Origin of the sequence: Pseudomonas yamanorum (assembly GCF_013386765.1) — a bacterium.
Taxonomy (GTDB): domain Bacteria; phylum Pseudomonadota; class Gammaproteobacteria; order Pseudomonadales; family Pseudomonadaceae; genus Aquipseudomonas; species Aquipseudomonas yamanorum_A.
In genome coordinates this window covers 323-55,076 of sequence record NZ_JACARE010000027.1, presented here as the reverse complement: position 1 = coordinate 55,076, position 54,754 = coordinate 323, and the positions used below count along the sequence as shown (strand labels likewise).

Here is a 54,754-nt window from a genome sequence, read left to right as displayed (position 1 = left end):
GGTTTTGATCGGGCAGGGCAAGCTCAAGCCCGCGCTTCAGAAGCGTGCAACGGAAGAACAGCTGGACAATGTGATATTTCATGACCCGGTGAACAAAGCCCGGTTGTCCGGTTTGATGGCCAGCGCGGATCTGGGGCTGCAAATATTGGCAAACGTACCGGCCTTTTACTACGGAACGTCGCCTAACAAGTTTTTCGACTATATCGCTTCGGGGTTGCCTGTTTTAAATAACTATCCAGGCTGGCTCGCCGAGATGATTTCCACGGAAAACTGCGGTTTTGTCGTACCTCCTGATGATGCTGCTCTTTTCGCAGATGCGTTGATACAGGCGGCAGATGATCGTGACGAGCTGCGGGCCAAGGGCGCACGAGGCAGAGAATTGGCGGTCAGAGAGTTTGACCGACGTAAGTTGGCTGATCGGTTTGTGGATTGGCTGGAGGGTGTTGCCAGATGATCAAGCGTGGTTTTGATTTATTTGCGTCATTACTTGGACTAATTCTGCTTTCTCCGGTCATAGCAGTAATTGCCTGGAACATTCGCAAGAAATTGGGATCTCCTGTTCTGTTTCGTCAGGTTCGTCCAGGTCGTAATGGCAAGCCGTTCGAAATGATCAAGTTCCGTACGATGCGAGATGCTCATGATGCAAACGGTGAGCCTTTACCTGATTCCCAGCGCATGACAGCCTTTGGCAGTTTTCTGCGATCCAGCAGCTTGGATGAACTGCCCGAGCTGTGGAATGTGGTCAAGGGCGATATGAGCCTGGTGGGCCCACGACCGTTGCTGATGGAATACCTGCCTCTCTACAGCGCCGAACAATATCGTCGCCATGAGGTGCGCCCTGGCGTCAGCGGCTGGGCACAGATCAACGGGCGGAATGCAATTGAATGGGAAGAAAAGTTCAAGCTGGACACCTGGTATGTCGATAATCAGTCTTTTTGGCTGGATATGAAGGTGATCTTCCTGACGATCAAGAAAGTTCTGGTACGTGACGGTATCAGTGCCGAAGGCGAAGCGACAGCATCGAAGTTCACAGGCTCCAAGTCATGAGCCGCCTCGCGGTGCTGGGTGCTAGCGGCCATGGCAAAGTCGTCGCGGATACAGCCGAATGCTGTGGTTGGGACACCATTGAGTTCTTTGATGATGCTTGGCCCGGGTTGCTTCGAAATGGTGCCTGGAACGTCGTAGGCAACACCGAGAGACTGTTGGCGGCTGTGGATGAATATGATGGAGTGCTGGTGGCGATCGGCAATAATCGGGTACGCCAGGCAAAACTGGACCAGCTTAAGGCGGCAGGCGCTGCGCTGGTTACGCTGCGCCATCCGGATTCAACCGTCAGCCGGTATGCCACGCTTGGTGAAGGATCGGTGGTTTTTGCTGGCGCTGTGGTAAATGCCGATGCCAGAGTAGGCAGTGGCGCTATTCTCAATACGGGCAGCAGCGTCGACCACGATTGTCTATTGGGATCGTGTGTGCACATCAGCCCCGGCGCCCGGCTTGCAGGCGGCGTCTGCGTGCAGGATTTGAGCTGGATTGGCATAGGTGCCTGCGTGCGACAACTTGTGAACATCGGTTCACAGGTCATGGTTGGCGCGGGTGCCGTAGTTGTCAGAGATGTGCCAGACAAGGTTACGGTCGCCGGAGTGCCGGCCAGGTTGTTTGACGGTTCTTGAAATATCGTCGCCGCGTGAACAGCGTATTGAGCGAATTGCAACGGGGCTCGTGTTGACGAGTCTTTCATATTTTCGAATGAAAACTGACGGGTACTGGTTGTGTTGAATTCACCATTTTCTCCTTGGCCTTCTTTTAGTGAAGAGGAGGCTGATGCCGTACGTGATGTGATTCTGTCCAATAAGGTCAACTACTGGACCGGTACACAGGGGCGTGAGTTTGAAAAGGAGTTCGCTGCATGGGCGGGCACCGAATACGCCATCGGACTGGCCAACGGAACGGTTGCCCTGGACCTTGCCTTGAAGGCCTTGGGTATCGGTGCTGGCGATGAAGTAATTGTCACCTCACGCACGTTTCTTGCTTCCGTCTCGAGCATTGTGAATGCCGGGGCTGTTCCGGTTTTCGCCGACGTGGATCGCGATTCGCAAAACTTCAGCGCGCAGACTATCCGCGCTGTGCTGACGCCTCGCACCCGGGCCGTAATTTGTGTGCATTTGGCTGGCTGGCCTTGCGATATGGATCCGATCATGTCCCTGGCCGAGGAATTCGACCTTAAAGTGATCGAAGATTGTGCCCAGGCCCATGGCGCTCGTTACAAGGGGCGCTCGGTGGGGTCAATTGGCCACATCTCTGCCTGGTCCTTTTGTCAGGACAAGATCATGACCACAGGCGGCGAGGGCGGAATGGTCACAACCAACGATCGCAAGTTGTGGTCGGACATGTGGTCGTTCAAGGATCATGGCAAAAGCTGGGAAGCAGTCTACGAACGCAACCATCCCCCAGGTTTTCGCTGGTTGCACGAAAGCTTCGGTACGAACTGGAGAATGCTTGAGGTTCAGGCCGTGATCGGCCGGATTCAACTCAAGCGCATGACCGATTGGCAGGCCAGTCGGCTAGCGAATGCCGGGCAGATCTGGGAGTGCGCCAGCCAACTCAAAGGTTTACGTGTGCCAGTCATGCCTGAGGACAGTGTTCACGCGGCGTATAAGTGCTACGTGTTTGTTGAGCCTCAGGCGCTCAAGGCCGGATGGGATCGCGATCGTATTCTGGCGGAGATTTCGGCACGGGACGTTCCGGTATTTTCCGGTTCCTGCTCTGAGGTCTATCTTGAGAAGGCGTTTGACAATACTGGCTGGCGTCCGGCGAGCCGGTTGCCGGTAGCACGAGAACTCGGCGAAACAAGTGTGATGTTTCTCGTGCACCCAACGTTGACGCAGCTTGAAATTGACAAGACATGCTCGGTGCTCAAGACCGTTATGCAGTTGGCTACCGAAGAGTAATCAGTTAGACAGTCAGGAATGCCCGTCTTTGTTTGCAACGCAGAAGGACTTGAGCTGCGGGCCGGTCAAATGGAGTTTTCCATCATCATGGGATGAGGTCCCTTGGAATCATTCATGGTGGTGGCGGATGTACTTTAGGAGTAACAGAGGTGTTTCAAGGCGTTATGGATAAGTTGAGAACCTTATTACTGGGTTTAACGCGGCGGCAGAAACGTGCCTTCCAGGTAGTGACCGACGTTTTTCTTGTCTGGTTTGCCCTTTGGATGGCCTTTGTCGTCCGTCTGGGGATTGATGAGCTGATCAATCCTTTCACTGAATACCTATGGTTATTCCTGAGCGCCACGGTCATTGCGATTCCGCTGTTTGTACGGTTTGGTATGTACCGTGCAGTCATGCGCTATTTTGGAAACGATGCGCTGATCGCAATTATCAAGGCCGTCAGCCTGTCATCGTTGTTTCTCGCGCTGGTTGTTTACTGGAGCGGCAACCATCAAATGTTTGTTCCACGCTCGGTCATCTTCAATTACTGGTGGTTGAGCATGGTCATGATCGGGGGGCTACGCCTCGCGATGCGCCAGTATTTCCTGGGAGACTGGTTTACGGCTGCGCAACATGTTCCTTTTACCAACCGGGATGATGGACTACCGAAGGTGGCCATTTATGGTGCGGGGGCAGCCGGTAATCAGTTGGTTGCTGCGTTGCGCATGGGGAGGCTGTTGCGTCCTGTCGCCTTTATTGATGATGACAGCAGCATTGCCGATCGTGTGATTTCAGGCTTGCATGTCTATAAGCCAAAGCATATCCAGCAGATGGTTGATGTAACCGGTGCCCAGCAGATTCTTCTCGCCATTCCGTCTGCCAATCGCGGGCGTCGCCGGGAGATATTGACCTTTCTGGAGGGCTTCGCGCTCCATGTGCAAAGCGTGCCCGGTTTTATGGATTTGGCCAGCGGGCGAGTGAAAGTTGACGATATCCAGGAAGTTGATATTGCTGACTTGTTAGGCCGCGACTCTGTCCCCCCTCAGGATGAGCTGCTTGAACATTGCATTAAGGAGCAGTCGGTTCTTATAACCGGGGCGGGCGGTTCAATCGGATCTGAGCTTTGCCGGCAGATTCTCACGCTACAACCCACGACACTGCTGTTGTATGAGCATAGCGAGTTCAATCTCTACAGCATCCTGCAAGAGCTTGAGCAGCGAATCGTACGTGAGTCGCTTTCAGTTAAGTTATTGCCAATCCTGGGCTCTGTCCGCAATCAGGAAAAGCTCTTTGACGTCATGAAAACCTGGCGCGTGAACACGGTCTACCATGCGGCGGCCTACAAGCATGTACCGATGGTCGAACATAATATTGCTGAAGGCGTACTGAATAATGTGATGGGCACGTTGAGCGCCGCACAAGCCTCTTTACGCGCCAACGTGGCGAACTTCGTGCTGATTTCTACTGATAAGGCGGTGCGTCCGACCAATGTTATGGGAAGCACCAAGCGTCTCGCAGAAATGACGCTGCAGGCGCTCAGCAGTGAGATAGCTCCGGTGCTTTTCGGTGAAACGTCCAATGTTTCCCGTGTGAACAAGACCCGCTTTACCATGGTGCGGTTCGGCAACGTGCTGGGTTCATCCGGATCGGTGATCCCGTTGTTCCACAAGCAAATAAAATCTGGTGGCCCGCTGACGGTTACACACCCCAAGATTACCCGGTATTTCATGAGTATCCCTGAAGCCGCTCAATTGGTTATCCAGGCGGGTTCCATGGGGCAGGGCGGTGACGTATTTGTTCTGGATATGGGCGAGCCGGTGAAAATCGTCGAGCTGGCAGAGAAGATGGTGCATCTTTCCGGTTTGAGTATTCGTTCTGATAAAAATCTTCAAGGTGACATCTCCATTGAGTTCACGGGGTTGCGTCCTGGCGAAAAGCTCTATGAGGAATTGCTGATCGGCGACAACGTAGTCACGACTCCGCACCCCATGATTATGAGTGCCAATGAGGACTACTTGCCTTGGGACGTCTTGAAGGCCCGTTTAACGGAGCTGCTCAGCGCCGTCGAACAGGATGACTACACGCGTGTGCGCCAACTGCTGCGCGAAACGGTCAGCGGCTATTCCCCAGACGGTGAAATCGTCGACTGGATCTACCAGCAACGCCGCCTGGAACCCTGAACTCACACCCTGTAACTCACCCATTTTTGACTCTCCCCGAACATCGCCTAAGTTTGAAAAGCAGCTTCGGAAAAGCTGCTTTTCCCTTATCGATGTCATGGAGCCTCACCAATGCATAAAGCGTATTTCTCATCCCTCATCTTTGCCTTCCTCACCAGCATCTCGCTAGCCAGCACTGCCGCCCCCTCCACCAAAACCGAAGCCCCAACCCCCATCACCACCCAGATGACCAAGGTCGAACAATCCTCCAAGGTCAGCCTCAACTCGGCAGACGCCGAAACCCTACGTCGCGATCTCTTCGGCATCGGCGCCGCCAAGGCCAAGGCCATCATCGCCTACCGCGAAACCAACGGGCCGTTCACGGCGATAGATGAGTTACTGGAAGTAAAAGGAATCGGCAAGGCATTGCTGGAAAAGAACCGCGACCGGCTCGAGGTGAACTGAGGATCTGAAAACAAGCGAGGAGGCCGGTCATTGACCGGCTTTCTTCTGTTCAGCGAGTTCTGCTTTCAAGCTCCCCCTCACCACATCGAGAATCCGTGTCGCCAATTCGGCACTCTCGACACTTCTCGCCAACACCAACGCCCCCACCAGCGTCGACATCAGCACTAGGCTCTGCTCCCCGGCATTCGGGTTGCCAAGCGCCGTTTCAACCTGCTTGAGTCGAGCATTGAGGACTTCATCCGTGGTGCGACTGTTCTGCCCACGCAACCCCATCTCCGATGACATCGTCGTCAGCGGGCAGCCCTGATCGGGCGAGGTCTGGTGCCATTCCGACAGGTAGCTATCAATAAACGCGTCCAATGGCCGTTCCTGGCTGAACAGCTGTTCGCAATGTTCATCCAGCTGCGCGGCGGCCTCCTGCAAGGCCTTTTCCACCAACTCGTCCTTGGACTTGAAGTGCGCATAAAACCCGCCATGGGTCAGGTTAAGCGCTTTCATCAGCGGCTGGAGGCCGGTCGCGCCAATGCCGTCGCGGCGAAAGCGTACAGAGGCCTCCTTGATGATGCGCTGGTGGGTTTGAGCTTTGTGATCTTGTGAATAGCGCATGGGGTGGCCTCCGAAACATCAGGCCATATTAACCAAGCTTGCCTGGGCATAGGCGGGTGTTTACAAAATTGTGCGGCTCCTCGGTGGAGCCGCCTCAGGCTCAGCGATCCTGCGCATCCTTGGCGTCCGCTTGGGCATTGCGCTCGGCTACACGTCGGCGCTGTTCGTCGGTCAATTCAACCTTGTTGGCGCTGTCTCGCAGCATCAGCAAACCACCGACGATCGAGCCGATCGCGACCACTAAAATCAACCAGGCATACCACGGCATAGGGCTCTCCTTGAGGCAGCAAACCGTGGGGAAATTTCCCACGGTAATAGCTGCTTTGAGTAACGGGCTTTCTTAGTAGTTCATTGTAGGCCCGTTCTGCCCCGGTAACCTTATAGCCCGGTCAGCATCGCGTCCGCCGGCGCATCGGCGCGGTCTTGTGCGGTCAGTTGGAAGTACACAAAACCCACCACCATGAAGCCCAGGAAGATCAGCCCGATCAGCGCGTTGAACCACGCCATTGCCACCAGGCACACCACGGCCAGTACCAGCGCAATCCCCGGCACGATTGGATAGCCCGGTGCACGGAAGGTGCGTTCCAGCAACGGTTCGGTCTTGCGTAGCTTGAACAGGCTGAGCATGCTCATGATGTACATGACGATGGCGCCGAACACCGCCATGGTGATCATTGCCGCGGTCAAGGTCATACCGCCCAGGTTGATCAGCCCGTCGCTATAGATAGCAGCGATACCGACGATGCCACCGGCGATGATCGCCCGGTGCGGCGTCTGGAAGCGTGAAAGCTTGGCCAGGAAAGACGGCAGGTAACCCGCGCGCGCCAGGGCGAAGAATTGGCGCGAGTAACCCAGGATGATCCCGTGGAAGCTGGCCACCAGGCCGAACAGGCCGATCCACACCAGCATGTGCAGCCAGCCCGAGCTGTCGCCAACCACGGTTTTCATCGCCTGGGGCAGGGGATCGTTGATGTTCGACAGCGTGCGCCAGTCACCGACGCCGCCGGCGAAGAACATCACGCCCATCGCCAGAACCACCAGGGTCAGGATGCCGCTGATGTAGGCCTTTGGAATGGTGCGCTTGGGATCTTTCGCTTCTTCGGCCGCCATGGCGGCACCTTCGATGGCGAGGAAGAACCAGATGGCAAATGGAATCGCCGCAAACATCCCGGCAATCGCCGGCGCGCCGAAGGTGTCGGAGCCGGCCCAGCCATTGAGGGCAAAGTTGCTGAAGCTGAACGCAGGGGCGACCACGCCCATGAACACCAGCAACTCGGCGACCGCGAGCACGCACACCACCAGTTCAAAGGTCGCGGCCAGTTTCACGCCGAGGATGTTCAGGCCCATGAATACAATGTAGGCGCCGACTGCCGCGTGTTTCGGATCAAGGGCCGGAAACTGCACATTCAAGTACGCGCCGATGGCCAATGCGATGGCGGGCGGGGCGAAGACGAATTCAATCAGCGTCGCCAGGCCGGCGATCAGACCGCCTTTCTCGCCAAACGCCCGGCGGCTGTAGGCAAACGGGCCGCCTGCGTGGGGAATGGCGGTGGTCAGTTCGGTGAAACTGAATATAAAGCAGGTGTACATGGCGGCGACCATCAATGAGGTCACCAGGAAGCCCAGCGTTCCTGCCACGCCCCAGCCGTAGCTCCAGCCAAAATATTCTCCGGAAATTACCAGGCCGACGGCGATGCCCCATAAATGCAGGGTGCCCAAGGTAGGTTTGAGTTGTGTGTTCATCGTGTAGCTCTCCCTGAACGGTTTGGAATGTTTCAGGGCATTGCAGCGGGCATGCCATTAACCCATGCCGTGTCGTAAAGGCGCCGAACTGTCGCCGAGGGAACGGTTTGGCGTTTGAATCATTTCAAACGTCGCACCAGATGAGGGCATGGCTGTCTGGTCTGACGCCATCGCGGGCAAGCCAGGCTCCCACATTTGAAGTGCAGCGCCCCTGTAAACCCCGCATAAACCCACTCTTTACGCCGTCTTTACGCCCCACCCATACCGTCGCTCTCGTTCCTTTACGCCACTCCTGCGGACAATCCCCCTACACGCGGCAGTCGCCGCACGACGGAGAAACTTCCATGAGCGTTCTGGACGGGGTGTCACTGCTGTTGGCTGTGGCGCTGTTCATTTATCTGCTGGTTGCGCTGTTACGCGCGGATCGGAACTAGGAGCAGGCTATGCACAGTTATGACTATTGGCTGATCATCGCCTTCTTTGCCTTGGTGCTGATTCCGGCACCGGCCCTGGGGCGGTTCTACTACAAGGTAATGGAAGGGCAGCGAACCTGGCTCACGCCGGTGTTCGGCCCGGTCGAGCGCGTTTGCTATCGCCTTTCGGGTGTCGATGCCGACCAGGAGCAGAGCTGGCAGAAGTACGCGCTGGCCTTGCTGGCGTTCAACCTTGCCGGTTTCGTTCTGCTTTTCGGCATCCTGGTGTTCCAGGAATACCTGCCGCTGAACCCGCAGAAGTTGCCGGGCCAGGAATGGACCCTGGCGTTCAACACCGCCATCAGTTTCATGACCAACACCAACTGGCAGAACTACAGCGGTGAAGCGTCCCTGAGCTACCTCAGCCAGATGGCCGGCCTGACCGTGCAGAACTTCGTCAGCGCTGCCACCGGCCTCGCCGTACTGGTCGCGTTGTGCCGTGGGATCGGTCGCAAATCCACCAAGACCTTGGGCAACTTCTGGGTCGACATGACCCGCGCCACCCTCTACGGCCTGTTGCCGTTGTGCCTGGTGTTCGCGTTGTTCCTGGTGTGGCAGGGCGTGCCTCAAACCTTCGCTCACTACGTCAACGCCGTGACCATGCAAGGCGTTGACCAGGTGATTCCACTGGGGCCGGCCGCCAGCCAGATTGCGATCAAGCAATTGGGCACCAACGGCGGTGGCTTCTTCGGCGTCAACTCGGCGCATCCCTTCGAGGACCCGACTGCCTGGGCCAACCTGTTTGAGCTGGGCGCGATTATCCTGATTCCGGTGGCGCTGGTGTTCACCTTTGGCCACTACGTGAAAGACCTGCGTCAAAGCCGGGCGATCCTCGGTTGCATGCTGGCCTTGTTCATCATCGGCGGTGCAACTGCGATGTGGGCCGAGTACCAACCCAACCCGGCGCTGAACAACCCGGCGGTGGAACAGGCTGCGCCGCAGGAAGGCAAGGAAGCGCGCTTCGGCACCACCGGCACCGTGCTGTGGTCGGTGGCTACCACCGCCGCGTCCAACGGTTCGGTCAACGGTATGCAAGACAGCCTCAACCCCCTGAGCGGCATGGTGTCGCTGGTCAACATGATGGTCGGCGAAGTGATCTTCGGCGGCGTCGGTGCCGGCATGTACGGCATGTTGCTCAACGTGTTGATCGCGGTGTTCCTCGCCGGCCTGATGATTGGTCGCACGCCGGAATACCTCGGCAAGAAACTCCAGGCCCGGGAAGTGCAATTGCTGGTGGTGACCTTGCTGGTGATGCCGGTGGGCACCCTGGTACTCGGCGCCATCGCCGCCAGCCTGCCTGGCCCGGCCGGCGCCATCAGTAACCCTGGGCCCCACGGCTTCAGCCAGTTGCTGTACGCCTACACCTCGGCCAGTGCCAACAACGGTTCGGCGTTCGGCGGCTTCAGTGCCAACACCGCGTTCCACAACCTGATGTTGAGCCTGTCGATGTTGCTCGGCCGCTTCGGCTACATCCTTCCGGTTCTGGCGTTGGCCGGCAGCCTGGCGATGAAGAAGACCGCACCGATTGGCCAGAACAGCTTCCCGACCCACGGCCCGCTGTTCGTGACCCTGTTGACCGTGACCATTTTGCTGGTGGGCGGCCTGACCTTCCTGCCGACGTTGGCACTGGGCCCGATTGCTGAACACCTGAGCATGGGCTTCTAAGGGGATATGAAAATGAATATGCCTGCAAAAAACGCGGCTTCGGTGAAAACCCAGGAGCCGGCCAAAACCGCAATGTCGGCCCTGTGGCGCCCGGCGCTGGTCCAGGCCTTCGTCAAGCTGGACCCGCGCCAACTGCAACGTTCGCCGGTGATGCTGGTGGTCGAACTGACCGCGATCCTCACCACCCTCCTGTGCTTCGTGCCGGAGGACGCCGTACCGACCTACGTCGCGGTGCAAATCGCGGTGTGGCTGTGGTTCACCGTACTGTTCGCCAACTTCGCCGAAGCCCTGGCTGAAGGTCGCGGCAAGGCCCGTGCCGACAGCCTCAAGGCCGGCAGCGAGGGCCTCAGTGCCCGTCGCAAGGAAGCCGATGGCAGCTTCAAGGTCGTACCGGCCGCCAGCCTGCGTAAAGGTGATGTGGTACGTGTGGCCGCCGGGGAAATGATCCCTGGCGACGGCGAAGTCATCGAAGGTATCGCGGCGGTCAACGAAGCGGCGATCACCGGCGAATCCGCCCCGGTCATCCGTGAGTCCGGCGGCGACCGTTCGGCCGTCACCGGCAACACCCGCCTGGTTTCGGACTGGTTGATGATCCGCATCACCGCCAACCCGGGCGAGTCGACCCTGGACCGCATGATCGCCCTGGTGGAAGGCGCCAAACGCCAGAAAACCCCCAACGAAATCGCGCTGGACATCCTGCTGATCGGCCTGACGCTGATCTTCCTGCTGGTGGTGGTGACCCTGCAGCCGTTCGCCCACTTCGCCAATGGCAACCTGCCGCTGGTGTTCCTGGTGGCGCTGCTGGTCACCCTGATTCCGACCACCATCGGCGGCCTGTTGTCGGCCATCGGTATCGCCGGCATGGACCGCCTGGTACGCCTCAACGTGATCGCCAAATCCGGACGCGCGGTGGAAGCAGCGGGGGACGTGCACGTGCTGTTGCTGGACAAGACCGGCACCATCACTTTCGGTAACCGTCGTTGCACCAACGTGATCGCCGCACCCGGTGTCAGCGGCAAGGAGTTGGCAGAAGGCGCGTTGCTGGCCTCCCTGGCGGACGACACGGCGGAAGGCAAATCCATCGTCGAATACCTGCGTGGCCTGCACCCGCAAGCCGAGCCGTCGACGGATGAGTTGACCTCCGTACCGTTCAGCGCAGAAACCCGCCTGTCTGGCGTCGACTATCAGGGCCGTGTGTTCCGTAAAGGCGCGGTGGATTCGCTGCTGGCCTTCATCGGGCTGCAACGCCGCGACCTGCAACCGGCGCTGTCCCGTGAAATCGACAAGATCGCCCAGAGCGGCGGCACGCCGTTGCTGGTGTGTGCCGACGGCAAGTTGCTCGGCGCGATTCACCTCAAGGACGTGGTCAAACCCGGCATTCGCGAACGTTTCGCCGAGCTGCGCAAGCTGGGGATCCGCACCGTGATGGTGACCGGCGACAACCCGCTGACCGCTGCGGCGATTGCTGCGGAAGCCGGCGTGGATGACGTGCTGGCCGAAGCCACGCCGGAGAAAAAACTCGCGCGCATTCGTCACGAACAGAACGACGGGCGCCTGGTTGCCATGTGCGGCGACGGCGCCAACGACGCCCCGGCGCTGGCCCAGGCTGACGTCGGCATGGCGATGAACGACGGCACCCAGGCCGCCCGTGAAGCCGCCAACATGGTCGACCTCGACAGCGACCCAACCAAGCTGCTGGACGTGGTGCAGATCGGCAAGGAGTTGCTGGTAACCCGCGGTGCGCTGACGACGTTCTCCATCGCCAACGACGTGGCCAAGTACTTCGCGATCCTGCCGGCGCTGTTCGCCTCGATCTACCCGCAACTGGGTGTGCTCAACGTGATGCACCTGCAAAGCCCGCAGAGCGCGATCCTCTCGGCCATCGTGTTCAACGCCCTGATCATCGTGGTGCTGATCCCGCTGGCCCTGCGTGGTGTGCGTGTGCAGGCGGCGAGTGCGGCAGCGTTGCTGCGTCGCAACCTGCTGATCTACGGCCTGGGCGGGATTGTGGTGCCGTTCGTGGGCATCAAGGCGATCGACATGCTGCTGACCGCGCTGCACCTGGTTTGACCCGATGCCTGCAGGCGCCGGTAATCCGGGGCCTGCAGGTTGCAATGACCGAATTGAGGAATTTGAAATGTCCAACATAATCCGCCCGGCCCTGAGCCTGCTGGTGTTGATGACCCTGATCACCGGCGTGGCCTATCCCCTGGTGGTCACCGGCGTGGCGCAAGTCGCGTTCCCTGACCAGGCCAACGGCAGCCTGGTGCGCGATGCCGGCGGCAAGGTGCGTGGTTCGAGCCTGATCGCCCAGGATTTCACCGGTGACGGCTGGTTCCACCCGCGGCCATCCGCCGGGGCGTTTGCCACCGTTTCCAGCAGTGCCAGCAACCTCGGCCCAAGCAACCCGGCGCTGGCCACTCGGGTATTTGATGATGCCAACAAACTGCTGGTGCCAGGCCAGGGGCCGGTGCCCATGGCAATGCTGACTACCTCCGGCAGCGGTCTTGATCCACACTTGCCACCACAGGCGATTGCCTATCAACTGGCGCGGGTGGCGGCCGCACGTAACCTGCCGGTGGCGACCCTGGAGCGCTTGATGGATGAGCACATCGAAAGCCCGCTGGTGGGGCCGCCGGTGGTGAACGTTTTGGCGTTGAATATGGCGCTGGAAAAGTTGTAAGCAGTGGCGCCGCGAATCGCGGGCAAGCCCGCTCCCACAGTTGATCTTTGTTGAACACAAAGTCTGGATTCACTGAAGATCAAATGTGGGAGCCGGGCTTGCCCGCGATGGCTGCATCACAATCACTACATCAACACCTGAAGGAAGACCGCCCGCATGAGCGACTCCGGCCGCGCCGATGCCCTGTTAGCCGAACTACCCCGGGACGGCCGCGGCCGGCTCAAAGTCTTCCTCGGCGCCGCCCCCGGCGTGGGCAAGACCTACGCCATGCTCCAGGCCGCCCACACCCAACTGCGCCAGGGCGTGCGGCTGATCGCCGGCGTAGTGGAAACCCACGGCCGCGCCGAGACCGAAGCCTTGCTCAGCGGCCTGCCGCAACAGCCGCTGCTGCGCTCCGAATACCGCGGCGTGATGCTGGAAGAAATGGACCTCGACGGCCTGCTCGCTGCCAGGCCCAAACTGGTGCTGGTGGACGAGCTGGCTCACAGCAACGCCCCCGGCAGCCGTCACGAAAAACGCTGGCAAGACATCCAGGAATTGCTCTCTGCCGGCATCAACGTCTTCACTACGGTCAACGTCCAGCACCTGGAAAGCCTCAACGATCAGGTACGCGGTATCACTGGCGTGCAAGTGCGCGAGACCTTGCCCGATTGGGTCTTGCAGGAGGCCGACGAACTGCTGCTGATCGACCTGCCATCCCGCGAACTGTTGGAGCGCCTGCGGGACGGCAAGGTCTACGTGCCGGAACAGGCTCGCGCGGCCATCGACGCCTTCTTCACCCAGACCAACCTCATGGCCTTGCGCGAGCTGGCGATGCAAACCGCTGCGGCCCACGTCGACGACGACCTGGCCCAGGGTTATCGCCAGTTGGGCCAGGCTGCGCCCGCTGTGCGTGGCCGGTTGTTGGTGGGCGTGGACGGCGATGCCCAGGCCGAACGCCTGGTGCGCCACGCCAGCCGCGTGGCCCAGCGTCGGCATTTGCCGTGGAGCCTGGTGCATGTGGATAACGGTCGGGTGCGTGATGAACAATCGCGTCTGCGCCTGCAAAACGCCCAGCAATTGGCCGAGCGCCTTGGCGGTGAAGTGGTGTTGCTGCGGGCGGGGGAGGTGGCGAAGACGCTGATCCAGCATGCGGGCGAACGACGCGCCAGCTTGATTCTGGTAGGGCAGTCACGTCCGCGCTGGCATCGCACCCTGCTTGGTGGTGGCCTGGCGTCACGCCTGCTGCGCAATGCCCGGGGCCTGGAAATCAACGTCCTCGACAGCGACGAAATCCCGGCCCCACCACGCCTGCCGGATGTGCGTGGGTTGGTGTGGTTTGACTACGCGCTGGCAGTGGTAGCAACCGTGATCGCGGCGGCCGTCGCCTGGGGTGTCGCCAGTGTGTTGCCGTTGCCGAACATCTCGCTGGTGTTCCTCGCCGCCGTGCTGCTGGTGGCGGTACGCAGCAGCCTGGGCCCGGCGCTGGCGTGTGCGGCGTTGTCATTCCTGAGCTACGACTTTCTGTTTATCCCGCCGAATTTCTCTTTCGCGATCCAGCGTGAAGAGGACGTGCTGACCCTGTTGTTCTTCCTGCTGATGGCGGCGCTCACCGGCAACCTCGCTGCGCGCCAGCGTCGGCAGTTGCAGGCGCTGCGCGATACCCAGGAAGAAACCACCGAGTTGCTCGACCTGTCGCGCAAGCTCACCGCCGCCACCGATCGCCAAGCGGTGATCAGTGCCGCCGCGCATCATCTGGAAGGCTGGAGCGACCTGCAATTGTGCCTGCTCAACCGTGACGGGCAGGGCGACTGGAAGGTCGAGACCGGCGGCCCGATCACCTTCACCGAAGCCGAACGCGCCGCCGCCGATTGGGCCTGGCAGCACGATCAACCGGCAGGCATGGGCACCGGCACCTTGCCGTTTGGGCGCTGGTGGTGGTGGCCGTTGTCCGGCGAAGAAGGTCCGTTGGGTTTGTTGGGTGTCAGCCCGAAAGCCGGCCTGGAATTGAGCGGCCAACGCCGTCGCCTGCTCACAGCCCTGAGCCAGCCCTTGGCCCAGGCCCTGGCCCGGGCGCAACTGGGCCAGGAGCTGGAAGCCGCTCGCCTGCATGGCGAAACCGAGCAACTGCGTAGTGCCTTGCTGGCCTCGGTGTCCCATGATTTGCGCACGCCGCTGACCTCCATGCGGGGCAGCATCGACAGCCTGCTGGCCCTCGGCGAAGCGATTCCCCTGGAGGATCGCCGGGAGTTGCTGGAAGGCACCCGCGATGAAGCCGAGCGCCTGGACCGCTACATCCAGAACCTGCTGGACATGACCCGCCTGGGCCATGGCGCCCTGAAGCTGGCGCGGGATTGGGTTTCCCCCGGCGATATCGTCGGCAGTTCCCTGGGCCGCTTGCGTGCGGTATTGGCGCCGCTGCAAGTGACCACCGACGTACCGCCCGAGTTGCCACTGCTCTACGTGCATGCGGCCTTGATCGAACAGGCGCTGGTCAACGTATTGGAAAACGCTGCACGCTTCTCGCCGCCCCAGGGCCGCCTGAAACTCAGTGCGGGCGTGGTGGATAACCAATTGTTTTTTGCCGTCGCCGATGAAGGCCCGGGCATTCCCGAGGAGGAGCGCGCGAAGATTTTCGACATGTTCTACACCGCCGCCAGAGGTGATCGTGGCGGGCAGGGCACCGGGCTCGGCCTGGCGATCTGCCAGGGCATGGTCGGCGCCCACGGCGGGCATATCAGCGTGGCCGACGGCATTGAAGGCCGCGGCACCTGCATCACTTTATTCCTGCCATTGCAGGCCCAGCCTGGCCTGGAAAGCGAACCTTGAGCTACCCTCTTTTCTTCACGGATTTTGATTGGACACCATGAGCCAGACTGCGACGATTTTGGTCATTGACGACGAACCGCAGATCCGCAAGTTCTTGCGTATCAGCCTGGCCTCCCAGGGCTACAAAGTGATCGAGGCCGGGACCGGCAACGAAGGCCTGGCCCAGGCCGCCTTGAGCAAACCGGACCTGCTGGTGCTCGACCTTGGCCTGCCGGACATGGACGGCCAGCAGGTGCTGCGCGAGTTTCGTGAGTGGTCCACGGTGCCGGTGCTGGTGTTGTCGGTGCGGGCCAGTGAAGTGCAAAAGGTCGAGGCACTGGACAACGGCGCCAATGACTACGTGACCAAGCCGTTTGGCATCCAGGAGTTTCTGGCGCGGGTGCGGGCGTTGCTGCGCCAGGCGCCGGCGGGGGAGGCCCAGGAAGCGGCGTTGCGTTTCGGCCCGTTGACGGTCGACCTGGCTTATCGGCGAGTGCTGCTGGACGGTGTGGAAGTGGCGCTGACCCGCAAGGAATACGCGGTGCTGGCACAGTTGGCGCGGCATCCTGGGCGGGTGATTACCCAGCAGCAACTGCTCAAGGATATCTGGGGGCCAACCCATACCGAAGACAGCCATTACCTGCGGATTGTGGTGGGGCATCTGCGCCAGAAGCTGGCGGATGATCCGACTCAGCCACGGTTTATCGTGACCGAGGCGGGTGTTGGGTATCGGTTGTTGAACACCGAAGCCTGAAGCGTTTGCTCAACCTGTGGCGAGGGAGCTTGCTCCCGCTGGAGTGCGCAGCGCTCCCAGGATTTTGGGGCCGCTACGCAGCCCAGCGGGAGCAAGCTCCCTCGCCACAAAAGCCCTGCTGACAAAACTTTAGTGTTGCTCACTCTCATACCGGTCCAGCGTATCGCTGGCAATCTCCCGCCCCAGGGCGATCAGCTCCGGCGCCTTGTAAAACTCGAAAAACCGGCACACCCGCTTCGGCACGTTGATCAGGACATCCGGCGGATACCCTGCGATCTTGTACTGCGCCAGGGACGTCTGCATCACCTCGAAACTCTGGTTGATCAAATCCAGCAGCGACGCCGGTCCCACGTTATCGATGATGAACGAGCCGGTCGCCGACTTCGGCGCGCCGGCCTTTTCCGGGGCCGCCGCCGGTTGCTGCGCTTCGGGTTCGGCCGACTCCAGCCACGGGTTGATATCCGCGGCCTGGGCCAGCAGCGCTTCCTGTTCCAGCAGCAACAACTGCTCCGCCTGCTTGCGGCGGAACGGCAAGTGCGAACCCAATGAACGCACCAGGTTATCGAAGCGGCTCTTGAACGCCGGCGGACGCTGGATCACCGGCAGCGTGTAGTGCTTCTGGTTGGTGGAGTTGAGGTTGACCGCAATGATCAGGTCGCAGTGGCTCGACACCACCGGCACGATCGGCAAGGGGTTGAGCAGGCCGCCGTCCACCAGCATGCGGTTGCCTTGCATCACCGGGGTAAACAGGCTGGGAATCGCCGCCGAGGCACGCATGGCCTGGTGCAGGCAGCCTTCCTGGAACCAGATTTCCTGTTGGTTGGTGAGGTCGGTGGCCACGGCGGTGTAGGGAATGCGCAGGTCTTCGATGTTGATCTCGCCGACGATCTTGCGGATCTGCCCAAAGACCTTCTCGCCACGGATTGCTCCCAGGCGAAAACTCACGTCTACCAGGCGCAGCACGTCCAGGTAATCGAGGCTTTCGATCCAGTTCCGATACTCGTCCAGCTTGCCCGCGGCATAGATCCCGCCCACCACGGCACCCATGGAGCAGCCGGCAATGCAGGCGATGTCATAGCCGCGCCTTTCGATTTCCTCGATCACGCCGATATGGGCGTAGCCCCGGGCGCCACCGGAGCCCAGCACCAATGCAACACGTTTCTTCATGACCTGATCCTTCGCAAAACAGGTGCCCACAATGCACCCATCGAGGGGCACGCTTCAATCATCACGGTCGCAACCGATTATTTTCGCAAGTGGGCTACTCCGCTCGGGTATGCTCTGGCAATCGGCACTGCGGATTCAGGCAGTCGGATAAGGCACTTTTCGGTGTGGGCAACGTCTACTCCTGTGACTGTTTTTTCTTTTCTTGAGGTGTCATTTGATGAAAGCCTGGATGTGTGTACCTGTGATCGTGTTGGCCCTGGCCGGTTGTGCCGGGAAGACCGCTTATCGCGACAGCTGCGGCACGCAACTGGATGCAGCGTGGCACGAGCTTGACCTGGCCAAGGCCGAAGGGTTTGCCGGCACCGTGAGTTACTCCAAGGCCCTGTCGTTGTTGACGGGCGCCAAGACCCAGCAGCAGTTCGAAGCGTTTCAAGGCTGCTCGGAAAAGGCCGAGAAAGCCCGTTTCTACATTCGTGAGTCTCGCGCAGGACGTTGACCCGTAGCAGCTGTCGAGTGCAACGAGGCTGCGTCGGCGGCCTCAAGCCCACCCAGGATTAATCATTGAGGAGGAAAGGATGTCAGCCTTGGTAGATCAGTTGGTCGCTCAGGTCATAGGCCTGGAAGTAGGGGTGCTGAACTGCCAGGCGCGACTCGCCGCCGTCACGGATGACGAGGCCCTGCATGATCTGCGCACCACCGTGCGGCGCTTGCGCAGCCTGTTGCGGCCATTGCGCGGGTTGCCCGGTGTCGAGCAACTCGAACAGTCCGCCAGTGCCGTCGGCCAACTGACCACGCCGTTTCGTGACCGGGAAGTGTTGGCGGCGTACCTGCACCAGCACGGCCATCATGAGGCGGCTGACCGGCGTATCCGTCAGCAACCAGCCACTTATCGCTCGGTCGCACAAGGGCCGGAGCTGGCGCATTTGCTGCTGATCCTCGAGGCATTCCCCCGATTTATCCGTGCATCCCAACGGCAGAAATTGCTCAAGGGCTTGCGCACTCGGATTGAAAAGCGCCTGGCCAAGCAATGGAAAAACCTCGGCGAGGCGCTGAACGACCCCAACCATGATCGTCATCGCCTGCGTCTGCTGATCAAGCGCGTGCGCTATGCCGCCGAAGCTTATCCCGAGCTGGACAAGCTGCCCCCCAAGGCCGTGTCCCGTCTCAAGGCGGCCCAGGGTGCCCTTGGCGATTGGCATGATTGCTGGCAATGGCTGGCGCAAGCCGGGCACGAGCCGGATTTGCAGCCGTGCGTGTCGGGCTGGCACCGCACCATGGCCGAGGCCGAAGGGCGGGCGGATCGTGTGCTGGATAAACTGAGCGCCGACTGCTTCGCTTGAGCCCGCGGCCTATCTGTCCGGACTTTTGGCTGGAATAGGTGCTGTACGGCGCAGGCTGGCTGGTTAAGATCCCTCAATCCTTTTTTCAAGTTGAGATCGCCATGCGCTTTAGTGATTTGCTCGACGCTGCCCGCAGCCATCCCCTCGACATTTCGATTCCGGCCGAATGGGCCCAGGGCCGCGCCAGCTTTGGCGGCCTGGTCGCGGCGTTGGAGTACGAGGCCTTGCGCGCGCAGGTTCCGGCGGATCGCCCGTTGCGTTCGCTGGCGATTACCTTTGTCGGCCCGGTGGCGCCGGAGGTGTCCGCCCGCTACGAAGTCGAAGTGCTGCGCGAAGGCAAGGCCGTCAGCCAACTGCTGGGCCGCGTGGTGCAGAACGGCGAAACGATGACGTTGGTGCAAGCGAGTTTTGGCGCGTCGCGCCCGTCACAGATCGACGTCGCGGCTGAACCTGCGCCCACCTTCAAGCACTGGGACGAGTGCCAGGAGTTGCCGTACATCAAAGGGGTGACGCCGGAGTTCATGCGGCACCTGGCGATGCGCTGGAGCGTGGGCGGCCTGCCGTTCACCGGCAATAAATCCCGTGAGATGGGCGGCTGGGTGCGCTTGCGTGGCGATGTGAAAGAGGAGCCGCTGACCGAAGCGCATCTCCTCGCGCTGGTGGATGCGTGGCCACCGTCGGTGCTGCCGCACCTGACCCGGCCCGCAGCGGGCAGTACCCTGAGCTGGACCATCGAGTTCGTCCAGCCGTTGCAAAAACTCAGCACCCTGGACTGGTGCCAATACCTGGTCCACATCGAACATGCCCGCGACGGCTACGGCCATGCGGCTGCGCAGCTGTGGAGCCCGGACGGCCAGTTGATCGCTATCAGCCGCCAGTCGGTGGTGGTGTTCGCCTGACCCGTCAGACCAACAGGTGTTGATCGTGGGAGGCGTCGCTGGCGCGCGCCTCCAGGCTACGACCGTGATGCTGCAAAGCCAGCGCGGCCACAATGCCGACAACCCCGATAGCAACGCTCGCCAGGTTCTCGCCGAACACGCCAGACACCATCAGCAGAAAGCCGATCACCAGCAGCGGCAGCGCCAGCAGCTGCAACACTTGATTGGTCGCGTGCTGATGATTCTGCGGTTGGTTGCGCCATTGCCAGGCGGGGAGATTTGGATGACGTTTGCCCATGATCGTGATTCCTCTGTCCGTTGAAACATCTTGGACCGAGTGTAGGACGGGCAGGGCGGCGCGGCGAATCAAGGATGGCTATGGGGGCCATAGCCATCCCTTCAGGGTCTATAGCTTCAATTGTCCGATGGCCTTGCTCAGTTCCCCGGCCAGGGTCGCCAGCTCATTGCTGGTGGTCGCCGAGTCGACGGTCTGTTGCACGGTGTTCTCGGTGACGTCACGAATGCTCACCACCGCTCGATTCATTTCCTCGGCCACATGGCTTTGCTGTTCGGCCGCGACGGCAATCTGCGTGTTGCTCTCGCGCATCTGCGCCACGGCGCCGGTGATTTCGGCGAGGGCAATCCCGGCTTCCTGGGCCTGCTGCACGCAGTCGTCGGCCTTGAAGGAGCTTTCCTGCATAAAGTCCACCGCGTCCCGGGTGCCGGCCTGCAGGGCGGACACCATGCGTGTGATCTCATCGGTGGAACTCTGCACGCGCTTGGCCAGGTTGCGCACTTCGTCGGCCACCACGGCAAAGCCCCGGCCCATCTCGCCGGCGCGGGCGGCTTCGATGGCGGCGTTGAGGGCCAGCAGGTTGGTTTGCTCGGCGATGCTGTGAATCACTCCGACAACGCTGTTGATTTTCTGGCTGTCCTCGGCCAGTTTCTGGATCATCTCGGCGGTCTGCTGCACGCCGGTGGACAGCCCGGCAATCGAGCGTTGCACCCGGCTGACCACTTCCTGGCCGCTGCCGGCGAGGGTGTCGGCCGTCTGGGACAAGTCGCGGGTGGCGCCGGCGTGCTGGGCGATGTGGTAGACGGTGGCAGTCATCTCGTTGATCGCGGTGGCGGCCTGGTCGGTTTCGCTTTGCTGGCCGAGCATGCCGTGCTGCACCTCGTTCATGCTGCTGGCCAGGCGAGCGGCACCGTCGTCCAGTTGCTTGGCGGTGCGTGCCACGGTGTTGACCACCCGTTGATAACCCGCCTGCATCGCATTAAAGGCACTGGCCATCTGCCCGACTTCGTCCTTGCAGGCCAGGGGCACGCGGGCTGAGAGGTCGCCGGTTTTCTCGACATGCAGCATCACGTCTTTCAAGGTGTTGAGCTGGCTGAGCAGAAAACGGATCAGCAGCTGTGAGGCGCCAAGCATGGCCAGCATCAGAATCATCACTGCCACGGCGTAGTTGGCGAAACGCTCTTCGAAGACCTGGCGCAAGCTGGGTGCATAGGCCAGCACGGCGACCTGCTGGCCGTCGGCACGGCTGATCACTTTGGCGCCCATCAGCGGGTTTTCGCCGAACAGTGGCATGTGATTGATATCCACCCAGCCGGTGGCTGCGGCGAGGGCTGACAGATCCTGGTCGCCCAGTTGCGGGATTTTGCCCTTGGCAAACGTCAGCCAGTGCTCGCCCTTGGGCAGTGGCTGGCCGGCGGGCCAGGCGCCGAGCAGGTGGGCCTGGGCTTGTGCTGAAGCCTGAGAGGCTTGGCTGCGGGCCTGTTGTTCGAGCTGCACGGCGTACAACACCAGCAACAGGGTGGTGATGAAGGCGACCGCGTTGACGGCCCAGAATTTATACTTCAGCGAGATGTTGCTAAGCCAGGCACCCATGGAAGGTTTTCTCTGATAGCGGAAACAGCATTGGCAAGGTGCCATTATTGTGCCGCTATCGAGCCAACGGGTTTTGATATGGGTCAATGCGCCGCGTCAATCCGGCACAGGCAATCCAAAAAACGCGCGGGCGCAGGCGGTGCTGTGTTGCGCCAGGTCTTCCACGGTTTCTTCGCGGTGCAGGGCGACTTCCCGCAGGACTTCCGGCAAATAGGCCGGCTCGTTGCGTCCGTTTTTTGGCTTGGGCCGCAGGGTTCGTGGCAGCAGGTAGGGCGCATCGCTTTCCAGCATCAGGCGGCCCCGGGGAATTTCCCTGACCAGCGGATGCAGGTGCGTCCCACGGCGCTCGTCGCAGATCCAGCCGGTGATGCCGATATGCAGGTCCAGGTCGAGGTAGCTGAACAACGCACTCTGCTCGCCGGTAAAGCAGTGCACCACGGCGGCTGACAGGTGATCGCGATAGTCCCGCAGGATTTCCAGCAGCCGCTGGTTGGCGTCGCGTTCGTGAAGGAACACCGGAAGTTTCAACTCCACGGCCAAAGCCAGGTGTTCTTCGAGGACTTTTTCCTGCTGGGGGCGTGGCGAGAAATCCCGGTTGAAATCCAGCCCGCATTCACCCACCGCACGCACGCGGCTTTCGTTGAGCAAGCCGCGCAGGCGCTTGGCGCTCTCGGCGTTCCAATCGCTGGCGGAGTGGGGATGGATGCCGGCGGTAGAGAACAGGCGCTGGCCACTTTCATCCAGTCGCTGGCACAGCTCCAGGGCCTGTTCGCTGCCGTCGACACTGGTACCGGTCAGCACCAATTGGCTCACCCCGGCGGTGTAGGCACGGTCGAGGACGGCCTGGTGCTTTTCGTCGAAACTTGGGTTGGTCAGGTTGACGCCGATATCAATGAGTTGCATGGTGCTACCTCCGCCTGCGGTCGGAAAGCATATCAGAGCTGTAGATTTATAAGAAAAGCCAAGAACTACAACGAGTTAAAGCTGTCTTTGAAAGTCGCAAGTAACACCGTGTTTGGTTTATTGCCATCTGCCGTGCCACCCTTGCGCCCAAAGCCTGCGCTCATGGCGCTCTGTTTCTGTCCCCCAACGCCTCGTTTTTCGCGATGCAATGGGCAGTATTCTTTCTTCCGGAGAGCGGATGATCCGACCCTCGGCGTTGCTTATGTTGTGCCTGACGTTACTGCTGCCCATGGCGGCGGTTGCGCGTCTGGACGGGCCGCTGGAAGTGACCCGGACCGGCAAGGTCCGCGACCTTGCGGAGATCCGCAGCAGCCGCACCTTGCGGGTGTTGGTCAACCAGAGCCGTAACAGCTCCGGCGAAGTCCAGGGCCAGGCCATCGGTGTTGAATACCATCGCCTGCGGGCTTTCGAGCAATACCTCAACGGTCACGCCCGTGACGGTGAGGAAATCAACCTCAAGATTATTCCCAAGGCCAAGGACCAGTTGATCGGTGCGTTGGCCCGCGGCGAGGGCGACCTGGTAGCGCCCGGTGAATTGCTCGACGTGAAGGCCGCCCACAAGATAGCCACCAGTGACCCGATCGCCAGCGACGTGCCGTTGTGGCTGGTGGGGCTCAAGGGCGAGCGGCGGTTTACCAAGCTGGAGCAACTGTCCGGGCGCACCCTGGCCCTGACCACCGGCAGCGCCGCGTCGGATGCGATCAATCAGGTCAACCAGAAGCTGGCGCTGCACAAGTTGCCGCCGGTGAAGGTGGAATGGGTAGACCCCAGCCTGGCGGTGGAAGACGTGCTGGAGATGGTCCAGGCCGGGATTTTTCACCTGACGATTGTCGAGCGGCCGATTGCCGAGCGCTGGGCGAAGATCCTGCCCAAGCTGCGTTTTGACCGGCAGGTGACCATCAGCGAGCCGGGCGAAGAGTATTGGTTCGTACGCCAGGATGCCTCGATGCTGCGGGCCAGCATCGACCGTTTCCTCAAGACCTACCGCACGCCGTCTGACCAGGATGTGGCGTTCCAGCGCATCTATCGTCGCCTGTATCAAGTGCGTTACCCACTGGCCAGGGCCGACCGCCAGCGCCTGGAAAAGCTGCGCCCGGTGCTGCAAAAGCATGCCCGTGAGCAAGGCATGGACTGGCTGAACCTGGCCGCGCTGGCGTTCAAGGAGTCGGCCCTCGACCCCGGTGCGCGAAGCAGCGGCGGCCCCACCGGGTTGATGCAGATCACCCCGTCGGCGGCGCAGCGGGTTGGGGTCAACAACATCGAAAGCCTGGATAACAACGTACAGGCAGGCGCGCGTTACCTGGCGATGATCCGGCGCAAGTTTTTCTCCAGCCCCAAGCTCAACGAGCGCGAGCGCATGGCCTTTGTGCTGGCGGCCTACAACATGGGGCCGGAGCGGGTCCAGGGCATGCGCGCTGAAGCCCGGCGCCGTGGGCTTAACCCGAATCAGTGGTTCTTCCAGGTCGAGCGCATTGCCATGGAGCAGGTGGGAATGAGTGGCGTCAGCTATGTTAATAGCGTGAACAAGTACTACTTGGCGTTTGACCGGGAGCGGGAGTCTCTGGAGCCTGCAGCGCCAAGAGTAGTCTCACGCAAATGATCTATTAAATCGATTGTAATTAGCCGTTTTATCGGCTTTTATCATTGCTTAAACTGATTAATATAGCGGCCAACCAACCCTACATTGAAAAGGATTATCAGCATGAGCCCATTGATCACCCGCATCCTCTCCACCCGCGCCGGTTACGGTTTGACTGTCCTGCGGATTTTTGTCGGGATCATCTTCGCCGCCCACGGTTCGCAGAAACTCTTTGGCTGGTTTGGCGGCGGCGGCCTCGCGGGCACGGCCCAATGGATGGAAAGTATCGGTCTGACCCCGGGCACCCTGATGGCGCTGTTGTCCGGCGGTACCGAGTTCTTCGCCGGGCTCGCGTTGATCATCGGTTTGCTGGCACGGCCTGCGGCGCTGGGCCTGTCGATCATTTCCCTGGTAGCGATTTTCTCGGTGCATATCCATAACGGTTTGTTCATGGCCAACAACGGTTATGAGTTCGCCCTGGCGTTGCTGGGCGGTACGCTGGCGGTGTTGATGGAAGGTGCGGGCAAACTGTCTGCCGACCGCGCCATCACTCACTGATACTGCGCAACGCCCTCTAAAGGCCCGCCCGTGCGGGCCTTTTCATTGCTCGGGATTCTTGACACCGCCCTACGGGCTTCTCTAGGATGTTGCCCATGCGCCGATTTAAACAGCTAATTGCGGGGCGCCACCGGTGACTGATCACAGTCCCGACAGAAGCCAGAGCCCATGGGCCGGTTTCGAAATTCCGCTAAAGCGCTGGTTCGGTGTTGCCTCTCACCTGCCCGCAGACTTTTGAGGCAGAGACACGACACGATGAATGCACTACGCCCCCTCATACGCTTGGCCCCGATCACCGCGGACCTTACCCAACGCAATCCAAAAATCCTTCTGGGCGGCAAGCATCAGCCGACGCTGTTACGTTATCTGGATGGCTGGCCGCGCCGTACCGGGCGGCCTTCAGCCTTTCTGATCCAGTTCGTGGAAGATGGCGACTCCCTTGCGCGCTTTGCGTCCAACAGCTTTGACTTGGCCGTTATTCAAGCGCCGAGCGCGAGTGATGCGCACGAAGTGATACGCCAGTTGACCCGTATTGCCCGGCAAGGGCTGATCGCCCGGCGCTGAGCCTTCAATAAAACGCCGTTGAAGGCAGGTGCCGGCGACGGCGGCGCCACCAGCAGATGGTCCACGCAATCAGGCACAGTATCAGCGGTATCGGCAGGATATTGAGCAGCTTCACCTTGCGCTCCAGGGCATGAACCTGGGCGTATGCCTGAACCTTAATCGCGTGAATTTCCATGGGTATGCGCAAGCGCTCCTTGTTGAGTGCCTGCAGCAGTGCGTTGGAGGTTACCGCCTGGGTAGCGGGGGAAATTGTCCGGGGGTTCAGCAATTGCCATTCCTTCTCCGTTCGTTCCAGGCGTTGCACCCGTTCGGCCGACTTTTCCCGATAGGCCTGTTCAGCCTCTTCATGCATAGCCAGCAGCACCTGCAGTGATCGACCGCCGCCTGCGCGGGGGCGAACGTTCATCAGCGCGTCGGGTGCTGCCAGGTTATCCAGGGTGTTCAAGACAAACATTGCGTTGTTCGACGAGGCTCCGCTCATCGCGCGATTGTTTTGGGGCACTCCTGCCACACGGTCGCTGAGCAGATCGGTATCGGCGACCACCACGACGTGGATGTTCTCAGACTTTTGCAAACTGGCCTCACGCCCGCTTGACCCCTCAGGAAAAGCGGAATAGGCGGGTCCCTCCACACGGGCTGCGATCACATGCTGTTGGCCGCGTGTGGCTGCCTCGTTGATCAGTGAATCAAACGGTGCCGGCTCGGCAACGCGCTTGGCATCAAGCAGGGCCGCTTGGCCGGAGCTTTGGAGCAGGGGAGTGAAGGTCATGCGGCTTTTCTTCGCGGGCGCCAGTGCGCCACTGCTCAAGACATTCACGCTGTGGAGTTTCCAGGTGCTGATGTCATCCTGTGTCATCGCCTGGCGGGGCAAGGTCAGTGCAGCGGGATGGCGCACCGCCGGCTGGCCGGTGGCCATGATTACTGAGGTGGCATAGTTGCGGTCGGCAATGACCTTATTCGCAGGCATCTGGATACTCCAGGCTGTCAGCAGTGTTTGCAGCTTGGGGTTTTCAGGGGGGTAGGGGCTGGTATCCAGCCCGGTTAGCGGGTCGATAAACATCATCAGCCTGCCTGAGCCAAGCACAAACTGATCGATCGCGTACAAGGTTTGATCCGGCAGTTTGCCGGGGTGAACCACCATCAAGGTTTTGACGTGTTCGGGGATTTTCTCGATACCGGGTGCCAGGCTCACGAGATTGAATTGGCGGCGCATCGCTTGAACCACCTGCCAGTCAGGCGTATTCACGCCGTTGCGCTCGTCGCGTTCACCGTCCATTGGCAGCCCGGATATCAGACCTATAACGGGTTGCTCCGGGTGGATGACTTTATGAATCAAATGGCTGATTTCATATTCCAGCAGCGACTCCCGGTCCGGGCTGAATGAATCAATGCTGTGTGGCCCATGGCCGGCGCTGGTGCCGACAAGGCCAAAGAACCCTTGTTGGTCGTCAAGCCCCAGTAGCCTGGCTTTGTATTCATCTTCCGAAAAAGGGGCGGGGTCGATGAGGTGCAGGTTGATTTTGCCCTGTGCCGCTTCTTCATACTCTTTGAGCAGCAACTCCACACGTTTACCGTAGCTTTCTATCGCGCTGGTTTTTTTCGGATGTTTGCTTGAGTTGAAAAAGTACAGATCAACCGGCTGTTCCAGTGAGGCAAGTAACGTCTGTACCGGGGCAGAGAGTGTGTGGATTTTTTGTTCTGAAAAATCCAGCCGCAGATTGGGAAGTTTCAGTGCCCATACCAGGTTAAAAGCGAGAAAGAGTAGCAGTAGGGTGATAATGGTGAGGCTGGCGCTTAGTGGCGATTTCATCGTGATTTGTCCTTCTCAACCGTTTCTGGCATTCAGGGCAATGATCGCTGCAGCGAGAAAGGCAACGATCATGCTGATGAAGTACACACTGTCTTGAAGAGCAAAGACGCCTTGGCCAATGGCATCAAAGCGTGTCGACGGACTCAGGGAAAGAATACGATCAATGAGCCAGATTGGCGCTTGGTGTTCAATGGCATCAAGAATTGAGGACAGCCCGCCGGCGGCCAGGAGCAAACACAGTGTGACGGTAAATGTAACAGCGCGGTGATTCGTCAGTGTGCAAATAAGGCAGCCAGCCGATAAGTAGCTTCCCGCTAACAACCAACTTGCCAGGTACTGGGAAGCAATGACTGTATTGTCCGGGTTTCCCAAATAGTTGACGGTGATGACGATGGGAAAGGTCAATAACAAGGCAATACCGGAAACGACCCAGGCGGCCAGAAATTTCCCGATAACGATTTCGAAACAAGTGACCGGCAGGGTCTTTAGAAAGTTCATGGCGCCCGCGTTGGGCTCGTCTGCCCAAAATTGAATGGCAAGAAAAGGTACCGATAGTAAATAAAGCCATGGATGCAGTTGAAAGAAACCGTACAAGTCAACACTGCTTTGTTCCAGTAGCTGGCTTGTATGGAAGCCAAAGGCAGTGGCGGCTGTCAGGAAAACAGCAGTACTCAGATACGTGACGGGTGCTGAAAAGTAACTGACAAGTTGACGCTTGAATATCACCGGTAGAAGTTTCAATTCGAGGCCTCCTGGCTCATGTGGCGGACCACTTCGTGCAGTCGCCCGAGTTCAAGGTTCAGGGCGTTGATTTTCCACCGGCGGTGGGCGATCAGGGCATTGATCTGGGGATAAATCGTTTGCCCCGGGATAGCGAGTATGGTCACCGTGCCGGGGGTCTCACGGTCTTCCTCGATGCCGGCGACGCCTGGCAATACTGCCAGGGCCAGCAGGTCCAGTGGCGTATCGGCTGCAAGGGTGACCGCCTGGTAATGACGGGAACTGCGTTGCAATTCGGGCAGGGAAGTGTCTGCCACCAGGCGGCCGTCGGCGATCACCAGTGCCCTGTTACAAATACTGGTCAGCTCTTCAGGAGAGCGGGACGCGACGATGATCGTCATTTCATCGTTGAGCGACTTGATGAGCATTCTGACTTTGTGTTTTTGATCGGCGCTCAGCCCTTCCGTTGGCTCGTCGAGCAACAGCAGGCCGGGGTCATGCAGGATTGCCTGGGCGATGGCGACTTTGCGTTTCAAGCCTGCCGTGAGCGTTTCGATCGGGCATTTGAGTATCCGCCAGAGCTCCAGCCGTGCGACCGCCCGGTCAATCATCTTGCGCTTTTGCGCGCCGCGGAATCCGCGTACGTCAGCAATAAAATCAAGATATCCCTTCACGCTCATTGCGTTATGGCTTGGAAGTGATTCTGGCTGGTAGCCCGTCATCTTCTTTGCCTGGAATGCATTGAGGGCTATATCGTTACCGAATATTTTTATTTGGCCTGAAGAGGGTGTGATCGAGCCTGATATCATTTTGATGATAGTTGTTTTCCCTGCACCATCATTTCCAAATAAGCCCAGGCATTCCTGGGTTTTGGCGTTGAATGACATATCATGGATAATGCTTTTTGCGCCCATGTTTTTTGTCAGGCTCGTTATCTCGATCATTATGCTTTTCTACTGAATGAATATGGCGAGGCCCGATTAAATCGATACCCCGATTAACCTGCATGAACGGCAGGTTGTGAGTGCTCGAAAAGTCAAAATTTGAAATATTTATGATTGGCGTATGTCCAGTGTCGTACTGTTAAAAAATGGTACGTTCAATAGGCTGTCTTGGAAACGCCGAAGTGCCCGAATAAGATAAGTCCTACGTACGACGCGATAACGCGCATCAACAATTGTTATATTGTTGATGCGTCAATTGTTGTCATATTTTATTTGGTGTGAATCTGACGTTCTGCCAATTTCAAATGGAGCCTGATCATCATGCTGCTTCTACGTACCCTTGTTCTTGAGCAGTCCGGGCATGATGCGCCGGTCAACGGTGCACTGCTTTGTAGTTTTGCGGTGGCTCAGATTGCTTCCAATTTCCTTGCCTATAGCCTGGATGAAGAGACAGAGCCCGGTAGTTCACGGGTATATCTCGCGGCGCTGCGTAAAAAGTCCGAACGCTACTTTCTCGGGGCGATAGATTCCAAGGAAGACCTGCAAACAGCGACCCGTGTCTTCAAGCAGATCCTGACACTTGCCGCTGCGCCCGTGGCAAAATCCGCAAGCACCGGTGAGCCCCAGATTCCCTATCATTTCGTTGATCTGAAAGGCTGCAAACTGCCACCTGCCAGGCCTGAAGATCATCATTCGTTGACGATCAAGAAATCCCTGGTGATGAAGGTGATCACCCTCGGCACTTCCGCGCCCGGCTTGCCCGCTATCGAAAGCAACTCATTGATCGTGCCGTCGATTCGTTTCTCCTCAACGATGGTTTCTCCTCCACGGGCCCTTGAACATTCAGAGCCTGCGCCGCCGGTACCCGAACCCCTCGTTGAACCGCCACCCTCAGCATTGGTCGAGGCACCTGTGGTCGCCGCTCCACTGCAGGCCCCGGTAATCCGACAACCTGAACCCGCCCGGCAAGACTCGCCCACACTATTCGAGGTGGACGATACGCTCGCCAATCTTTCCCGAGTGGCGCAAGAGTTGACGCAGCAGAAGCTCGCTGTGCTCAGGCAGGAGGAAGCGCTCGAGCAGCTGAGTCTGGAACTTCGTCAGGAAAAGGCCGACTTCGAGCAGGAGAGCCAGCGCAGCGGCGAGAGCATTGCCGAGAAAGAAGCGTCCCTGCAGTTGTTGGCCCACACGCTGACTGCCCGGGAGGAACAACTGGCCGGCAGCGCCGCGTTAAACCAGGCGGAGCAGCGTCGAATGGATGAGCGTGCGCGCTATCTGGAGAGCCAGGAAACCCGGTTGCATGACCGTGACCTGGCGGTTCGCCACAAGGAGCAACAGTTGGCGGCAGCACTGTTTCAATTGCCGGTTCTGCGGGACAACCTGAGGGTCGCGCTTCAAACCCTGGATGAGTCTCTTGCTTGGCTGAGCGAGACTGGGCGCTCCCAGCCTGAAGGGCACCCGCTTCAACCGGATGCGAACTGACGCGGCGTTGGCTGCCGGAATCCAGCGCTGGGTCTGGCTACTTTCCTGCGTTCATTTATCATCGACCCCCACAGTCTGCATCGGGCGTTAAATGCGCTGTGCCGGACGCGGCCGCGGGTCTGAAAAATGGAAACTTCCAGGGGATGTAGAGCTTTTGAGCACCAAGCTGATTACCAAAGAAGGTCATGAAGCCCTGAAAAAGGAGCTTGATTACCTGTGGCGAGAAAAGCGCCCTGATACCACCCGTAAAGTGACGTGGGCCGCTTCCCTGGGAGACCGGAGCGAGAACGCCGACTACCAGTACAACAAGAAGCTGCTGCGGGAGATTGATCGCCGTGTGCGCTATCTGCGCAAGCGCCTTGAAGACATGCGCGTGGTCGAGTACATGCCGGAGCAGGAAGGGAAGGTATTTTTCGGCGCCTGGGTAGAGATTGAAAACGAGCAGGGGCAGACCAAGCGTTTTCGTATCGTGGGTTACGATGAGATCTATGAGCGCATGGACTACATCTCCATCGACTCACCCATGGCCCGGGCATTGTTGCGCAAGGAAGTGGATGACGAAGCGCTTGTGCAGACTCCAACCGGCGAAGTGTGCTGGTGGATCACGGCTATCGAATATGTGAAGTAACAACGGATGGCCCGTGCTTTTTAAAGAGCGCGGGCCATCTGCGTTTTCAGCCCTCGCGCAGCACCGTTAACGGGCTGGCATTCAACGCGCGGCGGGTGCCGAACACGCCGGCGCCGCCGATCAGCACCGCGCCGATCACCGGCAGCAGCAACAGCCATGGATGCGGGTGCCAGATCAGGTCGAACGCATAGCGATACAGCACCAGCGTCACCAGTTCCGTGCCCAGCGCTGCCAGCAGGCCGCTGACCGCGCCCAACAACCCGAACTCGATACGCCGGGCCTTGACCAGCAACTTGCGCTCCGCCCCCAGCGCCCGCAGCAGGGCACCTTGGCGAATCCGTTCATCCAGTGTGGCCTGCAGGCCGGAGAACAACACGGCCATCCCCGCAGCCAGCACAAACAACAGCACGTACTCCACCGCCAGAGTGACCTGGGCCAGGATGCTGCGCAGTTGCTCCAGCAGGGCCTCCACTTGCAGGATGGTCACCGCCGGAAAGGCCCGGGAGAGGTCGACGATCTGCTGGTCATGACCGGGCGCCAGGTAGAAGCTGGTCAGGTAGGTCGCCGGCAGGTCCTTCAAGGTGCCGGGCTGGAAGATCATGAAGAAGTTGGGCTGGAAGTTGTCCCAGTTGATTTCCCTCAGGCTGGTAACCCGCGCTTCACGGTTCTCCCCGCCGACGGTGAACACCAGGTGATCGTTGAGCTTGAGTTTCAGGCTATCGGCAACCTTGGCCTCCACCGAGACACCGGGAATCTCGTCGCTCGGTTGCGTCGTCCACCAGGATCCTGCCGTGAGTTTGTTACCCGGTGGCAGATCGGCGGCCCAGGTCAGGCTCAAGTCCCTCTGTACTGCGCGGTCGCCGCTGGAGTCCTTGCTGACGATCTCCTGCACCGGCGCGCCATTGATACTGATCAGTCGCCCCGGCACCACCGGGTACAACGGCGCAGACTGCGCCTGCAACTCCAGGAGGCGGGCGCCGAAGGTGTCTTTGTCGGCGGGCAGGATGTTCAGGGCGAAATAGTTGGGGGCGTCCTTGGGCAACTGGTTTTGCCAGGTGTCGAGCAGTTCGCCACGCAACAATGCAATCAAGCCCATGGACAACAGGATCAACCCGAACGCCAGGGACTGGCCCGCCGCGGCCAGTGGATGACGCAGCAACTGGCCCAACCCCAGGCGCCAGGGCAGGGAGGCCCGGGCCAGCAGGCGACGCAGGCTCTGCAACAGCAGCAGGAGCAGTCCGCCGAGAACCAGCGCGGCGATCACGCCGCCACCCAGCAGGGCGAAGGTCAGCACCAGGTCGAGACTCAGGCGCCACATGATCAGGCCCAGGGCGAAGAGCGCCGCGCCGTAGACCATCCAGGTGCTGGAAGGGATCGGCAACAGGTCGCGCCGCAGTACCCGCAGCGGTGGCACACGACCCAGCGCGGCCAGTGGCGGCAGGGCAAAACCGGCGAGGGCCACCAGCCCGGTGCCGATCCCGGCGATGGCCGGGAATAGCCCGCCAGGCGGAACATCCGCCGGCAGCAGGTCATGCAACAGCGCAAACAGCCCCAGTTGCGCCAGCCAGCCAAGCAGGGCGCCGCTCAGGCTGGCCAGCAGCCCCAGCACGGTCAGTTGCAGGCTGAACAGCAACATGGTCTCGCGCCGCGACAAACCGAGGCAGCGCAGCAAGGCACTGGCATCAAAGCGTCGACTGGCGAAGCGGTTCGCCGAGAGCGCCACCGCCACCCCGGAAAGAAGCACTGCCACCAGACTGGCCATGTTCAAGTAACGCTCGGCCTTGCCCAAGGCACCACCGATCTGCTGGTTGCCGTCGCGAGCATCCTGCAGCCGCTGGTTGGCCGCGAGGCCGGGCTTGACCAGGTCGCGATAGGTTTGCAGCACGGTGCCGCCCTGGGGCGCGCGCCAGAGGTCGCGATAGCTCACGCGGCTGCCGGGCTGCACCACGCCGGTGGCACTGAGGTCGGCGAGGTTGATCATCACCCTGGGCGTCAGGCTATAGAAGTTGCCGGCGCGATCCGGTTCGTAGGTCAGCACGCGAGCCAGACGCAGGGTCTTCATGCCGACGTCGATGCTGTCGCCGATCTTCAGGTTCAGCGCCGTCAGCAGCCGCGCTTCCACCCAGGCTTCACCGGGTTTGGGACCACCCCCGGCGGTTTCTGCGCCGAAGGGCTCGGCGGCGCTCTTCAGCTCGCCGCGTAACGGATATTCCTCGTTGACCGCCTTGATGCTGGACAGCTGGATGCCATTGTCAGTGGCAATCACGCTGGAGAACTCCACGACCCGGGCGTGCTGCAAGCCCAGCTCGGTGCCGCTCTGGATTTGCTCGGTGCGGGCGGGCGAACTGCCCTCAAGCACCAGGTCGGCCGCCAGGAATTCGGTGGCGCGCAACATCATGGCGCCGTTCAGGCGGGCACCGAAGTAACCGATGGCGGTGCTGGCGGCGACGGCCACCAGCAGCGCGAAGAACAGCACGCGCAGTTCGCCGGCGCGGGCATCGCGCAGCAACTGGCGAAGGGCAAGGCTGAACAGGCGCAACAGCGGCAAACGTGCCATCAAGGCTCCAGGGGCGCGACCATCAGGCCGGCTTCAAGACGGATCAGGCGTCGGCAACGGTGGGCCAGGCGCTCGTCATGGGTGACCAGCACCAGGGTTGTGCCGCTCTCTTTGTTGAGTTCGAACAGCAGGTCACTGATGCGCTCGCCGGTGTGGCTGTCGAGGTTGCCGGTGGGTTCATCGGCAAACAGCACATCCGGTTCGGCGGCAAACGCCCGGGCAATCGCCACTCGCTGCTGTTCGCCGCCCGATAGCTGGCGTGGCGAGTGGGTGAGGCGCTGGCCCAGGCCGACGCGTTCCAGCAGGTGTTTGGCGCGTTCGCGGGCGTCCTTGCGGCCGTCCAGTTCCAGCGGCAGCATCACGTTTTCCAGCGCATTGAGACTGTCGAGCAACTGGAAGGACTGGAACACAAAACCCACGTGTTCGGCGCGGATGCGCGCACGTTGATCTTCGTCGAGGGTGCTCAGGGCCTGGCCGGCGAGGGTGACTTCGCCGCTGCTGGGCAGGTCGAGGCCGGCCAACAGGCCGAGGAGGGTGGATTTGCCGGAACCGGAGGCACCAACGATAGCCAGGCTATCGCCCTTGTTCAGTTCCAGGCTCAGTTCGTGCAGGATAGTCAGTTCACCTTCCGCGCTGGGAACCACTTTGCTAAGGTTTCGCGCGGTGAGAATGCTTGCGCCCATGGAGAATCCAATGCGAATGTGGTTTTTGAGTGCTGGCCTGGCCTTGATGTGCATGGCCCAGAACGCAGCGGCGGGTACAGTCCTGATCGTTGGCGATAGTATCAGTGCCGGTTTCGGACTGGATACCAGCAAAGGGTGGGTAGCGTTGTTGGGACAACGGCTCAAGAGCGAAGGTTTCGACGATAAAGTGGTCAACGCCTCCATCAGCGGCGACACCAGTGCCGGAGGCCTGGCGCGGCTGCCGGCGGCGCTTGCAGAGCATAAGCCGGACGTGGTGATCATTGAGCTGGGCGGCAATGACGGCTTGCGTGGACAGCCGCCGGCGCAATTGAAACAAAATCTTGCATCGATGATCGACCAGTCCAAGGCCGGCGGGGCCAAGGTGCTGTTGTTGGGCATGCAGTTGCCGCCCAATTATGGGCCGAAATACACCACGGCATTTGCCGAGGTCTACGGGGCCCTGGCCAAGGAAAAAAGCGTTCCGCTGGTACCGTTTTTCCTGGAGGGAGTTGGCGGTCATCCGGAGCTGATGCAGGCTGACCAATTGCACCCGGCGGTTGGCGCGCAGGGCAAGTTGCTGGAAAATGTCTGGCCAACGCTAAAACCACTGCTATGACGCTTTTCTAGCAGCGGTCTTTCGGCTAAGGTGGCGCCCCCCCGATTTGGAGCCCCCGATGTCGCGTCCTGCCTGGTCCCTGTTTGCCTACCAACTGATCGAGCCTGACGAGCAGCTGGATCTGTTCGCCTGCCAGGAAGTCCGGGTGCATCTGGTGACGCGTCAATTGGAGTTGGGCGGGTCCATCGACCGTACCCTCTGCGGTACGTTATTGCCCGCTCAGCCACGCTGGTCGTCGGTGGATCGCTCGATCTTCCAGGACCAGCGTTTGTGCCCCTTATGCCGGGCGATCCTTGAGTCGCAAAAACGCGGCACACCGCCGATCTGGCCAGAGCTGCGCTTCGAACTTTGAATATGGGTGCCTGTCGGGCAGCCGTGTACAATCCATTTTTTACTACCCGTCGATCTGCGAAGGAATTCCCGGATGTTGTCGCGCCTCTCCGTCGTCACCTGCTGCCTGTCTCTTGCTGCGCTCTGCGCGGCCGGTTCCGCTGCAGCCTTGCAGTTGCCTTTGCCGCCACCGGGTGAAGATATCGTTGGCCAGGTCCAGGTGATCAAGGCCAAGTACGAAGATACCTTCGCCGACCTGGGCACGACCTACGACCTGGGTTATTCGGAGATGGTCGCGGCCAACCCGGGCGTCGATGCCTGGTTGCCGGGGGCGGGTACCGAGATTGTGCTGCCGACGCGCTTCATCCTGCCGCCGGGCCCGCGTGAGGGCATCGTGATCAACCTGGCGGAATACCGGCTCTACTACTACCCCAAGGGCCAGAACGTGGTGTACACGTTCCCGCTGGGTATTGGCCGTGAGGGCTGGGGCTCTCCGGTCGCCCACACCACCATCACGGGCAAGATCCCCAACCCGACCTGGACCCCGCCCGCCTCGATCAAGGCCGAACACGCTGCCAACGGCGACCCGCTGCCCAACGTGGTGCCGGCCGGCCCGGACAACCCGCTGGGGCCGTTCAAGTTCACCCTAGGCACCCCGGGTTACCTGATCCACGGCTCCAACATGAAGTTTGGTATTGGTACCCGTACCAGCCACGGCTGCTTCCGCATGTTCAACAACAACGTGTTGGAAATGGCGAGCATGGTGCCGGTGGGCACGTCGGTGCGGATCATCAACGATGCCTACAAGTTCGGCGCAGCCGGTGGCAAGGTCTATCTGGAAGCCCATACGCCGCTGAACGACGACGGCACCCCGTCGGTGGTCGACAAGCACACTGCGGTGATCAACGCCTTGCTCAAGCGTGAAGACCTGTCCAGCAACCTGCGGGTCAACTGGGACCAGGTGCGTGACGTAGTTGCCGCCGAAGACGGTTTGCCGACCGAAATCGGTGTGCCGGGCGGGGCGCCGATGGTGTCGAGCACGCCGGTCGATCAGTAGGAGCAAGCTTGCTCGCGAAAAACTCCCGAGCACCGCGTTCTTTCAGGCTGCACGCGTCATCGTTGACGATCTTCGCGAGCAAGCCCGCTCCCACGAAATTCCAGGCAAAAAAAAGCCGATCCAAGAATGGATCGGCTTGATAACAACCCCGAAGGATTATTACTTGCGGCTTGCTTTTTCAAGCATGCGCAGAGCGCGCTCGTTAGCTTCGTCAGCAGTCTGTTGTGCTTTTTGAGCAGCAGCCAGAGCTTCATCAGCTTTACGGTAGGCTTCGTCTGCACGAGCCTGGGAGCGAGCTGCTGCGTCTTCAGTTGCAGTCAGACGAGCTTCGGTTTCTTTGGAGACGCTGCTGCAACCGGTAGCCAGAACTGCGGCCAGAGCCAGAGCAGAGAATTTCAGAACGTTGTTCATCGTGTTCCCCTTCAAGGACTTTCTATTAAATGGCTACTTTCTCAGAGTGAGCTAATAGCCGGCGTACATACTACCCATTACTTGTAGTAAGTAAACTGACGTAGCGCAAGAAGCAAAAAAAATTCTCGCGGCCAATCTATTTTGGCTAATCTTTTGAGAGTCTGTATAAAAATTATCCAGATTTTTGCACTCTGCCGGGGATTGGATCCAGCCTGAAAGGGCCGGCTGGCATGTGTTAAGCCATGTAAACATAAGTCAATTTATATATCGTCCCCGACACTATTGTTCAGAATGTCTTTTCGCCACCCGGTATCTTTTGTGCATGTAGAGGTGACTTTAAGAGCGCGTGTTCGTCTCAAGCTTCAACTGCCGGCAATGTTCAGGCCATCGACCTAAGGATGCTCGATTGGCCCTTTCTATGTCCGCCAGCGCAACGGAGGACGAGCGTGTCTTGAGCAATTGTGCGATTGGCGCCTACTATTTCCCTGTGCTGGTTGTGAGCGTTAGTGCAAGGCACTGGCGACTTTTCTCGTTGTCGAAACCGGCACCGGGTGGCGTAGATGTTCCTTCGCCGGAAAAACATCGGTAAGGTAGGGGTCAGAAACCAAGACCCGCGAGGAGTAGTGATGAGCGAGGCGTTGTCCATCCACCATGACCAGGCTGGTCATCAGTTCGAGACCAATGTGGACGGTCATCGTGCCTATCTGACCTATATGGACCTTGGGAAACAGACCCTGGATATCTATCGCACCTTCGTGCCCAACGCGCTGCGGGGCCGTGGCATTGCTGCTGCGCTCACCGAGGAAGCGTTGAAGTTCGCCGAAGAGGCAGGTTATACGGTGATCCCGTCCTGCTCCTACGTGGAGCGCTACATGGAGCGCCATCAGCGCCATGCCGCGAAGCTCTGACGAGCAGGCATAAAAAAACGCCGGGCTTAGCCCGGCGTTTTTGTGTCCGCAGTCTTTGCTCAGCCGCGTTGGCGCTTGGGCAAGACGTCCTTGAGCTTGGCGTGCATGCTGCGCAAGGTGGTCTCGGTGGCGGACCAGTCGATGCAGGCATCGGTGATCGACACGCCGTATTGCAGGTCGGCCAGGTCCTTCGGAATCGCCTGGCAACCCCAGTTCAGGTGGCTCTCGACCATCAGGCCGATGATCGACTGGTTGCCTTCCAGAATCTGGTTGGCCACGTTCTCCATCACCAGCGGTTGCAGGGCCGGGTCCTTGTTGGAGTTGGCGTGGCTGCAGTCGACCATGATGTTCGGCTTGATCTTCGCCTTGTTCAGCGCCTGTTCGCACAGGGCCACACTGACCGAATCATAGTTGGGCTTGCCGTTGCCGCCACGCAGCACCACGTGACCGTAGGCATTGCCCTTGGTGGTAACGATGGACACGCCACCTTCCTGGTTGATGCCCAGGAAACGGTGTGGGCTGGAGACCGATTGCAGGGCGTTGATCGCCACGGTCAGGCCGCCGTCGGTACCGTTCTTGAAGCCGACAGCCGAGGACAGGCCGGAAGCCATTTCCCGGTGGGTCTGGGATTCGGTGGTACGCGCACCAATCGCCGACCAGCTGATCAGGTCTTGCAGGTACTGCGGGGAAATCGGGTCCAGGGCTTCGGTTGCCGTCGGCAGGCCCATTTCCGCCAGGTCCAGCAGCAGTTGACGACCGATGTGCAGGCCATCCTGGATCTTGAACGAGTCGTCCAGGTACGGGTCGTTGATCAAGCCTTTCCAGCCCACGGTGGTACGCGGTTTCTCGAAATAGACGCGCATCACCAGGTACAAGGTGTCGGACACTTCCGCCGCCAGCACTTTCAGGCGCTCGGCGTATTCGTGGGCAGCCTTGAGGTCATGGATCGAGCACGGCCCGATGACCACGAACAGGCGGTGGTCGGTGCCGTCGAGAATCTCACGGATGACTTCGCGGCCCTTGGTGACGGTCTGCAGGGCAGCGTCGCTCAGGGGGATTTCGCGCTTGAGCTGATCGGGTGTGATCAGGGTCTCGTTGGATTCGACGTTAAGGTCGTTGATCGGTAAATCAGCCATCGTGTTACTCGTCAGGGTCACGGGTGCCGGCCGCCAGCGATCCCCGTGCGGCGGAGCACAGCATGATTTAAGTGCAGCGGGGAGCCGAACCTTAGCGCGTTACAAGGCTGGGAGACAATGGGCAAAGGCCGCTTTAATCCAGTGCTGGCTGCACAAAAGCCTCATGGGAGAACTCGCCGGCATGGCGCGTGACCCATTCCCGGGCCAGGGCTTCGCTCTGCCTGGGTGTCGGCCCGCTGCCTTCGTGCAGCCGGCAATAGCGTTCGATCTGGCACACTTGCTCGCCCATCCGCGCACCGAACAAGGCCTGCTCATCGGTAAAGGCAATGCCGACGCGGTAGCCGTGTTCGCCTTTGCGGCACCACGCTACATAGCCCGGATAGCGGGCCGTGAGGCCCAGTGCAGGGATGTGCATTTCGATGGCCGTGCCCTGGCGCCAGGCGCGCGGGCAATTGCATGCGACGCCGCCCAGGCCGATAGTGTGCAGCCGTTGGCGGGAAATGCCGGAAAGGGGGCGTTGGGTTATTTCGACAGCGACATCATCAGGGTGAGGAAAGAAACGACCCATGCACACGGACTCCGAGCACCGTCCAGTTGACGGCGGTGGCAGCAGTATAGTGAAAGAACTGCAACTTACCGATCTGGATATCGACCAGCAATTATTGGGGCTGCCCGGCACCTCGCTGGTGGTGTTTACCGGTGAGGGTTGTTCCCGTTGCCGCTTCCTTCACCAGCAACTGCCGGGTTGGGATTTGCCGGTGGACCGGGTCTGCTGGGTGGATGCGGGCCACAATGGTGGCGCGGTGGAGCGCTACGAGATCTTTCACCTGCCGGCGCTGTTTGTGGTGTGTGACGGGAAATTCCATGGAATATTAGCGTCATTGACGCGTCTGACCGCCAGCGACCTGACTCAGGGTGTGCAGCAGGCGCTCAAACGAATACCAGAGGAGTTGCCATGACCGACGTTGCAAAAACACAGTCGCCCCGGATCGGGATTATCGGCACCGGGGCCATTGGTGGTTTCTACGGCCTGATGCTCGCGCGTGCCGGCTTCGATGTGCATTTTTTGCTGCGCAGCGAATACGCCGCGGTGAGCGAGCGCGGCTTGCAACTTAACAGTACCGTCCATGGCACCTTGCACCTGCACCCGGTGCAGGCCTATGCCCGTGCCGCCGACATGCCGCCTTGCGACTGGCTGCTGGTGGGTACCAAGTCGACGGGGAATGTCGAGCTGGCCCCGACCATCGCCCAGATCGCCGCTCCGGGCGCCAAAGTTGTGCTGCTGCAAAATGGCCTGGATGTCGAAGACAGCCTGCGCGAACACCTGCCGCCGTCGCTGCACCTGCTGGGTGGCCTGTGCTACATCGGCGTGCACCGTTCCGGCCCCGGGATTGTCGAGCATCAGGCGCTGGGCCGGGTCAACCTGGGTTACCACAGTGGCCCCGCGGCCAACGATGACACCGGTCGGCAGGCGATTGTCGAAGAGGGCGCCGCACTGTTTCACCAGGCCGGCATCGATTCCCAGGCCATGGCCAATGTGCATCAGGCACGCTGGCATAAACTGGTGTGGAACGTGCCGTACAACGGCCTCTCCGTATTGTTCGGCACCGGCACCACGGCGATGATGGCGGATGAGTCCAGTCGTGAACTGATCCAGGCGCTGATGGCCGAAGTGGTGCAGGGCGCCCACGCGTGCGGGCATGAAATCCCTGCCAGTTACGCCGGGCAGATGTTTACCATGACCGAAAGCATGGATGACTACCTCCCCAGCATGTATCACGATTACGTGCACAAGCGCCCGCTGGAGCTGGCGGCGATCTACGCGCGCCCCTTGGCGGCCGCAAAGGCAGCCGGTTGTGAGCTGCCACGAATGCAGGCGCTGTACCAGGCCTTGAGTTTTATGGATCGGCATAACCGCTGATTGGGGGGAACACACATGGCAAAGGGATTGGGCGACAAACTGGTGCTGGCGATTTCCTCGCGGGCACTGTTCGACCTGAGCGAAAGCCACAAGGTCTACCTGGCACAAGGCGTCGAGGCGTACCGCAAGTACCAGATCGACCACGAGGAAGAAACCCTCGAGCCCGGTGACGCCTTCCCGCTGGTGAAAAAACTCCTGAGCCTCAACGCCAGCCTCGGCCGTGCCCGGGTCGAGGTGGTGCTGGTGTCGCGCAACAGTGCCGACACCGGCTTGCGCGTATTCAATTCGATCCAGCATTACGGCCTGGATATCTCCCGCGCCGCGTTTGTCGGTGGGCGCAGTCCTTATCCTTATCTGGCAGCGTTTGGCTGCCACCTGTTTCTGTCCACCCATGCCGAGGATGTGCGCAGCGCCCTGGATGCCGGGTTTGCCGCCGCGACCATTCTGTCGGGCGGCGCAGGTCGGGCCTCCAGTGCTGAATTGCGGATCGCCTTCGATGGCGACGCGGTGCTGTTTTCCGACGACTCCGAGCGCGTCTACCAGTCCGCAGGCCTGGAAGCGTTCCAGGCCAGCGAGCGGGAGTCGGCACGGGAGCCGTTGCGTGGTGGTCCGTTCAAGGGGTTCCTGGCGGCGCTCAATCTGTTGCAGCGTGAGTTTCCCGACGAGTCCTGCCCGATCCGCACCGCGCTGGTGACCGCCCGTTCGGCGCCTTCCCACGAGCGGGTGATTCGCACGCTGCGCGAGTGGGATATCCGTCTCGACGAGTCGCTGTTTCTCGGCGGCCTGGAAAAGTCGGCGTTCCTCGAAGCCTTTGCCGCCGATGTGTTTTTCGATGACCAGGAAGGGCATTGCGAGAAGGCCCGGGAGTTCGTGGCCACCGGGCACGTGCCCCATGGCATCAGTAACGAGTTGAAAATTCAGACCGAGGGCTGAGCACTGCCAAAGGCGCTGCTAAGCTGAATCAATCTCCGCCATCCTGGCTATCCAGGAGGTTCTATGATTCGTTCGATGTTGTACGCCACGGACCTGGGTCTGTACGCGCCTTATGTGATGCAACATGCCCTGGCGCTGGCGCGAACGTTCAAGGCTGATCTGTATGTGATTCACGTGGTCGAGCCCATCGGGCTGTTCGCCGAATCGGTGTTGCAGAGCTACCTTGATGAGAAGGCCCTGAGCGAATGGCAAAGCCAGGGGCTGACCACGGTGATGGCGACCATCGAGCAACGGGTGCTCGACAGTTTTCGTGAAGAGCTGGGGGAAGGGGAGCAGGACCTCAAGTTGATCCGTTCGGTGCGGGTGATCCAGGGCGACCCCTGTGAAGTGATTCTCGACCAGTCGCAGAAACTCTCTGTGGATTTGTTGATCGTAGGTAGTCACAGCCAGGCGGTCGGGGTGGCGACACCTCTGGGGAGAACCGCCGCACGGGTGTTGCAGCTGTCGCAGGTGCCGGTGTATCTGGTGCCGCTGTTGCAGCGTCGACGCAGTGATGACGTGTGATTGGTAGAAAACGATAAAAAGTTCTAGATTTATCAGTCTAACCTTTAATATAGTTATATACCGTCGCTGATACCCGTGGCGTCTATCCGCTTTGAGGGACACATATGAAGCTTCAACAACTGCGCTACATCTGGGAAGTGGCGCACCACGACCTCAACGTTTCCGCTACTGCTCAAAGCCTTTACACCTCGCAACCTGGTATCAGCAAGCAGATCCGCCTGCTCGAAGACGAGTTGGGCGTTGAAGTGTTCGCACGCAGCGGCAAGCACCTGACGCGCGTTACCCCGGCCGGTGAGCGAATCATCACCACCGCCGGCGAGATCCTGCGCAAGGTCGAAAGCATCAAGCAGATCGCACAGGAATTCTCCAACGAGAAGAAGGGCACCCTGTCGATCGCCACCACCCACACCCAGGCGCGTTATGCGTTGCCGCCGGTAATCAGCAGCTTTATCAAGCAGTACCCGGACGTGGCCCTGCACATGCACCAGGGGTCGCCGATGCAGATCGCCGAGATGGCCGCAGACGGCACCGTCGATTTCGCGATTGCCACCGAAGCCCTGGAGTTGTTCGGCGACCTGGTGATGATGCCGTGCTACCGCTGGAACCGCTGCGTCGTGGTCCCGCAAGGTCACCCGCTGGCCAAGCTGCCGAAGCTGACCCTGGAAGCCCTGGCTGAATACCCGATCGTGACGTACGTATTCGGTTTCACCGGCCGTTCGAAACTCGACGAAGCCTTCAGCCACCGCGGCCTGACGCCGAAAGTGGTGTTCACCGCCGCCGACGCCGACGTGATCAAAACCTACGTGCGCCTGGGCCTGGGCGTCGGCATCGTCGCCAAGATGGCGGTCGACACCAAGCTCGACAGCGACCTGGTGGTGCTTGATGCCAGCGAGCTGTTCGAATCCAGCGTGACCAAGATTGGTTTCCGTCGTGGCACCTTCCTGCGTGGTTTCATGTGCGACTTCATCGAGAAGTTCGCCCCGCACCTGACCCGCGAAGTGATGGCCAAGGCCATCCAGTGCCACAACAAGCAGGAACTGGAAGAGCTGTTCGACGGCGTTGAACTACCGGTTCACTGATCGGCTTACTTCACCTCGGTAACAGCAAACTGTTGCCGAGCGCCTCCCACCAGAATCTCCACCTCATCCCCTTCGAACTTGCCCAGCAGGCTTTTGCCCAGGGGCGAGCGCGGGGTGATGACGGTCACCGGTTGCCCCACCACATCGACTTTCAAACCTGCGCCGTCCGGTGCCAGGAATAGCCACTGCTGGCGATCGTTTTCATCCACCAGGCCCAGCAATGCGCCCACCTCGATCCCGCGCTTCTCGTCGTAGGGGCGCAGCTGCATGTTCTGGCAGAGCGTCAGTGCCTGCTTGATCTCTTCGACGCGCCGGGCCTGGCCGGCGGCCAGGTAAGACGCCTCCAGCCCCAGGGTGTCGTACTTGTTCTCGGCGATGTTTTCTTCGTGGGTCGCGGTTTCGTAGGCGGTTTGCGCCGCGCGCTGGGTGATATCGAGATCGACCGCGAGCTTGTCCAGGACCAGTTGGTGAACGGCGTGCTTATTCATGGGCGGCTTTCGTGATCAATCGCAAAATTGCAGGACGTTGGCCCGGCTCTTGTCGTTGGGGGCGTTCTGGTCCTGTTGCAGCCAGAACTGGCATTTGGGGTTGGACAGGTTGCGCGGGTTGTTGCGGGCCTGGTCCAGGGTCTGCTGTTGCTCCTGTTTGCGAAGGTTCTCCTGATACTGCTCGAACATACGGTTCGGCGGCTCCGGTGCGACCACTTCGGGTTTGCCCAACTGCTGCACCACCCGAGCCACGGGCGCCACGGCTTGCTCAGGCAAATAGCGGGACGCCAGCCATACGCTCAGCACGATGGCGATAAACCCCAGCCACAGGCCGAAGGCCACGGCGATACTGAGTTTGAACAGCGAGAACGGTGCGCTGGTGGCCATTATGAACATCCCCTTAAATGAACAACGTAGCGACGTAGCAGCTGTCGAGCCCTGGCGAGGCTGCGTAGCGGTGTTCCAGCCAAAGTAAATCGTCAGATTCACCACCGTCACGCAGCCTCGCCGAGGCTCGACAGCTGCTACGGGGCAGGATGGCGCTGATTGTCCCACAGCCGCGTGCAGAATAATCGCGATCAACCCTTCGCAATCGGGGCATTTGTGCGGACAATCGAGCCTTTGAGCGTTGGAGCCCGGAATGAAAGCCCGCTGGGATATTTTTTGCAGCGTCGTCGATAACTACGGCGACATCGGCGTGACCTGGCGCCTGGCCCGGCAATTGGTGGCGGAACAAGGTTGTGCGGTGCGCCTGTGGGTCGATGACCTGCGGGCGTTCGAACGCATGTGCCCCGAAATCGATGTGCAGGTGCACCAGCAATGGCAGGAGGGCGTCGACGTACGCCACTGGCCCCGCGACTGGCCGGCAACCGACGCGGCAGACGTGGTGATCGCCGCGTTCGCCTGCCAGTTGCCGCCTGACTATATGGAAGCGATGGCCGCACGGGAACGCACGCCGCTGTGGATGAACCTGGATTACCTGAGCGCCGAGGACTGGGTGGTCGGCTGTCACGGTTTACCGTCGGTGAAATTCAAGGGCGTGCAAAAGTACTTCTTCTTTCCCGGATTCCGTCTCGGTACTGGCGGTTTGCTGCGCGAAGCCGGGCTGCCGGAACAGCGCGATGCCTTCCAGCAAGACGCCTCCGCCCGGCAGCAGTTTCTACAGGCGCTTGGGGTTTTCCCGACCTCGGGCGCGCGGATCATGTCGTTGTTTGCCTACGAAAACGCCGGACTGGCCAGTTGGCTCGACGTGCTGGCCGCCGATGGGCGAACCACTCATCTGCTGGTACCGGAAGGGCGGATCCTGGGTGACGTGCAGCGCTGGCTGGGTGTCGCGTCGCTAAATGTGGGCGAGGTGCACCAGCGCGATGCCTTGACGGTGCAGGTGCTGCCGTTCGTGCGCCAGGAGCAATACGATCGATTGCTCTGGTGCTGCGACTTCAACGCCGTGCGCGGCGAAGACTCGTTCGTGCGGGCGCAATGGGCCGGGCGACCCCTGCTGTGGCACATCTACCGCCAGGACGAAGACATTCACCTGGACAAGCTGGACGCTTTCCTTGAGTTGTACACCGAGGGCTTGTCACCGGCCGCGAAAGTCGCGTTGGTCACCCTTTGGCAGGCCTGGAACGCTGATGGCGATATGGCACATAGCTGGAAAATGCTCCTCGAACACTGGCCGGAAGTGACGGCGAACGCTGAAAAATGGGCTCTGGAACAAGGCTCGCGGACCGATCTTGCGACGGCGCTGGTACAGTTTTATGTAAATTGGATATGATACGCGACCTTGATTTTTGTAAATCCCATCCAAATTTCGGATATTCGCAATGAAAACTGGTAAAGAACTGAAACCCGGTACAGTGATCCGTCTCGAAAACGACCCTTGGCTGGTTCAGAAAGCTGAGTTCACCAAGTCTGGTCGTAACAGCGCAATCATGAAGACCAAGCTGAAGAACCTGCTGACCGGTTACAAGACCGAGATCGTCTACAGCGCCGATGACAAACTGGACGACGTGATCCTCGACCGCAAAGAAGCGACCCTGTCCTTCATCAGCGGCGACACCTACACGTTCATGGACACCACCGACTACACCATGTACGAGCTGAACGCTGAAGACATCGAAGCCGTTCTGCCGTTCGTGGAAGAAGGCATGGAAGACGTCTGCGAAGCTATCTTCTTCGAAGACCGTCTGGTTTCCGTAGAGCTGCCGACCACCATCGTGCGTAAGGTTGCCTACACCGAAGGTTCCGCTCGCGGCGACACTTCGGGCAAAGTGATGAAGCCTGCCAAGCTGGCTAACGGTACCGAACTGCAAGTGGCCGATTTCATCGAAATCGACGACCTGATCGAGATCGACACCCGTGAAGGTGGTTCGTACAAAGGTCGCGCCAAGAAGTAATTCTTGCGCCACCGGTACGACAAAAGCCCGCTGTAGGAGCGAGCTTGCTCGCGAAAAACTTCAACGATAACGCGTACATCCTGGATATACGCGGTGCCTATGAGTTCTTCGCGAGCAAGCTTGCTCCTACAAGCGGGCTTTTTATTGGGCGTTAAGTTTTTACTTCAGGTGTTGCTTGAGCTCATCCGAGGCTTGTAGCAAGGCCGAGCGAACTTCCGGTACCTGGCTGACGACGTTCAGCAAACCGTAGTCGTGGATCATGCCGTTGTAGCGCACGGCGGTCACCGGTACACCGGCTTCGTCCAGCTTGCGGGCGTAGGCTTCTCCTTCATCACGCAGCACGTCGGAGCCTGCGGTCTGAATCAACGCAGGTGGCAAACCCTTGAGCTGTGCGGTGGTGGCCCGTAGCGGTGACGCATAGATCTCGGCGCGTTGCTTGGCATCGGTGGTGTAGTTGTCCCAGAACCACTTCATCATGTTTCGGGTCAGGAAGTGGCCTTCGGCAAACTGGTTGTAGGAACCGGTGTCGAAGTTGGCGTCGGTCACCGGCCATAACAGCAGCTGGAACTTGATCGCCGGGGTGCCCTTGTCCTTGGCCATCAGGCTGACCACTGCCGCCATATTGCCGCCGACGCTGTTGCCGGCGACGGCCAGGCGTTTGCCATCGAGGTTGATCTCGCTGCCGTGTTCGGCCACCCATTTCGTTGCGCCGTAGGCCTGATTGATGGCCACCGGGTAATGCGCTTCAGGTGATGGCGTGTAGTTGACGAATACCGCCGCCGCCCCGGAACCCACCACCAGGTCGCGCACCAGCCGCTCGTGGGTCGGGAAATCCCCGAGCACCCAGCCCCCACCGTGGAAGAACATGAACACTGGCAGCGTGCCCTTGACCCCGGCCGGACGCACGATGGTCAGGCTCAGCGGCTGGCCGTCGACCTGAATGGTCTTCTGGCTGACGTCGGCCTTGGGCAGTGTGAGCTTTACACCCGACTGTGCACCTGTCAGCACCGCACGGGCTTCCTTGGGTGTCAGTTGCTCCATCGGTTTGCCGGTGCCGGCGTTCAGTACATCGAGAAACGCCTGGGTGTTGTGTTCCACGTCACCGCTGGCCGCAAAGGCATTGGTGATCGAGAAGGCGAGCAGGGTGCCGGTGAGTACTTTGCCAAATGTGTTCATGTTCTTCTCCAAAAAACCGCGTGGGTTAGACGGTTACGTGCAGGCGTACATCGACGTTGCCACGGGTGGCGTTGGAGTACGGGCAGACTTGGTGCGCCGCGTCGACCAGGCTTTGCGCGTCGTCCTGGGCCAGGCCGGGCAGGCTGATGTGCAGGTCGATGTCCAGGCCGAAACCGCCGGGGATTTGACCGATGCCGACGTGGGCAGTGATCGAAGCGTCATCCGGGATTTTGCGTTTGGTCTGGCTGGCGACGAATTTCAGGGCGCCGATAAAGCAGGCGGAGTAGCCGGCGGCGAACAGTTGTTCCGGGTTGGTGGCCTGGCCGCCTGCGCCGCCCAGCTCTTTTGGCGTGGAGAGTTTTACGTCAAGGATGTTGTCGCTGGAAACAGCACGACCATCACGGCCGCCGGTGGCGGTGGCTACTGCGGTGTAGAGAGTTTGCATGGTGATTTTCCTCGTCGGTGTTTGCGCTAATTGTTTGCGCGCTAAGTAAGTGGCGAGGTGAATGTATCGCGCTAATAGTTAGTGCGCAAGATAAATTTACAAAAAAATCCGCGTGTGAGGGTTGGAGCCCTCTGGCACGCGGGTTCCGGGGTTAAACGCTACGCTGCAAATTCCCGCGCAGCGCCAGTAAGTCACCCTGCAGCTTGCGCAGTTGTTCAATGTCCAGCCCGCTGGCGCCCAGAATGCACTGCGGTATGTCCATTGCCTTGTCTCGCAGGGCACGCCCGGCCTCGGTCAATTCAACCACCACCACGCGCTCGTCTTCGCGGCTGCGGGTGCGGCTGAGCAGGCCTTCGGCTTCCAGGCGCTTGAGCAGCGGCGTCAGGGAGCCGGGGTCCGTCAGCAGGCGGTTGCTGATTTCCCCGACGGTCAGGCCATCTTCTTCCCACAGCACCATCATGGCCAGGTATTGCGGGTAGGTCAGGCCGAGGGCTTGCAGCAGCGGTTTGTAGACCTTGGTCATCAGCAACGAGGTGGAATGCAGGGCAAAACACAGTTGGTTGTCGAGCAGCAAGGATTCGCAGGTATCGAGGGGCTTGGTCATGGCAGTGCCTTAAAACGTGTCTGGTTTTGAATCTAGCGGGCAAACCTTTAACGCGCCAGACAATTCTGTCCGGCCGGTCAGCCCAAGCCGCTTTGCAGCGCCAGATCCCACGGCGGCACCGGGCTGAAGCGTGCCTTGAGGTATTCGAGCAATAACCGGCTGCGGGCGTTGGCGTGTTGCTCCAGGCGCAGCGCATAGATGCCGGCGGTTTCAGGCGTCGGCAGGCCGCTCTCGCAGAACAGCGGCACCAGTTCGCCGCGCACCAGGTATTCACTGGCGAGCCAGGTCGGGAGGTGGGCAACCCCAAGCCCGGCCAGCGCCCCGGAGAGCAGGGCTTCGGCGTTGTTGGCGCTCATGCGGATGCGTTGCGGGCGGTAGGTGGTCTTGCGCCCATCCAGCTCAAAACGCCAGGCGAACATCGGTGCCAGGCCTTCCCAGTCCAGGCCGTCGTGCTCGTTCAACTGGCTGGGATGGGTCGGTGTGCCACGGCTCTTCAGGTAGGCCGGGCTGGCGCAGGCGATGCGCACGATGCTGGCCAGGGGCGTGGCGATCAGGCGGGTGTCGACGATATGCCCGGCCCGCAGCACCAGGTCGACCTTGCCCAGATGCTCGCCCTGCATGTCGACAAAGCTGTCGATCAAGTGCAGGTGCACGTCGAGGCCCGGATACACGTTAAGAAAGTCGGCAATGGCAGGCGCCAGGTGACGTCGGCCGAAGGCGGCAGGGGCGTCCACGCGGATCAACCCTTCAGGTGCGTGGCTAAGCGACACTGCTTCGGCCCGCGCCAGTTGCAGCTCACTGACAATCCGCCGCGCGCGCTCGGCAAACGCCAGCCCGGCGGGCGTCGGCACCACGGCATGAGTGCTGCGTTGAAACAGTCGGCTGCCTACCGAGCTTTCCAGGCTGTCGATGCGCCGCGCCACGGCCGAGGGCGTGAGCGGATGACGGCGCGCCGCGGCGGAAAAGCTGCCGGCTTCCAGCACATCCAGGAACAGGCTCAGTTGGTCGGTCAGCGTATTAGGGTTCATCAGCGGCTGCTTATGCGAAGTTGGCACAGCCATTGTGCGTTGCTGTGCGTTTCCGCGCTAGAGCGTACTGCGTAGCATGCAAGGCCTGGGATCGGCGGGAGCGCAGTGGTGGCAGATTTAGCGTTGTATTTGATAATGGGTGTGGCGTTGGGCACCGTCGGCGGCTTGTTCGGGATTGGCGGCGGGCTGATTGCCATCCCCGTGCTGGGGGTGTTTTGCGGCCTGGACCAACAGATCGCCCAAGGCACGGCCTTGGTGATGGTGGTGCCAAACGTGATGCTCGCGTTGTGGCGTTATCACCAGCGCAATCGCATCGAACTGCGTCATGCCTTGCCGCTGGGTGTGATGGGGTTTTCCTTCGCCTGGCTGGGCTCGATCTGGGCGGTGGGCATTGATGCCGGCGTGATGCGGGTAGGGTTTATCGCGTTTCTGCTGGTGTTGGCGTCCTACAACCTGCTGCGAATGTTTACCCACAACGCACCGCCTTCGGCGCAGATGCGTTATTCCTGGCCATGGTTGGGGGTGTTGGGCGCGGCTTCCGGGTCCATGGGTGGCTTGTTTGGCGTCGGCGGCGCGGTGGTGGCCACGCCGGTGTTGACCAGCATCTTCGGCACCAGCCAGGTGGTGGCCCAAGGGCTGTCGCTGGCCCTGGCCCTGCCGAGCACCAGCGTGACCCTGGTGACCTACGCCTGGCACCATGAGGTGGACTGGCTGATCGGCGTGCCGCTGGCCGTCGGCGGCCTGCTCAGCATCAGTTGGGGCGTGAAAGTCGCCCACGCCATGCCCGAGCGTATGCTGCGCGGGCTGTTCTGCGGGTTCCTGGCGCTGTGTGCGGTGATGCTGACCTTTAAAGTTTGAAGCCTTCGATGATGTACTCGGCGAGGCATTCGGTAATCGGCGAGGTGGTGCGCGGGTTGCGCAACAGCCGCAGGTTGACCGACGGCAGCGCCGGGAAACCATCCGCTGCGCCCAATATGCGCAGGTCGTCGGTCACCAGGCTCTCCATGTTGATCGTGACTGCCAGGCCGGCACCCACCACGGCGAGGATCGCGGCCCCGTTGGAGCTGTGATACGCCAGCCGATACTCCTGCCCTTGGGCGTCCAGCGCGGCGCGTGCCCACTGCGTGCAAAAGCTGTCGAGGCCGGAAATGGCCAAGGGCACGGCGCTGTGCTCATCCATGCAGAAGCAGGGCGCCGCCACCCATACCATGCGCTCATGGCGCAGCAGTTCGCCGATTTCATTCCCCGGTTCGCGGCTGATCACCGTCAGGTCGAGGTCCCGGCGCTGCATCAGCACCGGTGACGATTCACAGTGCATTTCAATCTGGATCAGCGGGTAAGCCTTGGAAAAGCGCTTGAGAATTCCCGGCAGGTAGCGCATCACGTAGTCATCCGGCGTGCCGATGCGCACCAGTCCCACCATGTGCGGCTCGCGCAGGGTGTTGAACACCTCGCTGTGCAGCTTGAGGATCCGGCGGGCATAGCCCAATAGCACTTGGCCTTCGGGCGTCAGCCGCACCTGGCGGCCATCGCGCTCGAACAGCTTGCGCTGCAACACATCTTCTTCCAGGCGTTTCATCTGCATGCTCACGGCCGACTGGGTGCGGTTGACCTGCTCGCCGGCGCGGGTAAAACCACCCTGATCGGCGATGGCGACGAAGGTGCGAAGGACTTCGGTATCGATACTCGGGTAGCTGGACAATCGATCAATCTCCGAGATGTATTGCATAAGAAACATTCGTTGGATTGATCATAGCGCCAGGCACAGACTTCAGTCATCCCCACTGGAGGGCGAGATGATGAAAGGTCAAAGAGGCTTTGTACTGATGGCTAAACGGCCGTTTTCCGGGTTGCTTCAATTGGGTTCCCGCTGGATCGCCGTGCACCGTGAACGCCAGCTGTTGATGAGCATGAGCGATGAGGCGCTCAAGGATATCGGGCTCAACCGTGGTGATGTCGAGCAGGAAAGCCGCCGGCACTTTTGGGAAGATCCGCTGCGAAAATGACTCGGGATGCAGTAGGGTGGTTCGCGAGCACACAAGGAGATGCACATGCCCGCAGAACTGTCCTTTTCCCTCAAGCAGGCGCGACGCCTGGCGCTGGCCGCCCAGGGTTTTTCCGGGCGCCAGCCGCCGGCGTTGATCAAGGCCGCGCAGGTCAATCGCCTGGTTGAGCGTTTGGGCGTGTTGCAGATTGATTCGGTAAATGCGGTGGTGCGCTCGCACTACCTGCCGCTGTTTTCCCGCCTGGGTAACTACTCTCCGTTGATTCTCGAACAGGCCGCCTGGAGCTCGGGCCGGCGCCGTTCGCTGTTCGAGTATTGGGGCCACGAGGCTTCGTTGCTGCCGATGGCGCTGTACCCGTTGATGCGCTGGCGCATGGAACGGGCGGCCCAGGGGCAGGGGATCTATCAGCAAATGGCGCGGTTTGGTCGCGAGCAGCAGGCGACCATTGCGCGAGTGCTGGGCATCGTCGAGCAACAGGGCGCCTTGGGCGCGGGCAGTTTGTCCACCCGCGAGGAACGTGCCGGCCCGTGGTGGGATTGGAGCGATGAAAAGCATGCCCTGGAATGGTTGTTCGCAGCAGGCTTGGTGACTGTCGCCGGGCGGCGGGGTTTTGAGCGGCTGTATGACTTGCCGGAGCGGGTAATCCCGACGGAAATTCTCCAGCAAGCCCCTTTGAATGAAGCTCAAGCCCAGCGCGGCCTGCTGTTGCACAGTGCCACGGCGCTGGGTGTGGGCACCGAAAAAGACCTGCGCGATTACTTCCGCCTGGACCCGAGCGACAGCCGCGGTCGCCTGGCAGAGTTGGTCGAGGATGGGCAGTTGATCACGTGCCAGGTCCAGGGCTGGAAGCAGCCGGCGTATTGCCTGCCGGAGCCAAAAATCCCGCGCAAGGTGCCCGCCAGCGCGTTGCTATCGCCTTTTGATTCGCTGATCTGGGAGCGCAGCCGTACCGAGCGTTTGTTCGATTTCCGCTATCGGCTGGAAATCTACACGCCCCAGGACAAGCGGGTGTATGGCTATTACGTGTTGCCGTTCCTGCACAACGAGCGGATCGCGGCGCGGGTGGATCTACGCGCCGAGCGAGCGGCCGGGCGCCTGGCGGTGCATGCCGTTCACGAGGAAGAACCGGGGCTGGACGAGGAGGGCATGCAGGCGCTGGCCCTGAATCTGCGGCGGATGGCCGACTGGCTCGGGCTTGAGCAGATACAGCTCAATTGCCAGCGGGCCAGTGCAGCGCGGTTGCGGGTAGAGCTCTTAGCGCTTGACCTGTTTTAGTGTCTCGGCAATCAGGAACGCCAACTCCAGCGACTGATCGGCATTCATCCGTGGGTCGCAGTGGGTGTGGTAGCGGTCCGACAGGCCATCTTCGGTAATCGGCCGCGCGCCGCCGATGCACTCGGTGACATTCTGCCCGGTCATCTCGATATGAATCCCGCCGGCATAAGTGCCTTCGGCTTCATGTACCTGGAAGAATTCCTTCACCTCACTGAGGATCTGCGCGAAGTCCCGGGTCTTGTAGCCGCTGCTGGCCTTGATGGTGTTGCCGTGCATCGGGTCGGAACTCCACAGCACCTGCTTGCCTTCACGCTGTACGGCACGGATCAGGTCCGGCAGGTGGTCGCCGACCTTGTTGGCGCCCATGCGCGCAATCAGGTTCAGGCGGCCCGGGTCGTTGTCCGGGTTGAGGATGTCGATCAGGCGGATCAGGTCGTCGGGGTTCATGCTCGGGCCGATCTTGACCCCGATCGGGTTGTTCACCCCGCGCAGGAATTCGACGTGGGCACCGTCCAATTGGCGGGTGCGGTCACCGATCCACAGCATGTGTGCCGAGCAGTCGTAGTAGTCGTTGGTCAGGCTGTCGCGGCGCACGAACGCTTGCTCGTAGTTGAGCAGCAGGGCCTCGTGGGCGGTGAAGAAACTGGTCTCGCGCAATTGCGGCGAGCTGTCCATGCCGCAGGCGCGCATGAAGGCCAGGGTTTCGTCGATACGGTCGGCCAGTTGGCTGTATTTTTCGGCCAGGGCCGAGTTGGCGATGAAGTCCAGGTTCCACTTGTGCACCTGGTGCAGGTCGGCAAAACCGCCCTGGGCAAACGCTCGCAGCAGGTTGAGCGTGGCGGTGGACTGGTGGTAGGACTGGAGCAGGCGGTCCGGGTCTGGCACGCGGCTTTTTTCGTCGAAGCCGATGCCGTTGACGATATCGCCGCGATAGGCGGGCAGGGTGATGCCGTCGATGGTTTCATCGTTGGACGAGCGCGGCTTGGCGAACTGGCCAGCCATACGCCCGACCTTGACCACCGGGCAGCCGGCGGCGAAGGTCATCACAATGGCCATCTGCAGCAGCACCTTGAAGGTGTCGCGGATTTTCGCTGCGGAGAACTCGGCAAAACTCTCGGCGCAATCGCCACCCTGCAACAGGAAGGCGCGACCCTGGGTCACCTCGGCAAACTGACGGAGCAACTCACGGGCCTCACCGGCAAACACCAGCGGCGGATAACTCGCCAGGTTTTGCTCGACTTGCGCCAGGTGCGCCGCGTCAGGGTACTGGGGTTGTTGCTGGATCGGCAGGGCGCGCCAGCTGTCGGGGCTCCAGGGTTGGCTCATCATGAACTCGAGTGATTGACGGTCGGGCGGCCATGTTATCAGCAATTAGTACGTGACCTGCTGCTGCCGGTTCGCCCACAATCCCGGCTTTCCCGTTGGCACGCCGTTAGGAGTTGCAATGTCTGAGGAGCGCGTCGAGCGCCTGCTGGCCGAGGTCCATGATGACTTCGGCATGATCCGCGTGCTGGAAGTGGCCGATTACCGCTTTCTCGAGTTTGGCGATGCCATCGAGCAGAGCTGCGTGTTTACCGCCGACCCGAGTTGGCTGGAATACGACTACACCCGCGCGATGTTGATTGGGGCGTTGTGCCATGAGCGGCCGGAGAGTGCGTTGTTTCTTGGTTTGGGCGCGGGGACTTTGACCCAGGCGTGCCTGAAGTTTTTGCCTCTGGACGATGTTGAAGCCATCGAGTTGCGGCCGGATGTGCCGCGCCTGGCCATTGAGTTTTTGGGGTTGGATGATGATCCGCGGTTGTACATCCGCGTTGGGGATGCGCTGGAGTTGTTGCCCACGGCGGAGTCGGCGGACCTGATTTTTGTCGACCTGTATACGGATGTTGGCCCGGGGGTGGGGCACCTGGCTTGGAAGTTTCTGGAGAACTGCCAGAAGAAGCTGAATCCTGGGGGGTGGTTGGTGATCAATCAGTGGGCTACTGATGATGGCAAGCCGCTGGGGGCTGCGTTGTTGCGTGGGTTGTATCACCGGCATTATTGGGAGCTGCCGGTGAAGGAGGGGAATGTGATTCTGCTGGTGCCGGCGGATTTGGATCAGGTGCTTGATGTGGCTGCGTTGTCGGCTCGGGCTGAGGGGTTGGCGCCGCGGTTGGGGTATTCGCTGCAGTCGCTGATTAAGGCGATTCGGTCGGCTACTTAGGTGTTATTGCGTACATATCCGTTTCTTCGGTAATGGCGACTTATGGTTCCGCTCTTACAGCGGGTCACTTTTGGCAAACGCCCGGAATGCCGGCCCAGCCAAAAGTAACCAAAAGGTCTTTGCCCCACCACTCGGTGCCTCGCTTAGGCTCGGCATGC

The 54,754-nt window shown here is 60.4% G+C and carries 57 protein-coding genes and 1 pseudogene (1 of these 58 only partly in view); 35 read left to right on the top strand and 23 right to left on the bottom strand.

Going from position 1 to position 54,754, the window contains the following annotated elements; genetic code table 11:
- The 6 genes from HX875_RS21630 to HX875_RS21605 all read left to right on the top strand — a co-directional run.
- Window positions 1-454, top strand: the 3' end of a protein-coding gene (locus HX875_RS21630; protein ID WP_177045529.1) for a glycosyltransferase family 4 protein. It extends 764 nt beyond the left edge of the window; 454 of the gene's 1,218 nt are visible here — the last part of the coding sequence; its start codon lies beyond the left edge, outside the window; it ends in the stop codon at window positions 452-454.
- Window positions 451-1,047 (top strand): sugar transferase, encoded by a 597-nt coding sequence (locus HX875_RS21625; RefSeq protein ID WP_177045527.1) that lies wholly within the window; start codon window positions 451-453, stop codon window positions 1,045-1,047. Before HX875_RS21630 ends, HX875_RS21625 begins: the two co-directional genes overlap by 4 nt.
- Entirely contained in the window at window positions 1,044-1,670 is a 627-nt protein-coding gene (locus HX875_RS21620) for an acetyltransferase (protein WP_177045525.1), read from the top strand. The genes HX875_RS21625 and HX875_RS21620 overlap by 4 nt, the downstream gene beginning before the upstream one ends.
- A gap of 99 nt (window positions 1,671-1,769) precedes the next feature.
- A complete protein-coding gene (locus HX875_RS21615) occupies window positions 1,770-2,948 on the top strand; it encodes a DegT/DnrJ/EryC1/StrS family aminotransferase (protein ID WP_177045523.1) in 1,179 nt (392 codons plus the stop codon).
- 164 nt (window positions 2,949-3,112) lie between these two features.
- Window positions 3,113-5,107 (top strand): polysaccharide biosynthesis protein, encoded by a 1,995-nt coding sequence (locus HX875_RS21610; RefSeq protein WP_177045521.1) that lies wholly within the window; start codon window positions 3,113-3,115, stop codon window positions 5,105-5,107.
- A gap of 111 nt (window positions 5,108-5,218) precedes the next feature.
- Window positions 5,219-5,551, top strand: a complete 333-nt coding sequence (locus tag HX875_RS21605; RefSeq protein ID WP_177045519.1) for a ComEA family DNA-binding protein — start codon at window positions 5,219-5,221, stop codon at window positions 5,549-5,551.
- 27 nt (window positions 5,552-5,578) lie between these two features.
- On the opposite strand, the gene HX875_RS21600 is transcribed toward HX875_RS21605, so the two are convergent.
- The 3 genes from HX875_RS21600 to eat form a co-directional block, all read right to left on the bottom strand.
- The gene (locus tag HX875_RS21600; protein WP_177045517.1) at window positions 5,579-6,157 is read right to left on the bottom strand and encodes a TetR/AcrR family transcriptional regulator; all 579 of its coding nucleotides are present in this window, start codon (window positions 6,155-6,157) and stop codon (window positions 5,579-5,581) included.
- 100 nt (window positions 6,158-6,257) lie between these two features.
- The gene (locus HX875_RS21595; RefSeq protein WP_177045515.1) at window positions 6,258-6,425 is read right to left on the bottom strand and encodes a DUF2897 family protein; all 168 of its coding nucleotides are present in this window, start codon (window positions 6,423-6,425) and stop codon (window positions 6,258-6,260) included.
- 110 nt (window positions 6,426-6,535) lie between these two features.
- Entirely contained in the window at window positions 6,536-7,900 is a 1,365-nt protein-coding gene (gene eat, locus HX875_RS21590) for an ethanolamine permease (protein ID WP_076017313.1), read from the bottom strand.
- Window positions 7,901-8,244: 344 nt separating this feature from the next.
- On the opposite strand from eat, the gene kdpF reads away from it, so the two are divergent.
- From kdpF to HX875_RS21560, 6 genes are all read left to right on the top strand, one after another.
- A complete protein-coding gene (gene kdpF / locus HX875_RS21585) occupies window positions 8,245-8,334 on the top strand; it encodes a K(+)-transporting ATPase subunit F (protein WP_003218754.1) in 90 nt (29 codons plus the stop codon).
- 9 nt (window positions 8,335-8,343) lie between these two features.
- Window positions 8,344-10,038, top strand: coding sequence for a potassium-transporting ATPase subunit KdpA (kdpA, locus tag HX875_RS21580; protein WP_177045513.1), 1,695 nt, complete (start codon window positions 8,344-8,346; stop codon window positions 10,036-10,038).
- A gap of 12 nt (window positions 10,039-10,050) precedes the next feature.
- Window positions 10,051-12,108: a potassium-transporting ATPase subunit KdpB gene (gene kdpB / locus HX875_RS21575; RefSeq protein ID WP_177045511.1), complete on the top strand. Its 2,058-nt coding sequence runs from the start codon at window positions 10,051-10,053 to the stop codon at window positions 12,106-12,108.
- A gap of 67 nt (window positions 12,109-12,175) precedes the next feature.
- Entirely contained in the window at window positions 12,176-12,721 is a 546-nt protein-coding gene (gene kdpC / locus HX875_RS21570; protein WP_177045509.1) for a potassium-transporting ATPase subunit KdpC, read from the top strand.
- A gap of 156 nt (window positions 12,722-12,877) precedes the next feature.
- Window positions 12,878-15,529: a sensor histidine kinase gene (locus HX875_RS21565; protein WP_177045507.1), complete on the top strand. Its 2,652-nt coding sequence runs from the start codon at window positions 12,878-12,880 to the stop codon at window positions 15,527-15,529.
- Between the two features lie 37 nt (window positions 15,530-15,566).
- Window positions 15,567-16,262, top strand: a complete 696-nt coding sequence (locus HX875_RS21560; RefSeq protein ID WP_003218747.1) for a response regulator — start codon at window positions 15,567-15,569, stop codon at window positions 16,260-16,262.
- Window positions 16,263-16,391: 129 nt separating this feature from the next.
- On the opposite strand, the gene HX875_RS21555 is transcribed toward HX875_RS21560, so the two are convergent.
- Window positions 16,392-17,429, bottom strand: a complete 1,038-nt coding sequence (locus tag HX875_RS21555) for a patatin-like phospholipase family protein (protein ID WP_177045505.1) — start codon at window positions 17,427-17,429, stop codon at window positions 16,392-16,394.
- Between the two features lie 217 nt (window positions 17,430-17,646).
- Here HX875_RS21555 and HX875_RS21550 point away from each other — a divergent pair, with 217 nt between their 5' ends.
- The 3 genes from HX875_RS21550 (at window position 17,647) to HX875_RS21540 (ending at window position 19,668) form a co-directional block, all read left to right on the top strand.
- A complete protein-coding gene (locus HX875_RS21550; RefSeq protein WP_177045503.1) occupies window positions 17,647-17,925 on the top strand; it encodes a hypothetical protein in 279 nt (92 codons plus the stop codon).
- 79 nt (window positions 17,926-18,004) lie between these two features.
- Entirely contained in the window at window positions 18,005-18,769 is a 765-nt protein-coding gene (locus tag HX875_RS21545; RefSeq protein WP_177045501.1) for a CHAD domain-containing protein, read from the top strand.
- Between the two features lie 101 nt (window positions 18,770-18,870).
- Window positions 18,871-19,668, top strand: coding sequence for an acyl-CoA thioesterase (locus tag HX875_RS21540; protein ID WP_177045499.1), 798 nt, complete (start codon window positions 18,871-18,873; stop codon window positions 19,666-19,668).
- A 19-nt stretch (window positions 19,669-19,687) separates the two neighbouring features.
- Here HX875_RS21540 and HX875_RS21535 read toward each other — a convergent pair.
- From HX875_RS21535 to HX875_RS21525, 3 genes and pseudogenes are all read right to left on the bottom strand, one after another.
- Window positions 19,688-19,945, bottom strand: a pseudogene (locus HX875_RS21535) (terminase); the annotation flags it as partial.
- Window positions 19,946-20,053: 108 nt separating this feature from the next.
- A complete protein-coding gene (locus HX875_RS21530) occupies window positions 20,054-21,535 on the bottom strand; it encodes a methyl-accepting chemotaxis protein (protein WP_177045495.1) in 1,482 nt (493 codons plus the stop codon).
- Window positions 21,536-21,631: 96 nt separating this feature from the next.
- Window positions 21,632-22,438: a TatD family hydrolase gene (locus tag HX875_RS21525; RefSeq protein WP_177045493.1), complete on the bottom strand. Its 807-nt coding sequence runs from the start codon at window positions 22,436-22,438 to the stop codon at window positions 21,632-21,634.
- A 238-nt stretch (window positions 22,439-22,676) separates the two neighbouring features.
- Between HX875_RS21525 and HX875_RS21520 the strand changes: the two genes are divergently transcribed.
- The 3 genes from HX875_RS21520 to HX875_RS21510 all read left to right on the top strand — a co-directional run bounded on the left by HX875_RS21520 (window position 22,677) and on the right by HX875_RS21510 (window position 25,199).
- Window positions 22,677-24,098, top strand: a complete 1,422-nt coding sequence (locus tag HX875_RS21520; protein ID WP_177045491.1) for a transglycosylase SLT domain-containing protein — start codon at window positions 22,677-22,679, stop codon at window positions 24,096-24,098.
- A gap of 102 nt (window positions 24,099-24,200) precedes the next feature.
- Complete coding sequence (locus tag HX875_RS21515; RefSeq protein WP_177045489.1) at window positions 24,201-24,635, top strand: DoxX family protein; 435 nt, start codon at window positions 24,201-24,203, stop codon at window positions 24,633-24,635.
- A gap of 255 nt (window positions 24,636-24,890) precedes the next feature.
- Window positions 24,891-25,199 carry a class I SAM-dependent methyltransferase gene (locus tag HX875_RS21510; RefSeq protein ID WP_177045487.1) on the top strand — a complete coding sequence of 103 codons (309 nt, stop codon included), beginning with the start codon at window positions 24,891-24,893 and terminating at the stop codon, window positions 25,197-25,199.
- Window positions 25,200-25,203: 4 nt separating this feature from the next.
- Here the strand turns inward: HX875_RS21510 and HX875_RS21505 are convergent, their stop codons facing one another.
- The 3 genes from HX875_RS21505 to HX875_RS21495 are packed head-to-tail and all read right to left on the bottom strand — an operon-like array spanning window position 25,204 to window position 28,673.
- Complete coding sequence (locus tag HX875_RS21505) at window positions 25,204-27,009, bottom strand: Gldg family protein (protein WP_177045485.1); 1,806 nt, start codon at window positions 27,007-27,009, stop codon at window positions 25,204-25,206.
- 15 nt (window positions 27,010-27,024) lie between these two features.
- A complete protein-coding gene (locus HX875_RS21500; protein WP_177045483.1) occupies window positions 27,025-27,750 on the bottom strand; it encodes an ABC transporter permease in 726 nt (241 codons plus the stop codon).
- Complete coding sequence (locus HX875_RS21495; RefSeq protein ID WP_177045481.1) at window positions 27,747-28,673, bottom strand: ABC transporter ATP-binding protein; 927 nt, start codon at window positions 28,671-28,673, stop codon at window positions 27,747-27,749. The genes HX875_RS21500 and HX875_RS21495 overlap by 4 nt, the downstream gene beginning before the upstream one ends.
- Window positions 28,674-28,994: 321 nt before the next feature.
- On the opposite strand from HX875_RS21495, the gene HX875_RS21490 reads away from it, so the two are divergent.
- Together HX875_RS21490 and greB are read left to right on the top strand one after the other, a co-directional pair.
- Window positions 28,995-30,155 (top strand): hypothetical protein, encoded by a 1,161-nt coding sequence (locus tag HX875_RS21490; RefSeq protein ID WP_177045479.1) that lies wholly within the window; start codon window positions 28,995-28,997, stop codon window positions 30,153-30,155.
- Window positions 30,156-30,309: 154 nt separating this feature from the next.
- On the top strand, window positions 30,310-30,783 hold the full coding sequence (greB, locus tag HX875_RS21485; RefSeq protein WP_177045477.1) for a transcription elongation factor GreB: 474 nt from the start codon (window positions 30,310-30,312) through the stop codon (window positions 30,781-30,783).
- Between the two features lie 46 nt (window positions 30,784-30,829).
- On the opposite strand, the gene HX875_RS21480 is transcribed toward greB, so the two are convergent.
- Both HX875_RS21480 and HX875_RS21475 read right to left on the bottom strand, forming a co-directional pair.
- Complete coding sequence (locus tag HX875_RS21480) at window positions 30,830-33,340, bottom strand: ABC transporter permease (RefSeq protein WP_177045475.1); 2,511 nt, start codon at window positions 33,338-33,340, stop codon at window positions 30,830-30,832.
- On the bottom strand, window positions 33,340-34,023 hold the full coding sequence (locus tag HX875_RS21475) for an ABC transporter ATP-binding protein (protein ID WP_003218726.1): 684 nt from the start codon (window positions 34,021-34,023) through the stop codon (window positions 33,340-33,342). The genes HX875_RS21480 and HX875_RS21475 overlap by 1 nt, the downstream gene beginning before the upstream one ends.
- 10 nt (window positions 34,024-34,033) lie before the next feature.
- Between HX875_RS21475 and HX875_RS21470 the strand changes: the two genes are divergently transcribed.
- The 3 genes from HX875_RS21470 to HX875_RS21460 all read left to right on the top strand — a co-directional run bounded on the left by HX875_RS21470 (window position 34,034) and on the right by HX875_RS21460 (window position 36,026).
- Window positions 34,034-34,639, top strand: a complete 606-nt coding sequence (locus HX875_RS21470; RefSeq protein WP_177045473.1) for an arylesterase — start codon at window positions 34,034-34,036, stop codon at window positions 34,637-34,639.
- Window positions 34,640-34,697: 58 nt separating this feature from the next.
- A complete protein-coding gene (locus tag HX875_RS21465; protein ID WP_003218723.1) occupies window positions 34,698-34,991 on the top strand; it encodes a hypothetical protein in 294 nt (97 codons plus the stop codon).
- 72 nt (window positions 34,992-35,063) lie between these two features.
- Window positions 35,064-36,026, top strand: a complete 963-nt coding sequence (locus HX875_RS21460; protein ID WP_177045471.1) for a L,D-transpeptidase family protein — start codon at window positions 35,064-35,066, stop codon at window positions 36,024-36,026.
- Window positions 36,027-36,185: 159 nt separating this feature from the next.
- Here HX875_RS21460 and oprI read toward each other — a convergent pair whose 3' ends face one another.
- On the bottom strand, window positions 36,186-36,437 hold the full coding sequence (gene oprI, locus HX875_RS21455; RefSeq protein WP_003172710.1) for an outer membrane lipoprotei OprI: 252 nt from the start codon (window positions 36,435-36,437) through the stop codon (window positions 36,186-36,188).
- 626 nt (window positions 36,438-37,063) lie between these two features.
- On the opposite strand from oprI, the gene HX875_RS21450 reads away from it, so the two are divergent.
- On the top strand, window positions 37,064-37,345 hold the full coding sequence (locus tag HX875_RS21450) for a GNAT family N-acetyltransferase (protein WP_003189869.1): 282 nt from the start codon (window positions 37,064-37,066) through the stop codon (window positions 37,343-37,345).
- A 59-nt stretch (window positions 37,346-37,404) separates the two neighbouring features.
- Here HX875_RS21450 and HX875_RS21445 read toward each other — a convergent pair whose 3' ends face one another.
- Together HX875_RS21445 and HX875_RS21440 are read right to left on the bottom strand one after the other, a co-directional pair.
- A complete protein-coding gene (locus HX875_RS21445; protein WP_003218719.1) occupies window positions 37,405-38,481 on the bottom strand; it encodes a 3-deoxy-7-phosphoheptulonate synthase in 1,077 nt (358 codons plus the stop codon).
- Between the two features lie 133 nt (window positions 38,482-38,614).
- Window positions 38,615-39,049: a PilZ domain-containing protein gene (locus HX875_RS21440; protein ID WP_177045469.1), complete on the bottom strand. Its 435-nt coding sequence runs from the start codon at window positions 39,047-39,049 to the stop codon at window positions 38,615-38,617.
- Here HX875_RS21440 and HX875_RS21435 point away from each other — a divergent pair.
- The 5 genes from HX875_RS21435 to cysB all read left to right on the top strand — a co-directional run bounded on the left by HX875_RS21435 (window position 39,048) and on the right by cysB (window position 42,978).
- A complete protein-coding gene (locus HX875_RS21435; protein WP_177045460.1) occupies window positions 39,048-39,440 on the top strand; it encodes a thioredoxin in 393 nt (130 codons plus the stop codon). The genes HX875_RS21440 and HX875_RS21435 overlap by 2 nt on opposite strands.
- Window positions 39,437-40,402, top strand: coding sequence for a putative 2-dehydropantoate 2-reductase (locus HX875_RS21430; protein ID WP_177045458.1), 966 nt, complete (start codon window positions 39,437-39,439; stop codon window positions 40,400-40,402). Before HX875_RS21435 ends, HX875_RS21430 begins: the two co-directional genes overlap by 4 nt.
- 15 nt (window positions 40,403-40,417) lie before the next feature.
- Window positions 40,418-41,335, top strand: a complete 918-nt coding sequence (locus tag HX875_RS21425) for a 5'-nucleotidase (RefSeq protein ID WP_177045456.1) — start codon at window positions 40,418-40,420, stop codon at window positions 41,333-41,335.
- A gap of 63 nt (window positions 41,336-41,398) precedes the next feature.
- Window positions 41,399-41,899 carry a universal stress protein gene (locus HX875_RS21420; RefSeq protein WP_017477371.1) on the top strand — a complete coding sequence of 167 codons (501 nt, stop codon included), beginning with the start codon at window positions 41,399-41,401 and terminating at the stop codon, window positions 41,897-41,899.
- A 104-nt stretch (window positions 41,900-42,003) separates the two neighbouring features.
- Window positions 42,004-42,978: an HTH-type transcriptional regulator CysB gene (cysB, locus tag HX875_RS21415; protein ID WP_010176165.1), complete on the top strand. Its 975-nt coding sequence runs from the start codon at window positions 42,004-42,006 to the stop codon at window positions 42,976-42,978.
- A gap of 5 nt (window positions 42,979-42,983) precedes the next feature.
- On the opposite strand, the gene HX875_RS21410 is transcribed toward cysB, so the two are convergent.
- The gene (locus tag HX875_RS21410; protein WP_177045454.1) at window positions 42,984-43,466 is read right to left on the bottom strand and encodes a GreA/GreB family elongation factor; all 483 of its coding nucleotides are present in this window, start codon (window positions 43,464-43,466) and stop codon (window positions 42,984-42,986) included.
- 15 nt (window positions 43,467-43,481) lie between these two features.
- Window positions 43,482-43,853: a hypothetical protein gene (locus HX875_RS21405; RefSeq protein ID WP_177045452.1), complete on the bottom strand. Its 372-nt coding sequence runs from the start codon at window positions 43,851-43,853 to the stop codon at window positions 43,482-43,484.
- Between the two features lie 253 nt (window positions 43,854-44,106).
- Here HX875_RS21405 and earP point away from each other — a divergent pair, with 253 nt between their 5' ends.
- Complete coding sequence (earP, locus tag HX875_RS21400) at window positions 44,107-45,240, top strand: elongation factor P maturation arginine rhamnosyltransferase EarP (protein WP_177045450.1); 1,134 nt, start codon at window positions 44,107-44,109, stop codon at window positions 45,238-45,240.
- 49 nt (window positions 45,241-45,289) lie between these two features.
- Window positions 45,290-45,862, top strand: coding sequence for an elongation factor P (locus HX875_RS21395; RefSeq protein WP_003218698.1), 573 nt, complete (start codon window positions 45,290-45,292; stop codon window positions 45,860-45,862).
- A gap of 159 nt (window positions 45,863-46,021) precedes the next feature.
- Here HX875_RS21395 and HX875_RS21390 read toward each other — a convergent pair whose 3' ends face one another.
- The 4 genes from HX875_RS21390 to HX875_RS21375 form a co-directional block, all read right to left on the bottom strand.
- On the bottom strand, window positions 46,022-47,038 hold the full coding sequence (locus HX875_RS21390) for an alpha/beta hydrolase fold domain-containing protein (RefSeq protein ID WP_177045447.1): 1,017 nt from the start codon (window positions 47,036-47,038) through the stop codon (window positions 46,022-46,024).
- Window positions 47,039-47,063: 25 nt separating this feature from the next.
- A complete protein-coding gene (locus HX875_RS21385; protein ID WP_010176159.1) occupies window positions 47,064-47,483 on the bottom strand; it encodes an organic hydroperoxide resistance protein in 420 nt (139 codons plus the stop codon).
- 151 nt (window positions 47,484-47,634) lie between these two features.
- On the bottom strand, window positions 47,635-48,087 hold the full coding sequence (locus tag HX875_RS21380; RefSeq protein ID WP_010176158.1) for a MarR family winged helix-turn-helix transcriptional regulator: 453 nt from the start codon (window positions 48,085-48,087) through the stop codon (window positions 47,635-47,637).
- Window positions 48,088-48,164: 77 nt separating this feature from the next.
- Entirely contained in the window at window positions 48,165-49,115 is a 951-nt protein-coding gene (locus HX875_RS21375) for a LysR family transcriptional regulator (protein ID WP_177045446.1), read from the bottom strand.
- A gap of 108 nt (window positions 49,116-49,223) precedes the next feature.
- Between HX875_RS21375 and HX875_RS21370 the strand changes: the two genes are divergently transcribed.
- Window positions 49,224-49,973 carry a sulfite exporter TauE/SafE family protein gene (locus tag HX875_RS21370; RefSeq protein WP_177045444.1) on the top strand — a complete coding sequence of 250 codons (750 nt, stop codon included), beginning with the start codon at window positions 49,224-49,226 and terminating at the stop codon, window positions 49,971-49,973.
- On the opposite strand, the gene HX875_RS21365 is transcribed toward HX875_RS21370, so the two are convergent.
- Complete coding sequence (locus HX875_RS21365; RefSeq protein ID WP_177045442.1) at window positions 49,963-50,844, bottom strand: LysR family transcriptional regulator; 882 nt, start codon at window positions 50,842-50,844, stop codon at window positions 49,963-49,965. The genes HX875_RS21370 and HX875_RS21365 overlap by 11 nt on opposite strands.
- A gap of 70 nt (window positions 50,845-50,914) precedes the next feature.
- On the opposite strand from HX875_RS21365, the gene HX875_RS21360 reads away from it, so the two are divergent.
- A complete protein-coding gene (locus HX875_RS21360; RefSeq protein ID WP_177045440.1) occupies window positions 50,915-51,121 on the top strand; it encodes a DUF1127 domain-containing protein in 207 nt (68 codons plus the stop codon).
- A gap of 45 nt (window positions 51,122-51,166) precedes the next feature.
- Window positions 51,167-52,396, top strand: coding sequence for a winged helix-turn-helix domain-containing protein (locus tag HX875_RS21355; RefSeq protein ID WP_177045438.1), 1,230 nt, complete (start codon window positions 51,167-51,169; stop codon window positions 52,394-52,396).
- Here the strand turns inward: HX875_RS21355 and HX875_RS21350 are convergent.
- Window positions 52,376-53,722: a class II 3-deoxy-7-phosphoheptulonate synthase gene (locus HX875_RS21350; RefSeq protein ID WP_177045436.1), complete on the bottom strand. Its 1,347-nt coding sequence runs from the start codon at window positions 53,720-53,722 to the stop codon at window positions 52,376-52,378. The genes HX875_RS21355 and HX875_RS21350 overlap by 21 nt on opposite strands.
- Window positions 53,723-53,840: 118 nt before the next feature.
- On the opposite strand from HX875_RS21350, the gene HX875_RS21345 reads away from it, so the two are divergent.
- A complete protein-coding gene (locus tag HX875_RS21345) occupies window positions 53,841-54,596 on the top strand; it encodes a spermidine synthase (protein WP_177045434.1) in 756 nt (251 codons plus the stop codon).
- Window positions 54,597-54,754 lie beyond the last annotated feature (158 nt).

Excerpts from the sequence above, each read along its gene's own strand:
- HX875_RS21620 (WP_177045525.1), top strand. The coding sequence starts at position 1,044 with ATGAGCCGCCTCGCGGTGCTGGGTGCTAGCGGCCATGGCAAAGTCGTC.
- HX875_RS21525 (WP_177045493.1), bottom strand. The coding sequence starts at position 22,438 with ATGCAACTCATTGATATCGGCGTCAACCTGACCAACCCAAGTTTCGAC.
- HX875_RS21450 (WP_003189869.1), top strand. The coding sequence starts at position 37,064 with ATGAGCGAGGCGTTGTCCATCCACCATGACCAGGCTGGTCATCAGTTC.
- HX875_RS21380 (WP_010176158.1), bottom strand. The coding sequence starts at position 48,087 with ATGACCAAGCCCCTCGATACCTGCGAATCCTTGCTGCTCGACAACCAA.
- HX875_RS21440 (WP_177045469.1), bottom strand. The coding sequence starts at position 39,049 with ATGGGTCGTTTCTTTCCTCACCCTGATGATGTCGCTGTCGAAATAACC.
- HX875_RS21430 (WP_177045458.1), top strand. The coding sequence starts at position 39,437 with ATGACCGACGTTGCAAAAACACAGTCGCCCCGGATCGGGATTATCGGC.
- HX875_RS21515 (WP_177045489.1), top strand. The coding sequence starts at position 24,201 with ATGAGCCCATTGATCACCCGCATCCTCTCCACCCGCGCCGGTTACGGT.
- HX875_RS21540 (WP_177045499.1), top strand. The coding sequence starts at position 18,871 with ATGCGCTTTAGTGATTTGCTCGACGCTGCCCGCAGCCATCCCCTCGAC.
- kdpA (WP_177045513.1), top strand. The coding sequence starts at position 8,344 with ATGCACAGTTATGACTATTGGCTGATCATCGCCTTCTTTGCCTTGGTG.
- HX875_RS21505 (WP_177045485.1), bottom strand. The coding sequence starts at position 27,009 with ATGAAATCGCCACTAAGCGCCAGCCTCACCATTATCACCCTACTGCTA.
- HX875_RS21385 (WP_010176159.1), bottom strand. The coding sequence starts at position 47,483 with ATGCAAACTCTCTACACCGCAGTAGCCACCGCCACCGGCGGCCGTGAT.
- HX875_RS21545 (WP_177045501.1), top strand. The coding sequence starts at position 18,005 with ATGTCAGCCTTGGTAGATCAGTTGGTCGCTCAGGTCATAGGCCTGGAA.
- HX875_RS21520 (WP_177045491.1), top strand. The coding sequence starts at position 22,677 with ATGATCCGACCCTCGGCGTTGCTTATGTTGTGCCTGACGTTACTGCTG.
- HX875_RS21355 (WP_177045438.1), top strand. The coding sequence starts at position 51,167 with ATGCCCGCAGAACTGTCCTTTTCCCTCAAGCAGGCGCGACGCCTGGCG.
- HX875_RS21555 (WP_177045505.1), bottom strand. The coding sequence starts at position 17,429 with ATGAAGAAACGTGTTGCATTGGTGCTGGGCTCCGGTGGCGCCCGGGGC.
- HX875_RS21550 (WP_177045503.1), top strand. The coding sequence starts at position 17,647 with ATGAAAGCCTGGATGTGTGTACCTGTGATCGTGTTGGCCCTGGCCGGT.
- HX875_RS21595 (WP_177045515.1), bottom strand. The coding sequence starts at position 6,425 with ATGCCGTGGTATGCCTGGTTGATTTTAGTGGTCGCGATCGGCTCGATC.
- kdpC (WP_177045509.1), top strand. The coding sequence starts at position 12,176 with ATGTCCAACATAATCCGCCCGGCCCTGAGCCTGCTGGTGTTGATGACC.
- HX875_RS21530 (WP_177045495.1), bottom strand. The coding sequence starts at position 21,535 with ATGGGTGCCTGGCTTAGCAACATCTCGCTGAAGTATAAATTCTGGGCC.
- HX875_RS21465 (WP_003218723.1), top strand. The coding sequence starts at position 34,698 with ATGTCGCGTCCTGCCTGGTCCCTGTTTGCCTACCAACTGATCGAGCCT.
- HX875_RS21625 (WP_177045527.1), top strand. The coding sequence starts at position 451 with ATGATCAAGCGTGGTTTTGATTTATTTGCGTCATTACTTGGACTAATT.
- HX875_RS21610 (WP_177045521.1), top strand. The coding sequence starts at position 3,113 with ATGGATAAGTTGAGAACCTTATTACTGGGTTTAACGCGGCGGCAGAAA.
- HX875_RS21495 (WP_177045481.1), bottom strand. The coding sequence starts at position 28,673 with ATGATCGAGATAACGAGCCTGACAAAAAACATGGGCGCAAAAAGCATT.
- HX875_RS21480 (WP_177045475.1), bottom strand. The coding sequence starts at position 33,340 with ATGGCACGTTTGCCGCTGTTGCGCCTGTTCAGCCTTGCCCTTCGCCAG.
- kdpB (WP_177045511.1), top strand. The coding sequence starts at position 10,051 with ATGAATATGCCTGCAAAAAACGCGGCTTCGGTGAAAACCCAGGAGCCG.
- HX875_RS21470 (WP_177045473.1), top strand. The coding sequence starts at position 34,034 with ATGCGAATGTGGTTTTTGAGTGCTGGCCTGGCCTTGATGTGCATGGCC.
- HX875_RS21360 (WP_177045440.1), top strand. The coding sequence starts at position 50,915 with ATGAAAGGTCAAAGAGGCTTTGTACTGATGGCTAAACGGCCGTTTTCC.
- cysB (WP_010176165.1), top strand. The coding sequence starts at position 42,004 with ATGAAGCTTCAACAACTGCGCTACATCTGGGAAGTGGCGCACCACGAC.
- HX875_RS21365 (WP_177045442.1), bottom strand. The coding sequence starts at position 50,844 with ATGCAATACATCTCGGAGATTGATCGATTGTCCAGCTACCCGAGTATC.
- HX875_RS21605 (WP_177045519.1), top strand. The coding sequence starts at position 5,219 with ATGCATAAAGCGTATTTCTCATCCCTCATCTTTGCCTTCCTCACCAGC.
- HX875_RS21375 (WP_177045446.1), bottom strand. The coding sequence starts at position 49,115 with ATGAACCCTAATACGCTGACCGACCAACTGAGCCTGTTCCTGGATGTG.
- HX875_RS21445 (WP_003218719.1), bottom strand. The coding sequence starts at position 38,481 with ATGGCTGATTTACCGATCAACGACCTTAACGTCGAATCCAACGAGACC.
- HX875_RS21425 (WP_177045456.1), top strand. The coding sequence starts at position 40,418 with ATGGCAAAGGGATTGGGCGACAAACTGGTGCTGGCGATTTCCTCGCGG.
- HX875_RS21490 (WP_177045479.1), top strand. The coding sequence starts at position 28,995 with ATGCTGCTTCTACGTACCCTTGTTCTTGAGCAGTCCGGGCATGATGCG.
- HX875_RS21420 (WP_017477371.1), top strand. The coding sequence starts at position 41,399 with ATGATTCGTTCGATGTTGTACGCCACGGACCTGGGTCTGTACGCGCCT.
- eat (WP_076017313.1), bottom strand. The coding sequence starts at position 7,900 with ATGAACACACAACTCAAACCTACCTTGGGCACCCTGCATTTATGGGGC.
- HX875_RS21510 (WP_177045487.1), top strand. The coding sequence starts at position 24,891 with ATGAATGCACTACGCCCCCTCATACGCTTGGCCCCGATCACCGCGGAC.
- kdpF (WP_003218754.1), top strand. The coding sequence starts at position 8,245 with ATGAGCGTTCTGGACGGGGTGTCACTGCTGTTGGCTGTGGCGCTGTTC.
- oprI (WP_003172710.1), bottom strand. The coding sequence starts at position 36,437 with ATGAACAACGTTCTGAAATTCTCTGCTCTGGCTCTGGCCGCAGTTCTG.
- HX875_RS21395 (WP_003218698.1), top strand. The coding sequence starts at position 45,290 with ATGAAAACTGGTAAAGAACTGAAACCCGGTACAGTGATCCGTCTCGAA.
- HX875_RS21390 (WP_177045447.1), bottom strand. The coding sequence starts at position 47,038 with ATGAACACATTTGGCAAAGTACTCACCGGCACCCTGCTCGCCTTCTCG.
- HX875_RS21565 (WP_177045507.1), top strand. The coding sequence starts at position 12,878 with ATGAGCGACTCCGGCCGCGCCGATGCCCTGTTAGCCGAACTACCCCGG.
- HX875_RS21350 (WP_177045436.1), bottom strand. The coding sequence starts at position 53,722 with ATGAGCCAACCCTGGAGCCCCGACAGCTGGCGCGCCCTGCCGATCCAG.
- HX875_RS21435 (WP_177045460.1), top strand. The coding sequence starts at position 39,048 with ATGCACACGGACTCCGAGCACCGTCCAGTTGACGGCGGTGGCAGCAGT.
- HX875_RS21475 (WP_003218726.1), bottom strand. The coding sequence starts at position 34,023 with ATGGGCGCAAGCATTCTCACCGCGCGAAACCTTAGCAAAGTGGTTCCC.
- HX875_RS21405 (WP_177045452.1), bottom strand. The coding sequence starts at position 43,853 with ATGGCCACCAGCGCACCGTTCTCGCTGTTCAAACTCAGTATCGCCGTG.
- HX875_RS21560 (WP_003218747.1), top strand. The coding sequence starts at position 15,567 with ATGAGCCAGACTGCGACGATTTTGGTCATTGACGACGAACCGCAGATC.
- earP (WP_177045450.1), top strand. The coding sequence starts at position 44,107 with ATGAAAGCCCGCTGGGATATTTTTTGCAGCGTCGTCGATAACTACGGC.
- HX875_RS21600 (WP_177045517.1), bottom strand. The coding sequence starts at position 6,157 with ATGCGCTATTCACAAGATCACAAAGCTCAAACCCACCAGCGCATCATC.
- HX875_RS21410 (WP_177045454.1), bottom strand. The coding sequence starts at position 43,466 with ATGAATAAGCACGCCGTTCACCAACTGGTCCTGGACAAGCTCGCGGTC.
- HX875_RS21345 (WP_177045434.1), top strand. The coding sequence starts at position 53,841 with ATGTCTGAGGAGCGCGTCGAGCGCCTGCTGGCCGAGGTCCATGATGAC.
- HX875_RS21460 (WP_177045471.1), top strand. The coding sequence starts at position 35,064 with ATGTTGTCGCGCCTCTCCGTCGTCACCTGCTGCCTGTCTCTTGCTGCG.